At 49.2% G+C, this 57,671-nt stretch carries 53 protein-coding genes and 1 riboswitch (2 of these 54 running past the window's edge); of the genes, 23 read left to right on the forward strand and 30 right to left on the reverse strand.

Features of this window, described 5'->3' with window-relative positions; genetic code table 11:
- Both M0L20_RS08435 and M0L20_RS08440 read right to left on the reverse strand, forming a co-directional pair.
- Positions 1-26 carry the beginning of a MotA/TolQ/ExbB proton channel family protein gene (locus tag M0L20_RS08435; protein ID WP_232560364.1) on the reverse strand. 685 nt of this gene lie to the left of the window's left edge, so the window shows 26 of its 711 coding nt (coding positions 1-26); the start codon lies at positions 24-26; its stop codon lies beyond the left edge, outside the window.
- A gap of 171 nt (positions 27-197) precedes the next feature.
- The gene (locus tag M0L20_RS08440; RefSeq protein WP_248476471.1) at positions 198-1,169 is read right to left on the reverse strand and encodes a zinc-dependent alcohol dehydrogenase family protein; all 972 of its coding nucleotides are present in this window, start codon (positions 1,167-1,169) and stop codon (positions 198-200) included.
- Between the two features lie 163 nt (positions 1,170-1,332).
- Here M0L20_RS08440 and M0L20_RS08445 point away from each other — a divergent pair, with 163 nt between their 5' ends.
- Positions 1,333-2,058 (forward strand): MIP/aquaporin family protein, encoded by a 726-nt coding sequence (locus tag M0L20_RS08445; RefSeq protein ID WP_248476473.1) that lies wholly within the window; start codon positions 1,333-1,335, stop codon positions 2,056-2,058.
- A gap of 50 nt (positions 2,059-2,108) precedes the next feature.
- Positions 2,109-2,732, forward strand: a complete 624-nt coding sequence (locus tag M0L20_RS08450) for a uridine kinase family protein (RefSeq protein WP_232560367.1) — start codon at positions 2,109-2,111, stop codon at positions 2,730-2,732.
- Positions 2,733-2,787: 55 nt separating this feature from the next.
- Here M0L20_RS08450 and M0L20_RS08455 read toward each other — a convergent pair whose 3' ends face one another.
- The gene (locus tag M0L20_RS08455) at positions 2,788-3,843 is read right to left on the reverse strand and encodes a ferredoxin--NADP reductase (protein ID WP_248476474.1); all 1,056 of its coding nucleotides are present in this window, start codon (positions 3,841-3,843) and stop codon (positions 2,788-2,790) included.
- Positions 3,844-4,060: 217 nt separating this feature from the next.
- On the opposite strand from M0L20_RS08455, the gene nadA reads away from it, so the two are divergent.
- The 3 genes from nadA (at position 4,061) to M0L20_RS08470 (ending at position 6,968) form a co-directional block, all read left to right on the forward strand.
- Positions 4,061-5,050, forward strand: coding sequence for a quinolinate synthase NadA (gene nadA / locus M0L20_RS08460; RefSeq protein ID WP_232560369.1), 990 nt, complete (start codon positions 4,061-4,063; stop codon positions 5,048-5,050).
- Between the two features lie 77 nt (positions 5,051-5,127).
- Positions 5,128-6,732, forward strand: coding sequence for an L-aspartate oxidase (nadB, locus tag M0L20_RS08465; protein WP_248476475.1), 1,605 nt, complete (start codon positions 5,128-5,130; stop codon positions 6,730-6,732).
- A 35-nt stretch (positions 6,733-6,767) separates the two neighbouring features.
- A complete protein-coding gene (locus M0L20_RS08470) occupies positions 6,768-6,968 on the forward strand; it encodes a hypothetical protein (protein ID WP_248476476.1) in 201 nt (66 codons plus the stop codon).
- Between the two features lies 1 nt (position 6,969).
- Here the strand turns inward: M0L20_RS08470 and M0L20_RS08475 are convergent, their stop codons facing one another.
- The 6 genes from M0L20_RS08475 to M0L20_RS08500 all read right to left on the reverse strand — a co-directional run bounded on the left by M0L20_RS08475 (position 6,970) and on the right by M0L20_RS08500 (position 12,264).
- On the reverse strand, positions 6,970-7,653 hold the full coding sequence (locus M0L20_RS08475; RefSeq protein WP_232560372.1) for a LytR/AlgR family response regulator transcription factor: 684 nt from the start codon (positions 7,651-7,653) through the stop codon (positions 6,970-6,972).
- Between the two features lie 237 nt (positions 7,654-7,890).
- A complete protein-coding gene (locus tag M0L20_RS08480) occupies positions 7,891-8,847 on the reverse strand; it encodes a sensor histidine kinase (protein WP_248476477.1) in 957 nt (318 codons plus the stop codon).
- Positions 8,848-9,044: 197 nt separating this feature from the next.
- Entirely contained in the window at positions 9,045-9,887 is an 843-nt protein-coding gene (locus M0L20_RS08485) for a CPBP family intramembrane glutamic endopeptidase (protein ID WP_248476478.1), read from the reverse strand.
- Positions 9,888-9,926: 39 nt separating this feature from the next.
- Positions 9,927-11,111, reverse strand: coding sequence for a sensor histidine kinase (locus tag M0L20_RS08490; protein ID WP_248476479.1), 1,185 nt, complete (start codon positions 11,109-11,111; stop codon positions 9,927-9,929).
- A 14-nt stretch (positions 11,112-11,125) separates the two neighbouring features.
- Positions 11,126-11,875: a hypothetical protein gene (locus M0L20_RS08495; RefSeq protein WP_248476480.1), complete on the reverse strand. Its 750-nt coding sequence runs from the start codon at positions 11,873-11,875 to the stop codon at positions 11,126-11,128.
- Positions 11,876-11,919: 44 nt separating this feature from the next.
- Positions 11,920-12,264: a hypothetical protein gene (locus tag M0L20_RS08500; protein ID WP_248476482.1), complete on the reverse strand. Its 345-nt coding sequence runs from the start codon at positions 12,262-12,264 to the stop codon at positions 11,920-11,922.
- A gap of 432 nt (positions 12,265-12,696) precedes the next feature.
- Between M0L20_RS08500 and M0L20_RS08505 the strand changes: the two genes are divergently transcribed.
- The 5 genes from M0L20_RS08505 to M0L20_RS08525 all read left to right on the forward strand — a co-directional run bounded on the left by M0L20_RS08505 (position 12,697) and on the right by M0L20_RS08525 (position 17,473).
- Complete coding sequence (locus M0L20_RS08505; protein WP_009284998.1) at positions 12,697-12,936, forward strand: acyl carrier protein; 240 nt, start codon at positions 12,697-12,699, stop codon at positions 12,934-12,936.
- 59 nt (positions 12,937-12,995) lie between these two features.
- Positions 12,996-14,246 (forward strand): beta-ketoacyl-ACP synthase II, encoded by a 1,251-nt coding sequence (fabF, locus tag M0L20_RS08510; protein ID WP_232560378.1) that lies wholly within the window; start codon positions 12,996-12,998, stop codon positions 14,244-14,246.
- Positions 14,247-14,249: 3 nt separating this feature from the next.
- Complete coding sequence (gene rnc, locus M0L20_RS08515; protein ID WP_248476483.1) at positions 14,250-15,011, forward strand: ribonuclease III; 762 nt, start codon at positions 14,250-14,252, stop codon at positions 15,009-15,011.
- 255 nt (positions 15,012-15,266) lie between these two features.
- Positions 15,267-15,722, forward strand: a complete 456-nt coding sequence (locus M0L20_RS08520) for an Hsp20/alpha crystallin family protein (RefSeq protein WP_248476484.1) — start codon at positions 15,267-15,269, stop codon at positions 15,720-15,722.
- A 218-nt stretch (positions 15,723-15,940) separates the two neighbouring features.
- Positions 15,941-17,473, forward strand: a complete 1,533-nt coding sequence (locus tag M0L20_RS08525) for a Do family serine endopeptidase (protein ID WP_232560381.1) — start codon at positions 15,941-15,943, stop codon at positions 17,471-17,473.
- Positions 17,474-17,563: 90 nt separating this feature from the next.
- Here M0L20_RS08525 and gmd read toward each other — a convergent pair whose 3' ends face one another.
- Together gmd and M0L20_RS08535 are read right to left on the reverse strand one after the other, a co-directional pair.
- Positions 17,564-18,676, reverse strand: a complete 1,113-nt coding sequence (gene gmd / locus M0L20_RS08530; RefSeq protein WP_232560382.1) for a GDP-mannose 4,6-dehydratase — start codon at positions 18,674-18,676, stop codon at positions 17,564-17,566.
- A 79-nt stretch (positions 18,677-18,755) separates the two neighbouring features.
- A complete protein-coding gene (locus tag M0L20_RS08535) occupies positions 18,756-19,352 on the reverse strand; it encodes an SPOR domain-containing protein (protein WP_248476485.1) in 597 nt (198 codons plus the stop codon).
- A 123-nt stretch (positions 19,353-19,475) separates the two neighbouring features.
- On the opposite strand from M0L20_RS08535, the gene murB reads away from it, so the two are divergent.
- Positions 19,476-20,501, forward strand: coding sequence for a UDP-N-acetylmuramate dehydrogenase (gene murB / locus M0L20_RS08540; protein ID WP_248476486.1), 1,026 nt, complete (start codon positions 19,476-19,478; stop codon positions 20,499-20,501).
- Positions 20,502-20,559: 58 nt separating this feature from the next.
- Here the strand turns inward: murB and M0L20_RS08545 are convergent, their stop codons facing one another.
- Positions 20,560-21,474 carry an ROK family protein gene (locus tag M0L20_RS08545; RefSeq protein WP_248476487.1) on the reverse strand — a complete coding sequence of 305 codons (915 nt, stop codon included), beginning with the start codon at positions 21,472-21,474 and terminating at the stop codon, positions 20,560-20,562.
- A gap of 140 nt (positions 21,475-21,614) precedes the next feature.
- A complete protein-coding gene (locus tag M0L20_RS08550) occupies positions 21,615-22,289 on the reverse strand; it encodes an SDR family oxidoreductase (protein ID WP_248476488.1) in 675 nt (224 codons plus the stop codon).
- A gap of 142 nt (positions 22,290-22,431) precedes the next feature.
- On the opposite strand from M0L20_RS08550, the gene M0L20_RS08555 reads away from it, so the two are divergent.
- The gene (locus M0L20_RS08555; RefSeq protein ID WP_232560387.1) at positions 22,432-23,163 is read left to right on the forward strand and encodes an MlaE family ABC transporter permease; all 732 of its coding nucleotides are present in this window, start codon (positions 22,432-22,434) and stop codon (positions 23,161-23,163) included.
- Positions 23,164-23,175: 12 nt separating this feature from the next.
- Entirely contained in the window at positions 23,176-23,922 is a 747-nt protein-coding gene (locus M0L20_RS08560; protein ID WP_232560388.1) for an ABC transporter ATP-binding protein, read from the forward strand.
- Between the two features lie 65 nt (positions 23,923-23,987).
- Here the strand turns inward: M0L20_RS08560 and nadC are convergent, their stop codons facing one another.
- A complete protein-coding gene (gene nadC, locus M0L20_RS08565) occupies positions 23,988-24,821 on the reverse strand; it encodes a carboxylating nicotinate-nucleotide diphosphorylase (RefSeq protein WP_248476489.1) in 834 nt (277 codons plus the stop codon).
- Between the two features lie 315 nt (positions 24,822-25,136).
- On the opposite strand from nadC, the gene M0L20_RS08570 reads away from it, so the two are divergent.
- From M0L20_RS08570 to M0L20_RS08590, 5 genes are all read left to right on the forward strand, one after another.
- Positions 25,137-25,523, forward strand: coding sequence for a hypothetical protein (locus M0L20_RS08570; RefSeq protein WP_232560390.1), 387 nt, complete (start codon positions 25,137-25,139; stop codon positions 25,521-25,523).
- 143 nt (positions 25,524-25,666) lie between these two features.
- On the forward strand, positions 25,667-28,738 hold the full coding sequence (secDF, locus tag M0L20_RS08575) for a protein translocase subunit SecDF (protein ID WP_248476490.1): 3,072 nt from the start codon (positions 25,667-25,669) through the stop codon (positions 28,736-28,738).
- 143 nt (positions 28,739-28,881) lie between these two features.
- Positions 28,882-30,378, forward strand: a complete 1,497-nt coding sequence (locus tag M0L20_RS08580) for an APC family permease (RefSeq protein WP_232560392.1) — start codon at positions 28,882-28,884, stop codon at positions 30,376-30,378.
- A 105-nt stretch (positions 30,379-30,483) separates the two neighbouring features.
- Positions 30,484-31,287 (forward strand): sulfite exporter TauE/SafE family protein, encoded by an 804-nt coding sequence (locus M0L20_RS08585; protein WP_232560393.1) that lies wholly within the window; start codon positions 30,484-30,486, stop codon positions 31,285-31,287.
- A 31-nt stretch (positions 31,288-31,318) separates the two neighbouring features.
- Entirely contained in the window at positions 31,319-32,722 is a 1,404-nt protein-coding gene (locus M0L20_RS08590; RefSeq protein WP_248476491.1) for an MBL fold metallo-hydrolase, read from the forward strand.
- A 36-nt stretch (positions 32,723-32,758) separates the two neighbouring features.
- Here M0L20_RS08590 and M0L20_RS08595 read toward each other — a convergent pair whose 3' ends face one another.
- Both M0L20_RS08595 and M0L20_RS08600 read right to left on the reverse strand, forming a co-directional pair.
- A complete protein-coding gene (locus tag M0L20_RS08595) occupies positions 32,759-33,118 on the reverse strand; it encodes a hypothetical protein (protein WP_232560395.1) in 360 nt (119 codons plus the stop codon).
- 202 nt (positions 33,119-33,320) lie between these two features.
- Complete coding sequence (locus M0L20_RS08600) at positions 33,321-34,301, reverse strand: pyruvate dehydrogenase complex E1 component subunit beta (protein WP_232560396.1); 981 nt, start codon at positions 34,299-34,301, stop codon at positions 33,321-33,323.
- Between the two features lie 428 nt (positions 34,302-34,729).
- On the opposite strand from M0L20_RS08600, the gene M0L20_RS08605 reads away from it, so the two are divergent.
- Positions 34,730-37,159, forward strand: coding sequence for a TonB-dependent receptor (locus M0L20_RS08605; RefSeq protein ID WP_248476492.1), 2,430 nt, complete (start codon positions 34,730-34,732; stop codon positions 37,157-37,159).
- A gap of 56 nt (positions 37,160-37,215) precedes the next feature.
- Here the strand turns inward: M0L20_RS08605 and M0L20_RS08610 are convergent, their stop codons facing one another.
- The 3 genes from M0L20_RS08610 to M0L20_RS08620 form a co-directional block, all read right to left on the reverse strand.
- Complete coding sequence (locus tag M0L20_RS08610; protein ID WP_248476493.1) at positions 37,216-38,244, reverse strand: phosphotransferase; 1,029 nt, start codon at positions 38,242-38,244, stop codon at positions 37,216-37,218.
- Between the two features lie 74 nt (positions 38,245-38,318).
- Positions 38,319-40,589: a type IX secretion system anionic LPS delivery protein PorZ gene (gene porZ / locus M0L20_RS08615; protein WP_248476494.1), complete on the reverse strand. Its 2,271-nt coding sequence runs from the start codon at positions 40,587-40,589 to the stop codon at positions 38,319-38,321.
- A 7-nt stretch (positions 40,590-40,596) separates the two neighbouring features.
- Entirely contained in the window at positions 40,597-41,226 is a 630-nt protein-coding gene (locus M0L20_RS08620) for a thymidine kinase (protein WP_232560400.1), read from the reverse strand.
- Positions 41,227-41,388: 162 nt separating this feature from the next.
- Here M0L20_RS08620 and M0L20_RS08625 point away from each other — a divergent pair, with 162 nt between their 5' ends.
- Both M0L20_RS08625 and M0L20_RS08630 read left to right on the forward strand, forming a co-directional pair.
- Positions 41,389-42,681, forward strand: a complete 1,293-nt coding sequence (locus M0L20_RS08625) for a DUF8457 domain-containing protein (RefSeq protein ID WP_248476495.1) — start codon at positions 41,389-41,391, stop codon at positions 42,679-42,681.
- A 265-nt stretch (positions 42,682-42,946) separates the two neighbouring features.
- A complete protein-coding gene (locus M0L20_RS08630; protein WP_435531825.1) occupies positions 42,947-44,902 on the forward strand; it encodes a ComEA family DNA-binding protein in 1,956 nt (651 codons plus the stop codon).
- A gap of 11 nt (positions 44,903-44,913) precedes the next feature.
- Here the strand turns inward: M0L20_RS08630 and M0L20_RS08635 are convergent, their stop codons facing one another.
- The 3 genes from M0L20_RS08635 to M0L20_RS08645 are packed head-to-tail and all read right to left on the reverse strand — an operon-like array spanning position 44,914 to position 47,426.
- Entirely contained in the window at positions 44,914-46,212 is a 1,299-nt protein-coding gene (locus M0L20_RS08635; protein WP_248476499.1) for a serine hydrolase, read from the reverse strand.
- 55 nt (positions 46,213-46,267) lie between these two features.
- Positions 46,268-46,642 (reverse strand): DUF3037 domain-containing protein, encoded by a 375-nt coding sequence (locus M0L20_RS08640; protein ID WP_248476501.1) that lies wholly within the window; start codon positions 46,640-46,642, stop codon positions 46,268-46,270.
- Positions 46,629-47,426, reverse strand: a complete 798-nt coding sequence (locus tag M0L20_RS08645; RefSeq protein WP_248476502.1) for a HipA family kinase — start codon at positions 47,424-47,426, stop codon at positions 46,629-46,631. The genes M0L20_RS08640 and M0L20_RS08645 overlap by 14 nt, the downstream gene beginning before the upstream one ends.
- 222 nt (positions 47,427-47,648) lie before the next feature.
- On the opposite strand from M0L20_RS08645, the gene M0L20_RS08650 reads away from it, so the two are divergent.
- Together M0L20_RS08650 and M0L20_RS08655 are read left to right on the forward strand one after the other, a co-directional pair.
- Complete coding sequence (locus tag M0L20_RS08650; protein WP_248476504.1) at positions 47,649-48,473, forward strand: siderophore-interacting protein; 825 nt, start codon at positions 47,649-47,651, stop codon at positions 48,471-48,473.
- Positions 48,474-48,575: 102 nt separating this feature from the next.
- Complete coding sequence (locus M0L20_RS08655; protein WP_248476506.1) at positions 48,576-49,691, forward strand: serine hydrolase domain-containing protein; 1,116 nt, start codon at positions 48,576-48,578, stop codon at positions 49,689-49,691.
- A gap of 127 nt (positions 49,692-49,818) precedes the next feature.
- Here the strand turns inward: M0L20_RS08655 and tenA are convergent, their stop codons facing one another.
- The 8 genes from tenA to M0L20_RS08695 all read right to left on the reverse strand — a co-directional run.
- Positions 49,819-50,469, reverse strand: a complete 651-nt coding sequence (tenA, locus tag M0L20_RS08660; protein WP_248476507.1) for a thiaminase II — start codon at positions 50,467-50,469, stop codon at positions 49,819-49,821.
- A 4-nt stretch (positions 50,470-50,473) separates the two neighbouring features.
- A complete protein-coding gene (gene thiD, locus M0L20_RS08665) occupies positions 50,474-51,280 on the reverse strand; it encodes a bifunctional hydroxymethylpyrimidine kinase/phosphomethylpyrimidine kinase (protein ID WP_248476508.1) in 807 nt (268 codons plus the stop codon).
- Positions 51,277-51,903: a thiamine phosphate synthase gene (gene thiE, locus M0L20_RS08670; protein ID WP_248476509.1), complete on the reverse strand. Its 627-nt coding sequence runs from the start codon at positions 51,901-51,903 to the stop codon at positions 51,277-51,279. Before thiE ends, thiD begins: the two co-directional genes overlap by 4 nt.
- Positions 51,900-52,706 carry a hydroxyethylthiazole kinase gene (thiM, locus tag M0L20_RS08675; protein WP_248476510.1) on the reverse strand — a complete coding sequence of 269 codons (807 nt, stop codon included), beginning with the start codon at positions 52,704-52,706 and terminating at the stop codon, positions 51,900-51,902. The genes thiE and thiM overlap by 4 nt, the downstream gene beginning before the upstream one ends.
- Positions 52,707-52,757: 51 nt before the next feature.
- A riboswitch (TPP riboswitch) is annotated at positions 52,758-52,859 on the reverse strand.
- Between the two features lie 95 nt (positions 52,860-52,954).
- The gene (locus M0L20_RS08680) at positions 52,955-55,789 is read right to left on the reverse strand and encodes a M16 family metallopeptidase (protein WP_248476511.1); all 2,835 of its coding nucleotides are present in this window, start codon (positions 55,787-55,789) and stop codon (positions 52,955-52,957) included.
- A gap of 73 nt (positions 55,790-55,862) precedes the next feature.
- Entirely contained in the window at positions 55,863-56,258 is a 396-nt protein-coding gene (locus M0L20_RS08685) for a hypothetical protein (protein WP_248476512.1), read from the reverse strand.
- Entirely contained in the window at positions 56,255-57,424 is a 1,170-nt protein-coding gene (locus tag M0L20_RS08690) for an acyltransferase family protein (protein ID WP_248476513.1), read from the reverse strand. The genes M0L20_RS08685 and M0L20_RS08690 overlap by 4 nt, the downstream gene beginning before the upstream one ends.
- Positions 57,425-57,485: 61 nt before the next feature.
- A protein-coding gene (locus M0L20_RS08695; RefSeq protein ID WP_232560415.1) for a hypothetical protein crosses the window boundary here: on the reverse strand, positions 57,486-57,671 show its end. 588 nt of this gene lie beyond the right edge of the window; only the last 186 of its 774 coding nucleotides appear in the window; its start codon lies beyond the right edge, outside the window — the gene reads right to left on this strand; its stop codon occupies positions 57,486-57,488.

Below are 57,671 nucleotides of genomic sequence, written 5' to 3' on the forward strand. Positions count from 1 at the left end.
ACGGCCGGAACCTGAAGCAAGAGCATACGAACGAGTCGGGTAAGTGAGTGAGTTTGACCAGCTGTTGTTTTGACACAAACGAGCCGCTTTCCTCGGATATTGTTTCAAAGATAGTGAAGCCTGTTTTATACAAACGATAAACTTAGGCAGTGTACGCTAAACCTACAGGCTAAACTACCCATTTTTTGGTAAGCTAGTCAAGGTTTGATAAGAATTTTACCCCGCCGTCCTGGTCGCTCGGCATGTTCGGTCGCTTCGGTAATCTGATCAAGCGGGTAAGACGCTTCAACGGGTAACTGAATTTTTCCCGATGCCAACAACCGCACTACATTCTGAGCAACATCCTGCCGGGTCTGGCTGTCAACACGGCGCATCCAGTCCGTAAGCCAGAATCCTTTAATCGTTAATTCTCTAAAAATCAGTAGCCCGGCGTTAATAGTTGGGTCCTGCATACTCATCAATCCATAGATGATTATGGTCCCTCCTTTAGCCAGACAGGTTAAGGCTTCGGTAGCAGTATGTCCACCCACAGCATCCAACACGCAGGCGACACCAACGCCATCGGTAATTTGCTTAACACGAGCGGCTAAATTTTCGGTTTCTACATTGATAACTTCGGTTAACCCCAATGCTTTCAATTCTTCATTAAGATCATCGCGTCGAACGGTACCAATGGTGTTGATCCCCCGCATCTGGCACAACTGAATAACCAATTTCCCGAAAGCAGATCCAACAGCGGTAACCAGTAGCCAGCCACCTTCCGGCACACCCGAATCCTGCACCATTGCGTAAGCCGTAAACGGATTGACAAACAGTTGCGCCCCTAGGTCGTCTGAAATCTCATCGGGAATGGGCACCAGCGCTTTTTCGTGCGCCAGCGCGTACTCCGACCATGAGCCAACACCGCTAAAGCTCACTCGGGTGCCGGTCGGTATCTGAACGCCCTCGCCGACGGCATCGACAACACCAACGCCTTCGAAACCAGCTCCCGACGGTAGCTGTGGCCGAATACCGTACAGATTCTGGACAAACATGATGTCCGACGGGTTGATCGGTGCGGCAATTACCTTCACGCGCACTTCATTTGGACCCGGCTCGGGCAGTGCTACTTCAGTTGCTTTCAGGATTTGGCCGGGCTTACCAGTCTGCTCAAAAATGATGCTTTTCATAAGCGTTGATGCGTTGTCGTTGTAAATGTGTTGAAAATATGATTTAATTCGCACAAACTATTCCTAAACCTTGAGATCAAGCGTCAGCCGGTAAACACTCATTGGTAACAGCAGTGCTTTTATCCCAACGATTATAGTACCGGCTGATAGCTCGTATTGTTCAATGCAGACTTCTCCCTTTATCGGCGAATTAATCGGCACAGCCGTGCTACTTTTCTTAGGCAACGGTGTTGTTGCTAACGTTGTTCTCAAACAAACCAAGGGTGAATCTGCCGGTTGGATTGTTATCACAGCTGGGTGGGCCTTCGCGGTAACCATGGGCGTTTTTGTAGCGAAAGCGTTTGGAAGCGTTGATGCACACCTGAATCCGGCAGTCACCGTAGCCTTTGCGGTTGCCACCAACGACTACAGTCACGTTGTTCCTTACATAACCGCACAGTTGATCGGTAGTTTTATCGGGGCAACGCTGGTCTGGCTGCATTATTCTCCCCACTGGGCGGCTACCCCTGATCCAGCAGACAAACTCGCTTGTTTTGGTACAGGACCTGCCATTCGGAAACTAGGTGCCAATTTTTTAAGCGAGATGTTAGCTACGCTTGTTCTTATCTTGGGTCTGGCCGGAATATCGTCTAAAAACCTGGGGGAACTCGCCATTGGTGTTGGACCGTATCTTGTTGGTATCCTGGTTTGGAGCATTGGGCTTTCGTTGGGTGGTACCACGGGGTACGCCATCAACCCTGCTCGTGATCTGGGCCCACGACTCGCGCATGCCGTATTACCAATCCCCAGTAAAGGCACTTCCGATTGGGCTTACGCCTGGGTACCCATCGTCGGGCCGCTGGTTGGCGCTATCATCGGTGGCTTGTTCATTCGTTTCTTCACGCTATAGGACAAAAGAAGCAACAAACTGGTTTGTGTTCTCTGTATCTTTGTTCTATTATGGCAACCAAACCGTTTATCGTCGGTATTACCGGCGGCAGTGCTTCAGGAAAAACATCCGTTCTAAAGGATATTCTTAATGCGTTTACCGAAGACCAGATTTGCCTGATTTCACAGGATAACTATTATCGAACGCTCGATTTTATTCCGGTTGATCAGAACGGCGTTTATAATTTCGATCTGCCCGTAACGATCAATCACGAACTGTTTGCAGAACATTTAAGTCTGCTGCACGCGGGGCAAACGATTGAAGCAAAGGAATATACGTTTAACAACCCGAACGTGATTCCCCGGATGCTGATCTACCGCCCTACACCGATTATTATTGTTGAAGGATTGTTTGTTTTTCACTTTCCCGACGTAGCTACTCAGCTCGATCTGAAAGTGTATATTACTGCAAAAAATAGCATCAAGCTCGACCGGCGGCTTAGCCGTGACCAGGCCGAGCGAGGTCTTACGGAGGAATTGATCAATTACCAGTGGAAACATCATGTACGTCCGGCTTACCGCGAGTTTGTAAAACCACATAAGGACCAGGCAGACATTGTTATTCCCAATAACTTACACTACCAGAAAGGTTTAGAGGTTTTATTAGCCTTCTTGAGAACAAAAGTAAATTCATGATATGGCTGGTGCCCCGCCGAATTGGGCAATCGTTGATCAGGCGGGGCACTATCTCTTATACCTCAATCACAACGTCATCGCTTTCGGGATAGCCAGTGCAGGTCAGTACCCAGCCTTCGCGCAGGTCGCGTTCAGTAAGCACGTCGTTGATCGTCATGTGTACGCTCCCCGACTGACAGCGAGCCACGCAGGTAGAGCACCGTCCTCCCCGGCAGCTGTAGGGCAAAGCAATACCTTCATCCAGCGCAGCCTGCAAAATGGATTTGTAAGCAGGAACCTGAATTTCGATTTCCCGTCCCCGAAACCGAAGTAACACCGTCCGATCCTGGGCGATGATGGGTAGTGGGGTCAGCACGACAGGTTCTACAACGAAATTCTCCCGTCGAATCTGGTCAGCGTGAAACCCACTGAATACGAGTGTAAACTGCACCATGCGCATGTAATCGCCCGGTCCACACACGAAGAAATGGCTTGTTTCTCGATTCGATTTACCGATTAATGTTGGCAACAAGCGTTCGAGCATAACATTATTGAGCCGGCCGCGCAGACCGTTCCAATCCTCGGACGGATTGCTCAGTAAATACAACAGCCGAAAACGATCGGGAAATTGACGCTGAAGATCGGCTAGTTCGTCCCGAAAAATAATACTTCGTTCATGGGTACTGCTGTACAGCAACGTCACGCGTCGATGCGGTTCAGTACGTAAAACTTGCTTGACCAGTGCAAACAGTGGTGTAATACCGCTCCCAGCCCCCAATAGCACAACATCCCCCGGCAAGTTCTCATCCAGTGTAAATCGTCCGGCGGGTGGTAAACTCGTTAGTATGTCTCCGACACGCAGGGTATCAAGCAGCATTCGCGAAATTTCGCCGTTCTGAACGCGCTTGATCGTCAATCGCAACGGCTCGTCGGCAGTTGAACTAAGCGAGTAAGATCTTCTTATTTCATGCGAATTCGGTCCGCTCTCGCCGTGTTGCAGAATCAATGTTAGAAATTGTCCGGCACGATGTGGAACAGATCGGCCATCAACAGATTCCAGGTAAATACTTTTAGTGTCAGAAGTTTCTGCCTGGATGCGAACAACGCGAAGCTTAAGAATATCGTCGGTCATGGACACTTATACTTTAGGCCAAAACGAACCAAATAGGGTCTGTTGTTTGAAAGCCCAAACGATTTCCCCAAATTCGCCCGGCGTGGACTCGCCCAGCATGGAATGTCCGACATGGACTCACCCGGCAGGTGCCCGCAAAACTCACTGCTGCCTAAACGGTGATTGTGACATTTTACCGTTTTTTAGTGTTTTATCATAAACTACCTATTACTAGTAAATGGAAGCGCTTTTGGAAGAAGTTCAGCGAGTTGGTTACGTAAACGAACCCGTTGCCGACGATATCGATTTGGTAGCCGAGATTAAGCGGCTGAAAGCAGAAAAAAACGCCGTTATCCTGGCGCATTATTACGTTGATGGCTCCATTCAGGATATTGCCGATTACATTGGCGATAGTCTTGGCCTGAGCCAGCAAGCTGCCGCCACCCCCGCCGATATGATTGTATTCTGCGGTGTGCATTTTATGGGTGAAACAGCGAAAGTGCTGTCCCCCGAAAAAAAGGTGGTTATACCCGACCTCAATGCCGGCTGTTCGCTTGCCGATTCAGCCCCGGCGGATAAGTTCGCGGCTTTCAAAGCGCAGTACCCCGATCATATTGTGTTGTCCTACATCAACTGCTCCGCTGAAATAAAAGCGCTGTCGGACATCATCGTCACTTCGTCAAACGCGTTGCAAATTGTCGAGAGCCTGCCTAAAGATCAGAAAATCATCTTCGCCCCCGACGCGAACCTTGGCCGCTTTGTCGCCCGCAAAACAGGCCGGGATATGGTGCTTTGGGACGGTGCCTGCATTGTGCACATCGATATTTCGCAGGAGAAACTAACCAAACTTCGCCAGCAGTACCCTACCGCTAAGTTTATCGCTCACCCCGAATGCCAGGAACACATTTTGAGCCAGGCCGACTACGTGGGTTCGACAACGGCGCTGCTGAAGTATGTGGTTGATAGTCCGGAGCAGACGTTTATCGTAGGAACCGAGGCCGGTATTCTTCACAAGATGAAGCAGGCGGTTCCCCACAAGAAAATTATTCCGGCACCCGCCAGTCAAAACAATACGTGCGCCTGTTCCGAGTGTCCGTATATGAAGATGAACACGCTGGAAAAAGTGTACAATGCCATGCTGTACGAACAGCCGGAGATTATTGTTCCGGAAGACGTGCGCGTCAAAGCGTACGAGTCAGTGGCTCGAATGCTGGAATTGAGTAAGTAGTAACGATTCAGAAAATAGCTTTATCATCTTTTGAGTGGTAGCCCGGTGCGCACCGGGCTTGTTCAATTGACTTAGTAATGCCCCATCAATTCGATTTTCTTGTCATCGGCTCTGGTATCGCGGGCCTGAGTTACGCCACCAAGCTGGCGATGCACTTCGAGAACCTGGAACGTGAATCGAACGCACCGCCCGTCCGCATCGGTGTTATCACTAAAGTTCAGGCCGACGAAACCAATACGAAGTACGCCCAGGGAGGCATTGCCGCCGTCTGGTCAGAGGCCGACTCATTTGAGAAGCACATCGACGATACGATGGTGGCTGGCGATTTTCTGAGCGACCCTCATGTTGTTGAGATTGTTATCCGGGAAGCGCCCAATCGTATTCGCGAGCTGATCGATTACGGAACCCGGTTTGACAAAGAACACGGCAGCGATGATTACAATCTGGCCAAAGAAGGGGGGCATTCCGATTACCGAATTTTGCACTTCAAGGATATTACCGGGGCAGAAATTGAGCGGGCTTTGCTTGAAAAGGCTCATTCCTTGAAGTCTATTGAGATCTTCACGCACTACTACGCCGTTGAACTAATTACGCGGCACCAGCTTGGCGAGACGGTTCATCGATACGATACGGATAACAAGTGTTTTGGCGCGTATGTGCTGAATACACAGACGGGTCAGGTTGAACAGTTTCTCGCAAAAACAACCTTGCTGGCAACGGGTGGCATTGGCAATATCTACCAGAATACCACCAACCCCAACATCGCTACTGGCGATGGTATTGCGATGGCTTATCGGGCAAAAGCGGTATGCAAGGACATGGAATTCATCCAGTTTCACCCGACAGCGCTTTACGAACCCGGCAAGAAACCCAACTTTTTGATCTCCGAAGCCGTACGAGGATTTGGCGGTATCCTGCGAAACAAGAAGGGCGAAACGTTCATGGAGAATTACGATTCGCGCTTATCGCTGGCCCCGCGCGATATCGTGGCGCGCGCCATCGACTCCGAAATGAAAAAAGCGGGTAATCCGCACGTGTATCTGGACGTGACGCATTGCGATTACGAAAAATTTGTCGAGCATTTTCCGACTATTACGGCATACTGCTACGATCATCTCGGTCTTGATTTACGAAAAGATTTTATCCCCGTCGTTCCGGCGCAACACTACCTATGCGGGGGAATTCGGGTTAATGAGTGGGGCCAGACCAATATTCAGTTCCTGTACGCCGTCGGGGAATGTTCCTGCACAGGTCTTCACGGAGCCAATCGGTTAGCGTCCAACTCCCTACTCGAAGCCGTTGTGTTTGGGCATCGGGCTTACCAGAAAACCGTCGAGTTATTCGATCAGGCCGTTATACCCGAAAACCTCCCACTCTGGAATGACGCCGGTACGACCCACCCCGAAGAACTGGTTCTGGTTACAGAGATGAAAAAAGAACTGGAGTCGATTATGTCCAACTACGTCGGTATCGTACGAACGAATCGACGCTTGAAGCGGGCGATGGACCGGCTTGAGTTGATCTACCTCGAACATGAAGAGCTTTACCGCCAGTCGAAAGTATCTGCACCCATCTGCGAATTGCGCAACATGATCGAAGTCGCTTACCTGGTCATCAAAATGGCAATGGCCCGGCGCGAGAACCGAGGGCTCCATTTCAATCTGGACAATGCAAAACCATGATGACTCAATGTCCTAGGTGCAATTCTATTGACATAATGGGACCGCTCCCGCTTACTACCTCAGAAGGTACCAACACATTCGTTCGGATTACCGAACCCCGTACCAGCGTTTTGCAAATTCGAGCCAGCGAAACCGCAACATTACACGTTGCGATTTGCGGTTCGTGCGGTTACGCGGAACAGTCCGTTGCTGACGCGGCCCGGCTGTGGAAATACTGGCAAAAAGGGTATCGGTAGGCTACTTCACACGTTCTAGTAGTTCATCGCGATACGACCCACTCAACGGCACTTGTACTTTACCGATGGTAAGCTGGTGCCGTTCTATTTTCTCGATACGGTTGAGGGAAACAATGTACGACTTGTGAACGCGCATAAACTGATCGCCCGGAAGCATCTCGGCGGCTTCACCAATGGTCATGCGCGTAACGGCTTTCTTGCCGATTTCCTGAAAGGTTAGATAATTTCCTTCCGACTCCACGTATTGCAGTTCATCGAGGTTGATGCGCACCCAGTCGTAACCGTCTTTTACAAAAACGTAAGGAGATTTTTTGGCATCGTCGGATAAGCGCTCGTAGGCTTTGTTTGCCGCCTGCATGAAGCGCCCAAAGGCAATGGGTTTCAGTAGATAGTCCAGCGCACTTAGCTCAAAACCCTGCAACGCGTATTCAGGGTAAGCCGTAGTAAACACAACCAACGATTTATTACCGACCACCTGCGCGAAGTCAAGCCCCGTAAGATCTGGCATGTTGATATCCAGAAAAATCAAATCAATAGGTTCTGTTTTTAGGAAGGTTAGCGCTTCGATAGCATTGACAAACGTGCGTTTCAGATCCAGGAAAGGAACTTTACTAGCGTGCGATTTAATCACATTGAGTGCAATGGGCTCGTCGTCAATGGCGATACAGCGGAGGGTAGCAGGCATAAATTAATTAGACGAATTTTCTTTCCTAAACTCATTGAGTACACGTCGTATCAAAGCCGGAATTAAGATACTGTATACAGCCAGAAAGGATAACCATGGAGTATGTTATCCATTCGAATGGGCTGCCGCTATAACACCGATATGCAGACCAATCAAAAAGCCAATGAAGACAACGTTCATCAGCACGTTTGGCCCTATACTGTATCGACCAACCTTGAGTTTCATGAGTGCTATCGGTTAAAGTTTAATCTGTAAGTGTACCCTGAATTGGTCGTTCTCTTCCCGTATCTTCAGCGAGTGACGGTTTGGATAAACCAGCGCTAACCGCTGTCGAACGTTTGCCAGACCCAAGCCAGTCCCTTTTTCAAGCCCGGTTCGGGGCACAAGGCTATTTTCAATAACAGCATCAAGGTTTCCATTCTCAATCTGCATTTGAATACGCACAAAGCAAGGGTATTGAACACTGATTCCGTACTTGAACGCATTCTCGATGAGTGGATTCAACAACAAAGGAGCGATCTGAGCGGGCTTTTCGTCCCAATCGATCCGGGTCCTGATTTGAATTGTATCTGTATTGGGTACACGCATTCGATGGAGTTCTACCGTGTCTTCTACAAACCGTACTTCCTGTTCAATCGGAATAAGATCGTGTTGTGAAGCTTCGGTCATATGGCGCATCACAGAAGACAGCTGCTCAATTCCGGCGGCTGTACGATCGGTGTCGCCCGCTAATGCACTCCCATACAAGTTGTTTAGCGTGTTGAACATGAAGTGTGGATTAACCTGCGCCTTGAGCGTCTGCAACTCAGCCTGCGTTTTCTGAAGAATTAACGCTCGTTCCCGACGCTGGTTTTGGCGATAAGCCCGTACGGCGATGAATAGCAACGTATAAACCCATGTTACAAAAACACCTCCTAAAGCCTCTTGCAAAGCCGCTTTGTCTTTCATTGATATACCCAGATGCACGAAGATCAAGATGGTAACAACCGCCAGAATAAATATATAAACGACAAAAGCGTACAGACCAAAGACTACAAACGTCCATACTTTACGTCTACTTGCCAGAACATTATACAGCCAGTAGCTACCGTGAATAAGTAGCACATAAATGAAACCAGTCACTATGGTCAGTAGGGCATACCCAATCCAGTTATTTTGATACTTTACCAGCAGCGGACTAGTTTCCTTAAGCATTTCAAAGGGCAGGTAGGTGAATTCGAGCCACCCTGCTAAGAGGCTTACGACGACCCAAAGCACACAATGAATCAAAAAAAGCCTTACCTCCCGATGAAGTACCCAACGGGTTGCTTTACGGTCTCTTGCGGAGGTCGAGGAAACCAAAGCCGATTCCATAGATCTTGCTCGCTGAAAGAATTGTCGGATCAGAGAAATCAAGCCTGTATCGATTTAGGTAAAATCCGATTCAGGTACGCATAACAAGCCAAACATACACCAACGCAACCGATCAGCAAACCTATATACAGCGTATCGTTACCGACCCAGCTCTGCGTAACATTCTGGCTCATATCCATCGTATCGCTGACCAGGAACGTCAACGAGCTTACCCCGTTATTCACAAAGTGAAGAAACATGCACAGGCCGAGCGAACGGGTACGATAGTACAACCAACCTAGTGCAAAGCCCAGGAACATCGCATTGACTGCCTGCGCCGGAATCAGGTGTATACCCCCGAAGGTGATACCCGACCAGATAATCGCTTTGGCAGGACTGTAATTTTTCAGAAACCCGTCCAGAATAATTCCCCGAAACAAAACTTCTTCCAGAATAGGCGCGGCTATCACAGCGGCAATGATCATATTTTTTGTAAACAGTTCCGCAACGATTTTCTCTAGCTCGGCAGGCATCGGTATTGCACTGACCAGCGGCTCAGCCAGTGTGCTAAGTGCCAGCATACCAAGCGCGGCTACCGGGTAAGCGGCCACCGGAACAGACCGCCAGGATAACGAACGACTTCCGCGTTTCCGGAAGGCATACAGAATAGTAAGTCCGATAGCGATCACGTAAGCCAACGTTTCACCAATGACGTTCAGCACAGGCAGCCCAAATCGATCAGCGGCAAATTTTAAGCCCAGCGCGGGTAGCGTAGCCGGAAGTTGCATCAGGAAAAAGACGCCAATCAGCCACCAAGACTGGTTGAGCGTTGGATAACCAACAGGGCGGGGTTGTTCGCTAATGACAAATGGAGGTTGTTCGGAGGTTGTGGGTAAATTCATGACAGGTTCACGGTTAAGATTGGACTAGAAACTGACTGATTAGTAAAGGTTAATGGTCAATGCGACTCGAAATACACGTTGGTTTTCGTCCACTTGCAGGGAATGACGGTCGGGGTAAGCCAGTGCGAGTCGTTGCCGGACATTAGCTAGTCCAATTCCTGTTCCTCTTTCCAGGCCAGTTCGGGGAAGCACACTATTTTCGGTTGTAAGCTGGAGAATTCCGTCTTTTACTTGTAAGTGAATGTGCACAAAACACGGATGTTGAATGCTAATCCCATATTTGAAAGCATTTTCAATCAAGGGATTCAGCAGCAACGGGACAATCTGTGCGGGCTTCTCGTCCCAGTCAATGCGGGTAGCGATATCAATGTTGGCCTGATTTGGGAGACGGATGCGCTGGAGCTCCACAAAATCGTCGATAAAGCGCAGTTCGCGTTGAATGTTTGTCGTTTGCAAGCGCGACTCTTCCATCACATAGCGCACAATTCCCGATAGTTGCTGAATGCTTTCTGCCGTGCGGGGGCTGTCTTCCAGAATAGCCGTCCCGTAGATGTTATTCAGCGAGTTGAACAGAAAATGTGGATTGACCTGTGCTTTTAATGCATCGAGTTCAGCCTGGGTACGCTGCTGAATGAGTACCAGTTGACGACGGCGTGCGTTGGTCCAGGCTGCAATCAGGCTGTACACAATGGTCAGTAGCATGAATCCGTTCACAAAAGTCCAGTGAAAATTTTGACGAGTACCCGCTTTACCGATTACGGCTGGCAACGAAGCCCCGAGTATTAGCCAGACACTGACCATAAAAAACACGTAGATGACTCTGCCCAGGTTATCCGATTCGAATAGTTTGCGAAAGATATACTCGTACTGAATTCTTATCACGGCAAATAGCAGTACAATGAAAGCCATCCACACACCACTGTTATCCGCGAAAGATCGTACAATTCTACCAGCGAAAGCACCCGTCCGATACGACGAACTGGCCCGACGTCCCCCTTCCTTTGCCAGTTCCAGGTCGCGCTTCTCCGCTTTGGTAACGTACTCGATTAATTGATCCTCCAGGCTGGTTTGATTGAACTGATAAGTCAGATAGCTTATACTGATGATTAAGACAACCCATATCCACCATCGGGCAATCAGCGGCTGCCCTGTCTGTTGGAACCAGTTAGCAAACGCGGACCAATAACCTGATTTTAGTGGGCTTGTTTTCAAGGTGCTTTCCATCTATCCTTTCAAAGTTACAGGGTTCGAAGCACTTCCAACGTCAGTGGAGTAACTATCATCAGGGAATGAACCGCCACTGCGTACCAAAACCCGTACTTCATCCGAATATAGCCGTAGTAGGAGCCGCTTAGTAAGCCAATCAGCAGCATGAGTGGTAAGATGAGCAGTTGCCAGCCGGTCAGTGCATTGAATCCGTCATGAATTTTGCTGCAAGCGTATAGTCCCGTAATGGCATAGTAGATCCAGCGGAAATTAGCTTGCCAGAAGGCGTGGATGCGATTAAACACAGCAGGTCGTTTCAGCCAGTTGCCTAATGCATAAGCCGCTACCCCCCAAGTTAGCACAAACCATAAGGTGGACGTCCGATGATTACTGCCCGGTATATGCTGGTAACAGTACCCCGCTAATCCTGCTATCAAAAAAGAGCCCGTGTTTCTAAGACGATTTGGCGTGAGTCGTAAAATAGCGCGGAAGACAACTTCTTCAAGAATAACGGCAACCGGAACGGCGGCTACTAAAATACCTATGGACGACGTGTAGCGCTGTAGCAGGGGCGTAAAAATATTCTCTCCTGTTACCTGCTCCATTAACAGGACCATGCCTGTCGAGAGTAGCATAAAACTTAGAAGCAGCGGATACTCGCTCAGAAATGTGCGTACTTGGACCAGCAACGGCTTCTTAGACGAGTCTGTCAACGGCTGCTGATAGTCCGGCCAACGAAGGTAGTTTTGAAAATCAGAGAAAGTAGGCGTAAAGGCTTGCATTGTGGTAGAAGGGTATAGATCTGACAGGTAGGTGGATACTGTGACTAATAAACTGATGTGTCCGCATGAACAACCGGCATAACGGTCTGGTGTGGCTCAGCACGAGGAACTACGTGCGGTTTAGGAAGACTGACTGGCGCTTCTACGGTAGTGGGCTGAGGAGTAGCTTGCTCTACGTTTTCGGTAAGCGTCACTTTGCCATGCCGCTCATACGTGAGTTGCTCGTTGTTTTCAAGTGTAATACGATCTAAACTATATGTGGTATCCGGGCGAACGATCATCGATTGCGGCTGTGTGGTGGTCCGCATGGGTTCGATAGACTGATCGGTACAAGCCGTAAAAGCAACAGCAGAAATTAAAAGAGCAAGGGCTTTGTTGATCGTTTTCATAGCAGTGTGTTTCTAAAGATGTTTTGATTTCGTTTGATGGCCGACCAGGTGTCAGCCGTTTCGATGAGTCAAAACAAACACATTGCTTCTGGCCCCTAAAATTGGTGTGACCAACTAGTCAGACTTTGGGAGGAAATAGGCAAAGTTTGGGATTTGCGCCTTGGTCCTTACAAAACAAAGCGAAGAATGAAATGAGTACTCCGCCCCTCGACAGCGCCCTTATCACGGCAAAAACTCGGAAGCTTTCTATTTTCAGGGGTAGTCTATTGACAAACTAGAAACACAATAAAACATACGTTATCCGCTGAATTTCAGCTTATTATCCACAATAAACAGCCCAATGAAACGTTTTACTGCTCGAAAAAATTGTTTGATAATCCAAAGGTAAATCCTTTTCTTTGCGCAGTTTTTCAACCCCAACGGACTACTAAAATGTCAGAAATTGCACAAAAGGTCAAAAATATCATTGTCGAGAAATTGGGCGTAGAAGAGTCGGAAGTTACGCCAGAGGCTAGCTTCACGAACGATCTAGGCGCAGACTCACTTGACACGGTTGAATTGATCATGGAATTTGAGAAAGAATTCAACATTTCTATCCCAGACGATCAGGCTGAAAACATCGGCACGGTTGGTCAGGCTATCACTTACCTGGAAGAAAACGCAGGTAAATAATTCCTGAGGTTTAGCAACTAATGCTTTCCTCTTTTTAATTACCCCCGCAGTAGAACTGTATGACGTTAAAACGAGTAGTCGTAACGGGTTTAGGCGCACTTACGCCGATTGGTAACGATGTACCCTCCTATTGGAACAACTTATCAGCCGGCGTAAGCGGTGCCGGCCCGATCACGAAATTTGATGCTTCTAAGTTTCGTACGCGATTCGCGTGTGAGCTGAAAGGGCTCGATGTCACACAGTTTATTCCTCGGCAGGAGGCCCGCAAAATGGATGCGTTCACCCATTATGCGCTTATCGCCACTGACGAGGCCATTCGGGATGCCGAAATAGACCTGGAGAAAATCGACCGGAACAAAGTCGGTGTTATCTGGGGCTCCGGCATTGGCGGTCTTAAGTCGTTCGAAGACGAGATGCTCGACTACGCCAAAGGCGACGGCACCCCCCGAATCAATCCTTTCTTTATCGTTCGCATGATCGCCGACAGCGCGTCGGGTCAGATTTCCATGCGGTACGGATTCCGTGGTACCAACTACGTCACTGTTTCGGCCTGCGCATCCACCAACAATGGCATCATCGATGCCTTCAACTACATTCGTCTGGGTCGGTTGAATATGTGCGTTGTGGGCGGTTCCGAAGCAGCTGTCACCCGAGCCGGTATCGGAGGATTCAACGCCAACCGTGCGCTTTCAGAGCGTAATGACTCGCCCGAGACGGCATCAAGACCTTACGACAAAGACCGGGACGGTTTTGTGTTAGGAGAAGGAGCTGGATCGCTTATTCTGGAAGAGTACGATCACGCTGTAGCGCGCGGAGCCAAGATCTACGCTGAACTCATTGGTGGTGGTATGTCGTCAGACGCTTATCACATCACAGCGCCACACCCCGAAGGTCTCGGCGCTTATCTGGCGATGAAAGATGCGCTTGACGATGCGGGGATCGCTCCGACAGATATCGATTACATCAATACGCACGGCACATCAACGCCAGTCGGTGATCCACAGGAACTTAAAGCCATCTATCAATTGTTCGGTGATCATTCGTTCAAGCTGAATATCAGCTCGACGAAGTCTATGACCGGCCACTTGCTGGGTGCAGCGGGTGCTGTGGAAGCAATTGCCAGTATCAAGGCTCTGGAGCATCAACTTGTACCACCTACGATTAACCTGTTCAACGTAGACGAAGAGATCGACTCTCGGTTCAATTTGACGCCACTGAAGCCGCAAGCTCGTTCACTGACAACGGTTATGAGCAATGCGTTCGGTTTTGGAGGTCATAATGCCATTGTCATTTTCCGTAAACTAAGCTGAGTCGTGCAACTCGCGCTACCCCGTAGTTTGTTCAATCCGCTCGACTGGTTCCGGTCGCAAAACACCGATCCGCGCAAAAACCTGCGCCGGTCAATTGCTCACATCATTGGTGAACGGCCGTCCAACATCGGCCTTTACCAATTGGCGTTGCGTCATACCTCAGCCTCGAAAGCCACGGCCATTGAAGGATTTCGGGAGTCAAACGAGCGGCTGGAGTATCTGGGCGATGCCGTATTGGGCATGGTCATTGCCGAATTTTTATTCAAAAAATACCCGTACAAGGACGAAGGCTTCTTGACTGAGATTCGCTCCCGAATTGTTAACCGCGAAACCCTGAACGGAATTGCCCGCAAAATTGGCCTCGATCACCTGATTGAGTACGATGGTAGCCGTACCCGTAGCTTACCTGCCCGTACGTCGATGTATGGTGATGCTCTTGAGGCTCTGGTTGGTGCGGTTTACTTAGACAAAGGCTTTCGTTTCTCCCGCCGGTTTATTCTCAAAGAACTACTCTCGCATTACGATATTGACTCGGTAGTTCAAAACAACGTGAACTTCAAAAGCCGGCTCATCGAGTGGGCGCAACGTACAGGCAAAGAAGTGCGTTTTGAAATTTTGTCAGAGAAGGGCAATAGCCATTTCCGCGAGTTTATCGCGCAGGTCATCATTGACGATGAGCAATTTGCTACGGGTGGTGGTTACAGTAAAAAGAAAGCTGAACAAGCTGCCGCAGAAAAAGCACTTGAGCTTCTGGACGCTAAATAAGCAGCCCCTCTTCGAAAATCCACAAAATTTGTAGAGTAATAACCGCACTCGTCTTTGTGCGTTAATCTCTTTGTGCAATCATTTTTGCCACTCCTGGCGAATAATCAAGCCATTTTGTCCATTCGTCGTGCTTATCTATGTCAAATTTATGACATATTGACCTACCTTCTTTCCGAATTCAAGCTGGCACAGAGTTTGAAAAATAAGTAGCATAATCAGTTAACTTATTCTCTAACTCCTAATCAATCATCAGTCATGAATCCGTTAATGCGCACGAACAACAATCTTCCATCGTTGATCGAGAATTTTTTCGGCCGCGACATGAATGATCTTTTCAATTCGAATTCATCCTGGGTAAGTAATGTTCCAGCGGTGAACGTGGTTGAGCATAAGGATGGCTTTCGGATTGAAGTAGCCGCTCCTGGTTTGAAGAAAGAGGATTTTAAACTCAATCTGAACCACAACAATCTTACAATCTCTTCCTATCAGGCAACGCAACAGGAACAACCTAACGACGAAGGGCGGGACAAAGAAAAATATACCCGTCGCGAGTTTAGCTATTCGTCTTTTCAAAGGACATTCACTTTGCCTACTTCGGTAGATGCTGATAACATACAAGCTTCGTACACCGATGGGGTTCTTAAAATTGAGATTCCGAAACGTGAAGAAGCTAAATTAAAACCGCCACGCCAGATTGAGATCGGTGGCTAACATGGTGACGGAAACAGTACCGCATAAAAGTCCGTGAGGAGCGCTCCTGCGGGCTTTTATGCATACTAAGGCCCTCCTAACAAAGCCTTGTTAAAATTTGTTAAGGGTAAGATTCCCTGGATTTTTCAGCACCAAGTTTCCGTTATATAGACAAGTAGAAGTAAATTAGTATACGTCTTACACAACAAGAACAGCAATTTAGATTTTCCCAATTAACCATGAAAAGCAACTGGAAACTATTGGCGTTAATGGCACTTCTATCAAGTGTAGTGACGCTGGCTGCCTACAACCTTCTAGGGTTTAATCAGCGGGATGTTATCTTTAACGAGTCGTCATCCACCCCAACGATCACGGGACGCTTGGCCGCCTTAACGGGCAATGGTCCAACGGCAACTCCCGGCGATTTCTCCACCGCAGCCGAAGCCGTAACTCCCACCGTTGTTCACATCCGCACGACGATGACCCGTACGGTTCGCCAGCAACAAGTCCCTGACATCTTTCGGGATTTCTTCGGTGATGATTTTGGTGGTCAAAGCCGCCCTCGTCGTCAACAAGGACAGGCGTCAGGTTCTGGCGTGATCATTAGCAAAGATGGCTACATTGTAACGAACAACCACGTTGTACAAGACGCCGATGAGGTTGAAGTTATTCTGACCGACAAACGAAGCTTTAAAGCTAAAGTAATTGGTACTGACCCACTAACGGATCTGGCGGTTGTTAAAATCGAAGCCAATAACCTGCCCGCAGTTACTCTTGGCGACTCTGACGCGCTGAAACTGGGCGAATGGGTACTAGCCGTTGGCTACCCGCTTGATCTTGAATCGACCGTTACCGCTGGTATCGTGAGTGCTAAAGGCCGTCGGATCGGTATCCTTGACCAAAATGCTCGTCAACAGCAGCAGCAGAACGATTCGAAAGCAGATACGCCTGTTGAATCGTTTATTCAGACGGATGCCGCTATCAACCCTGGTAATTCGGGTGGTGCACTCGTCAACCTCCGTGGTGAACTGGTTGGTATCAACTCGGCCATCGCGTCGGCAACGGGTTACTACAGCGGTTATGGCTTTGCCGTTCCGGTATCGCTCGTGAAAAAAGTATCAGCTGACCTCTTGAAATACGGCAACGTACAACGCGGTTATCTGGGTATCATGCCTATCGAGTTGAACAGCACGATTGCAAAAGAGAAAAACGCTAAAGTAGGCCGTGGTATCTACGTTGAGAGTGTTGTTGACAACGGTGCCGCTAAAACAGCAGGTTTAGAGAAGGGTGATGTAATCGTTAAAATGGAAGGTCAGCCCCTTGATTCGGACGCACAGATGCGTGAGATCATCGGTCGTCGTCGTCCAGGAGACATTCTGAATGTTACAGTTAACCGCAACGGTACTGAGCGCGACTTCAAAGTTGAACTTCGTAACCGCAACGGTGGCCGCGACGTCATCAAGAAAACCGACGTTACTGCTACAAACACTGCACTCAGTTCACTCGGCGCTAACTTTGAAGAGTTAAGTGCTCAAGATGCCAAACAACTGGGTATCTCTGGTGGTGTGCGTGTGAAGAAAATTATGGATGGTAAGCTTGCTGAAACCGATATCGAAGAAGGTTTCATCATTGTAAAAGCAAACGGTAAAAACGTCAAAACGACGAAAGACCTGCAAGCCATCCTATCTTCGGTTAAAGAAGGTGAGGGCTTGATGCTGATCGGTATGTATCCGAACAGTTCGCGGATGTACTACTACGCAGTACCTGTATAATTGCCCTAGTGATTGAATACTAAAAAAGCCCATCTGGAAAGATGGGCTTTTTTAGTATTGACGTACTGCTAAAATGGAATTGTTTACTTCCTATTCGTAGTAATTCAGTACTTGGTGACCGCTCTTCGCTAGTAACTGATCGCGACGGAACAAATCAATATCAGCCGTCATCATATCTTTAACCAGCGCTGGAAGGTCGTATTTGGGTTTCCAGCCTAGCTTGGTCATCGCTTTTGTTGGATCGCCGAGCAGCAGATCAACCTCCGTTGGACGGAAATAGCGTGGATCAACACAGACAACTTCTTTACCAACTTCAAGTGGGAAATCTGGGTTTGACGCGCTCACAACGACAGCTTTCTCAGAAGCACCTTCGCCTTTGAATTCAAGTTCAACGCCAATTTCAGCGAAAGACATCCGTACGAAGTCCCGAATACGGGTTGTTACGCCTGTAGCAATAACAAAATCCTCTGGTTTTTCCTGCTGAAGAATCATGTGCATAGCTTCAACGTAATCCTTGGCATGGCCCCAGTCACGTTGCGCGTCAAGGTTACCGAGGTAAACTTTGTCCTGTAATCCAAGACCGATACGCGCTACAGCACGGGTGATTTTGCGTGTAACGAACGTTTCGCCACGAAGCGGTGATTCATGGTTGAACAGAATACCATTGCAGGCATACATGTTGTAAGCCTCGCGATAGTTGACGGTAATCCAGTAACCATATTGCTTTGCTACGGCATAAGGCGAACGCGGATAGAACGGTGTCGTTTCCGATTGAGCATGACCTTGTACCCCACCATATAACTCGGATGTTGATGCCTGATAGATACGGGTCTTTTCCGTAAGACCAAGTAACCGGACAGCTTCCAGGATACGGAGCGTTCCAATACCGTCTACCTGTGCCGTATACTCAGGCTCTTCGAAACTTACCTGTACGTGCGACATAGCGCCCAGGTTATAAATTTCGTCGGGTTGTACTTCCTGAATAATACGGATGATGTTGGTGGAATCAGACAAATCGCCGTAGTGTAGTTTGAAGCGCACATTTCTTTCATGTGGATCTTCGTACATATGGTCAATCCGCTGCGTGTTGAACAGCGAACTCCGACGTTTGATACCATGTACTTCATACCCTTTTTCTAGGAGAAGTTCAGTTAGGTAAGCCCCATCTTGTCCGGTTATACCGGTGATCAATGCCTTTTTCATAATTTGTTACACGGAAATAACACCGCTAAAATTGTACAAAACATACCAAAACTAAGTAATAGCAAGCTAATTATATAAATTATTTTATCGAGAGGCTACGGCGTATCTCTACCTTATCAGGCTGTAACTGGGAAGAAGGTAATAATTGACGGATTGACGCATAATAGCGTTCTGCATCAATTCGGCGCATGAAGTCTCCCACCTTAAGTTTATATGTTGGCTGATTATAGGTCAAATAAGGACTAAGTTCAGGAAAATTTTGATAAATCAGTAACTTAATCTTATCAATTTCTTGTCTTTGATTACCTACGTACACCTGAATGCGGTATCCGGGTGCATAACGGACCGCTCGATTCTTAACGGCAAGTGTGTCGATCACCATATCTAGCTTTCGATTGACATGCAATGCTTCAACTGGAACGGCGGGTTTGCTTACGTCATTTTTGCGTGGCGACGCGGTGGCAGGCGGTGAAACTGGAGCCGGGGTGGCAGGCCGGGTAGCTGTGGGTGACCGTCCAGCAGGAGAAGCATTATATACAGGTCGAGTAGCCGCCAGGTCTTCGTTGTAACTATTGTAGTTTATGGATGAGTTGTTTGACACCGTAGGGCGACTTGTTGCGCAACCTGTTAAGGCTAGGAAAGTCAACACGGCAAAGCCATTGAATCCAAATCGCATAGCTGTAATTAAATTAGATAGCAAAAGTAGCCATTTTACAAGTTGTATTCTGAAACCCCATAAGCCCGTTCGCTAACCCAATCCATATTTTGGTTAATTTTGGGTACTTACTACGAATAACGCATGCTGACTATTGAAAGCCGTGTGTCGCTCAAGCCTTACAATACCTTTGGCATTGATGTCAACGCACGGTACTGGGTTGAAATTAACCAGGAGGCTGATATCCAGACTCTGTTACAATTGACGGAATTTGTCGATACGCCTAAATTGATTCTTGGTGGAGGCAGTAATGTCCTTCTTTGCCATGATTTCAATGGCTTGGTCGTCAAAATGAATATTCAGGGTATTGAGGTCGTCCGCGAAGACGATGATCATGTATACCTGAAAGCCGGAGCCGGAATAAGCTGGCACGAATTAGTAGCGTTTGCTATTCAGCACGGTTACGCAGGTCTTGAGAATCTTTCCCTTATTCCCGGAACCGTTGGAGCCGCTCCTATGCAAAACATCGGGGCTTATGGGGTAGAGTTGGAACAGGTGTTCGAGTCACTGACCGCCATTCATATACCCACGGGCGAAAAACGTACGTTCAACCACGCAGACTGCGCGTTTGGCTATCGGGAGAGCGTCTTTAAGCGAGAACTAAAAGGTCAATATATTATTACAACCGTAACGTTTCAGCTCGATAAGCGGCCCACGTTTCACACACGCTACGGAGCTATTCAGGAAACATTGGCCGAAATGGGCGTACCGGAAGACAACTTAACCATAAAAGCTATCAGCGACGCCGTTATCCGGATTCGGCGTAGTAAGCTTCCTGACCCAGCGCAGATTGGTAATGCAGGTAGTTTTTTCAAGAACCCGGAAATTTCAAAAGGACAGTTTGACGCGCTTAAAGCAGAGTATCCGGCACTACCCGGCTATCCAATTGGCGATAATACGGTGAAAGTGCCTGCGGGTTGGCTTATTGAGCAAGCTGGCTGGAAGGGATACCGGGCGGGGGATGCAGGCGTCCATGCCAAGCAAGCCCTTGTGCTGGTTAATTACGGCTATGCAACCGGCGATGAAATTTTAGTCCTTGCGAGGAAAGTACAGCAATCCGTACTTGAGAAGTTCGGAATTCAGATTTCGCCGGAAGTCAACGTAGTTTAATGGTTATCGAGAAGCGAAGAACGGAATACAATCGTTCTTCGCTTCTCGATAATGCTTGTTATTCGAAGCAGAGCGATGCTGCCCCTAACAAACCGGCATCGTTACCCAACGTAGCGCGTTTGATCGACAGACCGTTCTTATAATAGTCATTAAGCCAGTGGTCGAGCGTTTTCTCAACAGCGGGCAGGATGTAATCAAATGAAGCGGACAAACCACCACCGATCAGGACTTGCTTGATATCCAGAATCTTGATCAGCGCAGCCAGACCTTCTCCTAGTATTTCCCCTACTTCGGTCCAGATTTGAAGTGCTAGTTCGTCACCTTCGGCGGCTGCGGCAACCAAACCCGTCGTTGAGATATCACCGTCGTTGGGCAAATGGGTTTCGCCCGTGTATTCGCTCCGGCGAAGAGCTGCTAGCTCGAGTAATTCTTTTTTGCCGATGTTGCGCTCCAGCACCCGACCGTTCCGCGACGGAATATGTCCAGGCTCCATCGCATTGCCATCACCACCGGTAAAAATTTTCTTGTTGATGATAGCCGCTCCACCTACACCCGTACCTAATGTGATAAAAATGTAGTTCTCCGTTATCTTCTCTTCTGCGAAATAGTATTCACCCAAAGCGGCAGCGTTAGCATCATTTTCCAGAAAAAATGTAACACCGGGAAAGCGTGTCGTCAAATTTTCTACAAGCGGAACGCCGTTGATTTCAGGAATAGCCGTTATTTCAAGGGGTACGGTCCGTTCCCGATTGAGCATACCCGGCAGGCCGATACCAACTTGTTTAACTTCCTTGTTAGAAAACAATTGTAAGGCAACGGCATCACCAAAGCGCTCGACGAAGTGCCCGGACTGCCGCCAGCTAATGGTATCGTGGCTATAGAAATTAGAGATTTTACCCGTATTGGCATCAACGATACCCATTTTGACGTTCGTTCCGCCGACGTCAATACCCAAATATTCAACAGAAGACATTCGTAACAGTTATCGATTAACAGTGAACAGTTATCAGTTTAGACTGGATGAAGTGGGGTGCAAGATACAAAAGAGTCATTAGTCAACCGTCATCCGGGGCCGGCGGATTGTTTTCTTATTGCCAGAACTGATTAACCGCACTAAAGATCGCCTAATTGGGGACGGATAAGAATCTCTTCAACTACGGCACTTTTCGACAACGTATAAGCAGCCCAGGCGCTATCAGCCACGTCACTCGCCTTCATGAAACGTTCTTCGGGTAGATCGGTTCCTTCCCAGCTAGCGGTAAACGTTGCTCCGGGTAACAAAGCGGTTACTTTAACTCCGTGCGGCTTTAGTTCTTCCCGCAAAACCCGGCTCATTCCCAGCAACGCAAACTTCGAGATGCAGTAAGAACCTCCGTTCGTGTAAGCGGTAATACTGGCCGTTGAGCACATCATGAATATGTGCCCCTTCTTCCGAGCGACCATATCGCCGACTAGCCCCCGCGTCAGGTGATACGCGCTGCCAACATTCGTAGTCATTAGTTGCTCAAACGTACCGTCTGCTTCGTCCTGAATTTGTCCCGGCAGAAACACGCCCGTATTATTGACCAGCACGTCAACGGGCCGGTTGAGCGAATGAATATAATCGAGCAGTGTCGTAACGCCCGCACGACTCGACAGATCAGCAGCAAACGGCAATAACCCCGGTCCTTGCAGGCCATCAACAGACCGGGCACAAACGACAGCATCAAAGCCTTCGGCAACAAACCGATCGACAATAGCACGACCTATACCTTTGGTGCCACCGGTTACAACAATCAATGGATTCATAAACGTGTGTTTAAACCGTATACCTTTCAGGAGCGATAAGGTTTAGTATACGGCGCAAGTTACGTTAGAAACCATTCTACCTTTGCCGGGGTTCTCTCGATATGTCGTGTCCAGCCAGGACACAGGTCGCTTACATGCCTTTATGTCACACATAGGTAAATATTTTATCTTTCTGGGTACACTCTTCCGCAACCGGGAGAAATTTCGGGTTTATCTGGGGCTTATCTTAAATGAGTGTACGTCCATTGGTGTTGGATCAGTATTCATCGTTGCTCTTGTTAATACCTTTATCGGCGCGGTCACCTGCGTTCAAACGGCTTATAACCTCACTAACCCTTTCGTTCCGCATAATATTATCGCCCTGATTGTACGGGATAGTACGATTCTGGAGCTAGCTCCTACCCTGACCTGTATTGTATTGGCCGGTAAGGTGGGTTCTAACATAGCCAGTGAACTCGGCACTATGCGCATCACCGAACAAATCGACGCCTTGGAGGTGATGGGAATTAACTCAAGCTCTTACCTGGTCTTACCCAAGGTCGTTGCCTCGGTCCTTATGATACCCCTCCTGGTTATCATGGCGGGCTTTCTGTCTATTCTGGGTGGCTACATCGCCGGGGTACTGGCGGGGGTTATTTCGCCGGAAGATTACGTGTCCGGACTGCGTTTCGATTACAATCCGTTCGGGGTGACATTTGCACTCACCAAAACCGTTGTGTTTGCCTTTCTGGTGTCAACAATCTCGGCTTATCAGGGCTATACCGTATCCGGTGGCGCACTTGAAGTAGGAGCGGCTTCGACAGCGGCCGTAACCAACAGTTGTATTGCTATTGTGGCTGCCGATTTTATTCTAACGCAGCTTCTGCTGACGTAATTTATCCGGACCATGATTGAAATCAAGAATATAGAAAAAACCTTCGGCGACCGTCAGGTGCTGGCGGGTATCAGCGGAACGTTTAAACCGGGGGAGACAAGCCTGATTATTGGGGGGAGTGGTACGGGGAAAAGCGTCTTGCTGAAGTGCATGATTGGCCTGATAAAACCCGACTCAGGCGAGGTTCTGTACGACGGACGCAACTTTCTGACGACAGGTCTGGACGATCAGAAAACCATCCGGCGAGAAATGGGCGTTCTCTTCCAGGGATCGGCGCTGTTCGACTCAAAAACGGTATCTGAAAATATTCGTTTCCCGCTCGATATGCTAACCGATCAGTCAACCAGCGAAAAAGAGGATCGAGTGCAGGAATGTCTACGTCGGGTTGGTCTGGAAACGGCGGGGGACCGGATGCCGTCCGAAATCAGCGGTGGTATGAAAAAACGCGTTGGTATTGCTCGCGCTATTGTATTAAACCCGAAGTACTTGTTTTGTGACGAACCGAACTCCGGTCTTGACCCACTAACATCCATCAAGATCGATCAGCTTATTTCGGAAATTACCGACGAGTATCAGATTACAACCGTTGTCATCACGCACGATATGAACTCCATGATGGAGATCGGCGAGAAAATCATGTTCCTTTACAAAGGCAAAAAATTGTGGGAAGGCAACAGCGATACCTTAACGCAATCGGATATTAAAGAGCTAAACGAGTTCATTTACGCCAACAAATTGCTGCGCGAAATGGAAAAGTAAGGATTTGGTCCAGGTGAGCGCTGGCTGTAGTTTCAATCGAGTTACAGCCAGCGCTTACTCGTTTATCAATAGGCTTTCAGGCTCAAATCAAGGCTTTTGACCTGGTGCGTCAATGCTCCCGATGAAATAAAATCAACGCCCGTTTCGGCGTAAGCGCGCAGGTTGCTTTCATCAATGCCGCCCGACGCTTCGGTGATAAACCGACCGTTGATCAAGCGAACCATATCCCGAATTCCTTCGGGTTTAAAATTATCAAGTAAGATAACGTCTACCTGTCCCACCCGTAATACCTCTTCAACCTCACCTTGGTTCCGCGTTTCAACCTCGATTCGTAGTGAACGTCCGGTTTCGTTCAGGTAAGCCACCGCCTTTGTGATAGCCGCTTCAATTCCTCCGGCATAATCAACATGGTTATCTTTAATGAGGATCATGTCGTACAGACCAAACCGATGATTGACAGCACCACCGATCTTAGTAGCCATCTTCTCACAAATCCGGAAATTTGGCGTAGTCTTGCGGGTATCCAACAGTTTAGCCCGCGTTCCTTCGAGTAGGTCAACCAACTGACGCGTATGCGTAGCAATACCGCTCATGCGTTGCATACAGTTCAGCACTAGCCGCTCGGCTGTCAGAATCTTGCGCGCGTTACCGCTCACCGTTAAAACCACATCGCCCGGCTTTATGCTGGCTCCATCCTGTATTAATACCTCTACCTGAAGCGTGGGATCGACTTCGGCAAAAACTGCCTGTGCCACTTCGACACCCGCTAGAATTCCTGCTTCTTTCACCAACAGTCGAGCCCGGTTCTGGGCATCCGCCGGAATGGTCGATAAAGAAGTATGATCGCCGTCGCCAACGTCTTCGGCAAGGGCTAATTGAATAAACTCGTGCAAATCCATAAAACGAAAGTAGGTAAATTTTAGCGATGCGATCCAATCGAGCTTCGCAAGATGATATTGTTTGGTTAGTGATTGTCAAAAATTGACATTCGTTTCCCAAAACAGAATAGAATTACGCCTTCGATATACTCGTATACAAGCCCGTCTGGAGGAATATGCATTTACTCAACATTATTCTATTTGGCAATTCACAACTTCTCTATTTGGTCTTTGACCGCGTCCGCTTGCTAAAAAATTGTCCCGGTGCCTAAAATGCGAATGACATTTGCTTTCTATTGAAAAACATACGAAATTTGTTATCCGCTAAAGGAATTTATGAAGCAACCGCGCGTCATACAACGTCTTTCAGGTATTCTACTGGCTTCACTGCTGCTGTTTTCGGCAGTATGGGGTCATGGTGGCCTTGTTGAACACCAAGCGTTAGTTACCAAAAAAGCGGTTGCCGAACACAGCAAAGCGGGCAAATCGACGGATTCCAAATCATCGGATGCCCAACTGAGTACGGCCCACTTTGAAGCGGTCGTTGCACCGGCAGTTACGTTAGACGGAGGGAGCCAAACGGCCTTTTTACTTCCGGCTCCAACGCTCGTTATCTTATTGCTGTTGAGCGTTCCTTTGCTCCGGCATTTCACGCTTCCGCATTTTTATTTTTCTTACTTCAAGTACGTTTTCGGGCATCATATTGCCACTAACGCGCCCTAACGCAGGCGTGGGCAATAGGTATTAGCCTATCCTTCAATTAGTTCTCTGTTCAATTGTGTCTTTGACCCGTAGGTCAGGACATCCATTTCTTTTCGTATCAAGTACCACTTATCCTAATCACGGACTACAAACCGTGGAAACCAATGCAAAACCGAACCGGAATACTTATTCTGACGGGTGTAATTGCTGCTATCTGCATTTACTTCCTGTCATTCACGTTCGTCTCGCGGAGTATCAAAGCCGACGCGGAGGCTTACGCAACCAATAAACAGGGGCAGTTCGACCGGGCCAAAGAGCAGCGCTATCTGGATTCGCTCTGGAAAGAGCCCGTTTTCTTAGGCAGCACGCTTCAGGAAGTTACCGAGCGTGAGCTTGGCCTTGGCCTTGACCTGCAAGGTGGTATGCACGTTGTCCTGGAGGTATCGCCAGCGGATATTCTTCGTAGCCTATCCGGTAACAACCGCGATCCTAAGTTTAATGAGGCTCTGAAGCAAGCTGGTGAAGATCAGAAGACAAGCAACACGAGCTTTGTTGACCTGTTTGCCAACAACTTCAAGAAGCTTGCTCCAGACACCAAACTGGCTACGATCTTCGCAACCAGCGCAAACCGCAGCAAAATCAACTTCCAGTCGTCCGATACCGAAGTTCGGAAATTGTTGAACGACGAAGTAAACGGTGCTTTTGGCCGTGCGTTCCAGATCATCCAGGCGCGGGTCGATAAGTTTGGCGTTGCTAACCCAAACATTCAGCGTTTACCAGGTTCGGGTCGTATTCAAATCGAACTACCCGGCGTAGACAATCCCGAGCGGATCCGCCGTCTGTTGACGGGCTCGGCCAAACTCGAATTCACGGAAGTATACCGCCTGAACGAACTGGCTCCGGCTATCGAAGGCATGGGTTCTTATCTGTTGCGTGAAGAAACCGCTCGTAAAGCGACGGCAAAAGCTTCTACACCGGCTACGGGTACCACCGCGCAGGGCAACAGCCTCGAATCACAGTTGGCGCAAGGTTCGAAGAAAGATTCTACGTCTAAAAGCGATACCGCTGCTGCATCGGCGCAGGGTACAGCTTTAACGCAGCTATTCCTGCCCGTTGGACAAGACCAATTAGGGGTTTATCTGAAAGATACGGCTCGGGCAAATGCGGTTCTGAACGCACCCGAAGTTCGTAGCCTGTTCCCTGCCGACGCTGTTTTTGCCTGGGACCGGAAAACGTTTAAAGCAACGGACGGAAAAGAGATTCTGCCCCTTTACTTCCTCAAGAAACCAGGTGGCCGTGCACCACTGGAAGGTGATGTAATTACCGACGCTACCAACGACTACGATGATCGTGGCCGTCCTGAGGTGACGATGAACATGAACGCGGAAGGTGCGCGCAAATGGAAAAGCTTAACCGCTGCTAACGTGGGTCGTCCGGTCGCTATCTTACTTGACAACCTGGTTTATACCGCACCAAACGTACAGAACGAAATTCCGAATGGCCGGTCGAGCATCTCTGGAAACTTCACCGTTGAAGAGACGAAAGACATGTCAAACGTACTGAAAGCCGGTAAACTGCCAGCGCCAACGACAATTGTCGAAGAAAGCGTTGTCGGTGCTACGCTAGGTTCAGAAGCGGTAAGCGCTGGTGTGCTTTCATCGGTTGTTGGTATCCTGCTGGTATTTGGATTCGTCGTATTCTACTACAACCGGGCCGGTGTTATTGCCGATATCGCCTTGCTCGTTAACCTGTTCTTCCTGTTAGGCGTCATGGCTTCGCTGGGGGCGGTATTGACCATGCCGGGTATTGCCGGTATCGTACTGTCGATTGGTATGGCGGTGGACGCGAACGTACTTATTTTCGAGCGGATTAAAGAAGAACTAGAGCTGGGTAAAACCTTTAAACAAGCTGTTAGCGACGGTTTCAAGAACGCACTCCCATCGATTATTGACTCGAACGTAACAACCTTCCTGACGGGTATTGTCTTGTTTATCTTCGGTACGGGTCTGATTCTTGGCTTTGCCACAACGCTGATCATCGGTATTCTAACCTCATTGTTCGCGGCTATCTTTATTACGCGTCTGCTGTTGGAGTACTACATTCGTAATGGCAAAACGTTGACCTTTAGCTCGACGTGGGCGAAAAAACTGTTTGCCGATTCGGATTTTGATTTCGTTTCTCGTCGGAAGCTGTACTATACCATTTCGTCGGTTATCATCGGTGCGGGTATCATTTCGGTTCTTTTCAGAGGATTTGGTTTAGGCGTCGATTTCAAAGGTGGTCGGTCCTATGTGGTTCGTTTCGAAAAAGCCATTACCACCGACGATGTTCGGAATTCACTGGAAGGTGTTTTAGGCGCATCACCAGAGGTTAAAACCTACGGCGGTACGGGTATTGGCGCGAACCAGGTAAAAGTAACGACTTCCTATCTGGTTGATGATAACTCGGCAGGTGCTGACAAACGCGCCGAAGCGACCATTTACAAAGGTTTGAGCAGCCTAAAAGGGAATCCGGCGCACATCGAAAGTTCGCAGAAAGTTGGACCAACCATCGCCTACGACATTCTGACATCGGCCTTATGGTCGATTCTTTTGGCGGTAGCGGTCGTCTTTGTGTACATTCTGATTCGATTCAAGAAGCTGGCGTTCGGTTACGGTGCGGTGGTGGCTATGTTCCACGACGTACTGATTATCCTCGCTATTTTCTCGATTTTCAACGGCTTACTGCCTTTCTCGCTTGACGTAGACCAGGCATTTGTGGGCGCCTTGCTGACGATCATGGGTTACTCGATGAACGATACCGTCGTTGTCTTCGACCGGATTCGCGAATACCTGAACGAAAACCGGGGTAAGAAAGAAAGTATTCCAACGATCATCAACAATGCGTTGAATAGCACCCTGAGCCGTACGGCGGTGACTGGTTTCTCAACCATTCTTGTCCTGTTGGTACTCTTTATTTTCGGTGGTGAAACCATCCGGGGCTTCTCTTTCGCGATGCTGATCGGTGTCATTGTTGGTACGTACTCGTCGCTGTTCGTGGCAACGCCGATTGTGGTTGACGCCTTGAGCAACGATCAGGAAAAAGACAACGGAACGCCGACAACTATCGAAAAGAAAACTGGCTTCGACGCGATTCCGGCTGACTTCACCAGCGCAGAAGCAACTACGCCTGAAGAGTTCACTGCGAAAAAAGAGAAGAAAGCAAAAACCCCGCTTATTCGTCCATCGCAGTCATAATAAATTGAGTCACCAAAAAGCCGAACAGTTTTGACGCTGTTCGGCTTTTTCTGGTTCATATTTGATTATTCATTATCTTTCCTCGCGCTTTAGCCTAAGAATCTTTTTCTGAAAGCCGTAATCACCAAACTCTATTTTCCTGTATGGAAACCAAACTAAAACCAGTTAATACCAGCATAATGCGCAAAAAGCCGTTATCGGCCTATGCCGCAGATATGCAAAAGAGTGAGCTTAAGCGCGTCCTAACCCGTTGGGGGCTGACATCGCTGGGTATCGGAGCGGTTATTGGAGGTGGCGTTTTTGTATTGACAGGAATCGCTGCCAACCAGTGGGCTGGTCCCGCTCTGGTGCTGTCTTTTATGATGGCCGGCGTAGCCTGTACATTCGCGGCTCTTTGCTACGCCGAGTTTGCTTCTATCTTGCCGGTAGAAGGTTCGGCATACGCTTATTCATATGGCACAGTAGGCGAAATTTTTGCTTGGTTTATCGGGTGGAACCTTGTCTTGGAATACATGATGGGAGCTACGACAGTAGCCGTTAGCTGGTCGGGTTATTTTGAAAAATTACTTCATCTGTTCCACATAGAACCCCCTTTGTGGTTGATGAACGACCCCGTCACAGCTCACGAAAAGGCGGATGCGCTACGAGCCGCCGGTCAGGCCATACCTGATTTTACGTTTGCCATGAACCTGCCCGCTTTTCTCATTGTGTGGGTCGTTACCTATATCTTGGTAAAAGGCATTAAAGAAGCAGCCAGTACAAACAACCTGATCGTCATTGTAAAAGTAGCGGTGGTTATCTTCGTGATCGTTGTTGGCGCTTTTTACATTGATACGACGAACTGGACTCCGTTTATTCCCGAAGCGGTTATGAAAGAAGGACAGCAGCACTACGGCTTCAATGGTATTGTGACTGCCGCCAGTATCGTCTTCTTCGCCTACATCGGTTTCGACGCGGTATCTACGCAGGCCGGTGAAGCTATCAATCCTCGTAAAGACGTTCCGTTCGCTATCATCGCTTCGCTGATCATCTGTACGATTCTGTATATCCTTGTAACGCTGGTCCTGACGGGTATGGTCCGTTATGATAACCTCGACCTGAAAGCTCCCGTTGCTCAGGCATTCGCGGATATTGGCTTGACATGGGCTGTTTACATAATCACGATAGCCGCTATCGGTGGTCTGACTTCCGTAATGCTGGTGATGATGCTTGGCCAGACCCGGATTTTCCTGGGCATGGCTAAAGATGGCCTTTTGCCTAAAGGATTATTTGCCGCTATCCATCCGACCTTCAAAACACCCTGGAAAAGTACGATTCTGGTAGGTGGTATTGTTTCTATCGTTGCCGCCCTAACTCCTATCGATAAAGTATCTGAATTGTGTAGTTCAGGAACGCTCTTAGCGTTTGCTATGATTTGCGGAGCCGTATGGCTGCTACGTGTTCGCGAGCCGAATCTGGAGCGGCCTTACAAAACACCAGCTCTGCCGGTTGTGGCTACGCTGGGTATTCTGGCAAACTTATACCTGATGTGGAACCTGCGCGTTGACACCAAAATTGCCTTTTTGGTATGGGGCGCTTTGGGTCTGATTGTTTACTTCCTGTACAGCCGCAAACACAGTAACTTAAACAATCCAGAGTAACAAGTCTGCGTATTTAATAACTGATAAGCAGTGCAAACCGCTCCTGACTCCGTGTCGGGAGCGGTTTTTTTATGGATCAATCAAGGATTGAGTAATTTTACGCCCATGAGTGGACAGGAGTTGGCAGGATATGCATCAGCTTTGCTAGTGGGACTGGTTATTGGTCTGGCGGGGGGCGGGGGTTCTATATTAACCGTTCCTATTTTTGTTTACGTATTTGGTATTCCAACAGTACTGGCTACGACTTATTCACTGTTCGTCGTTGGCGCAACGTCATTGGTCGGTTCTATCCATCACATCTGGCAAAAGCGCGTAGACATGCGCGTAACCGCAGCTTTCGCCTTGCCGTCCTTTGTTTCGATCTATCTAAGCCGCCGTTTCCTGGTTCCGGCCTTGCCAGATCCCTTGCTTCAGATCAACGATTTCGTATTACCAAAAAGTAAGGCTATCCTATACTTTTTTGCCGTCGTTATGCTTCTCGCGGCTCGCGCGATGATTCGAAGCACTCGGCCCGAGCAAGGTGAAGCCGCCGACGGAAAACCTCGTTATCTTTCTCTTTCACTCGATGGACTAGCCGTTGGCCTATTGACAGGTACCATTGGTGCGGGCGGTGGCTTTCTGATTGTACCGATGCTTGTTTTGCTGGCCGGTCTACCCATTCACCGAGCTGTAGCCACGTCCATTCTGATCATTGCGATCAATTCATTCGTTGGCTTTGCCGGTGATATACACCATACCGATCTGGACTGGAATTTTCTGCTACCGTTTACGGGTTTATCCATTATTGGCATTTTCGCAGGCATGTACTTTTCGCGCTTTGTTGCCCCCGACCGCCTGAAAAAAGGATTTGGGTGGTTTGTGCTGATCGTTGCCTGTTACATGATTTTGAAAGAGTTATCTACTGTATAATTAGTCGGTAAGCGACGTACTAGTTAAGGCTATGGTTATTAAACAACTTTATACGGGCTGTCTGGCGCAGGGAGCTTATTATATCGAGAGTAATGGAGAAGCAGCGATTATTGACCCGCTTCGCGAAACGTCTCCTTACATCCGTAAAGCGGAAAAAGACGGAGCAGTTATTAAATACGTCTTCGAAACGCACTTCCACGCAGATTTCGTGTCGGGACATTTAGATCTGGCCCAAAAAACAGGCGCAACCATTGTGTACGGGCCAAATGCCAAGACCAGTTATGAGGCTTACCACGCGCAGGACGGCGAATTGTTCAAGTTAGGTAACGTTCAGATCAAAGTACTCCACACACCGGGGCATACAACCGAATCGACGACGTATCTGCTCATCGACGAAGCAGGAAAAGACCACGCTATTTTTACGGGCGATACGCTATTTATTGGTGATGTCGGTCGGCCAGACCTGGCCATTAAAGCTAACCTGACGGAACACGATCTGGCAAGTATGCTTTACGACAGCCTGCACAATAAGATCATGCCACTGGCCGACGACGTTATTGTGTATCCGGCGCACGGAGCCGGTTCGGCTTGTGGTAAAAACATGAGTAAAGAAACGACCGATACGCTGGGCAATCAAAAACGATTCAATTACGCCCTACGCGCCAAATCGAAGGCGGAATTTATTGAGCAGGTTCTTACTGGTCTGACGGCGGCTCCGGCTTATTTCGCGGAGAATGCCCGATTGAACAAAGAAGGCTACGAAAGTCTTGACCGAGTTCTTCAACGAGGTAGCCACGCGCTTTCGGCGGATGCTTTCGAGGTTGCCGTTAATGAAACCGGAGCGCTGGTTCTCGATGTTCGCAACGCCGTTGATTTTGCCAATGGGTTTATTCCAAACTCGATCAATATTGGCTTGAATGGTCAGTTTGCCCCCTGGGTCGGCGCGTTGATACCAGACCTTAAGCAGCCCATTGCCCTACTAACACCAGCGGGATTAGAACAGGAAACAATCGTCCGGCTAGCGCGTGTCGGCTACGATAATTGTATCGGCTACCTCGATGGCGGTTTTGATACCTGGAAGAAGGCCGGTAAAGAAATTGATTCTATTGAGTCGATTTCGGCAGAGGAGTTTGCGGACCGGTGGCATGCCAATCCAGCAATTACAGTGGTTGACGTTCGTAAACCAGGCGAATTTGAAACTGAGCATATTGAAGGGGCTCGAAACCTACCGCTTGATTACTTCAGCGATTATATGACCGAAATCAAGCGCGAGCAGCCTGTTTACGTTCATTGCGCGGGTGGCTATCGGTCTATGGTTGCCAATTCTATCTTGAAATCGCGCGGATTTGACAACGTTGTCAATGTAGAGGGTGGCTTGACGGCCATCAAAAAAACAAGTGTGCCGGTTAATGCTGAAGCAGACGCGGCTCATTAATTTCTGATAGTTTCATTAAGTGGTACTCTCTTAACATTACTGATTAGGATTGTCATCGATGCCCAGACGTGGCAGAGCAGGGTTCAATACGCGAGCTACTATTTTTATCCGGAAAACCTTCGTTCCTGCCACGTCGAAATCACAGCTGTAAAACTCTCGCTGTTTGATGCCCCGATAAACAGCAGTATAGTTTACCTTGGGCGGCCAGTTTGTTATGGCCAGTTCAGCCGTTATTGCATCAACGGCTTTGCGAAGGTTTGAAAAAAAGATCACACTGGTTTCCCGTTGTCGAATTGCGTTCAGTGAGCCGATATGCTGAATCGTAACTTCATATATAATTCGGCCTGTTGGCCTGATTTTAGACTCTTTTTCAGCTTTTTCTTCCAAACTCTTCATTATCTCAACTATTATGATAAATTATTTAACTATTTTCCAACACCTAAACTTTTCACTGAGTGCATGTGTTTTACCTACAACTAAGCGATAATGAGCCTATCTGACGAATCAGATAGGCTTTTTTTGTGAGTTATTCTAAAAAGGAAAGAGCATTGCTGGTGATAGCAATGCTCTTTCCTTTTTAGACAGTTTAGCCGTCAAATTACTTCTTGTACATTACCGACTCAACAGCTTGCAGCGTACGTTTTACGTTTGGCAGAATGGCTTCGATCAGGGTTGGCGCGTAAGGAAGTGGTAAATCCATGCTGTTAACCCGAATGACCGGCGCATCTAGGTAATCGAACGCGTTCCGTTGAATGTTATAAGTCAGTTCTGACGAGATCGCCGACAGCGGCCATGCTTCTTCAACAATGACACAACGGTTCGTTTTCTTCACCGAGTTGATAATGGTTGCGTAGTCGATTGGCCGAACCGAACGTAGGTCAATCACTTCCGCAGAAACGCCGTTCTTGGCCAGTTCTTCCGCAGCAGCCAGGGCCACTTTCATGATCTTACCGAACGATACAATCGTAACGTCGTTACCTTCACGAACGATATTGGCTTGGCCAATCGGAATCAGATACTCTTCTTCCGGCACTTGCCCTTTATCGCCGTACATCAACTCCGACTCCATGAAAATGACGGGATCATTATCACGAATGGACGATTTGAGCAACCCTTTTGCGTCGTAAGGGTTCGATGGAACGACAACTTTCAGACCGGGCGTGTTGGCAAACCAGTTCTCGAAGTTCTGTGAGTGCTGGCTCGATAGCATTCCGGCATTGCCCGTAGGTCCCCGAAACACAATCGGGCAGGAATATTGCCCGCCCGACATCGACATTACTTTAGCCGCTGAGTTAATGACCTGATCAATCGCTACCAGCGAAAAGTTGAAGGTCATGAATTCAATAATGGGGCGGAGACCGTTCATGGCCGAGCCGACGCCAATACCAGCGAAGCCTAATTCGGCGATGGGCGTATCGATAACCCGTTCTGGACCAAATTCGTCCAGCATTCCCTGACTGACTTTATAAGCACCGTTGTATTCGGCTACTTCTTCGCCCATCAGATACACTTTCGAATCCCGGCGCATTTCTTCCGACATGGCCTCCCGCAGGGCTTCGCGGAACTGTATTTCTCTCATCCTGAATCGGTTGATTTCGTTTTATGTTACTCCCGATAACCTAACGGCTTTGGGGAACATTCGCTTAAAAAACTGATCAAAATTAGACAAAATGCCCTGATTCGTCAAATGATCGTTGACAGCTTCGCGCAATATCCGATAAAGAGTTTCATTCAGCTTCTGCTAAATAACGGAAATGATGCAACCAGCGTCCTGCTTTCTGCATCATTGGACTGAATCTACCCATCCGATTCAGAGCTCTTTATGCTTACCACCGGCTTGATTTACATGGTTTCTACTACCGCTTATTGCGCAATGACAACGCTTTTCAGGGCTGATCAACCATTCATAAAACTGTTAAATTTTCCTAACAACACACTGTCTTCCTTTACCTCCACTTAGCTTTACCTCATTAGGCACTGATACCTAAACTATTACCTTCTCCCTTCATGAAAAACCTATTCTTATCCTTACTTTTTTTCGTGCCTCTACTTACGATTGGTCAATCCAATCCGGGGCGCGTTACGGGTTCGTTAGCGGACTCAACGACCACGAAATCGATTCCTTTTGCGACAGTAGCGCTACAGACCAGCGACAGTAAAATTGTCTCCGGCGTCACAACCGACGACCAGGGAGCTTTTGTTCTTGACAAAGTGGCTACCGGCGTTTACAAGGTAGTGATTTCCTTTGTCGGGTACCGCACCAAGACGATTGAAAAGATTGCTATCACCTCGGAAAAGCCTGTCATCAATCTGGGAAAAATCGTGGTGTCACCCGATAGCCGCAATCTTAGTGAAGTTAACGTAGTCGGTCAGAAAGCCCTGGTAGAAGATAAGGGCGACCGACTGGTTTACAACGCCGAACGAGACGCGTCAAATACGGGCGGAACGGCAGTGGATGTACTGCGAAAAGCACCGATGCTTACGGTTGATCTGGATGGCAATCTAAAAATGCGAGGTAGCGGCAATATAAAAGTGCTGGTGAATGGCAAACCGTCGTCGATTATGGCCCGGAACCTGGCCGATGCACTCAAGCAAATGCCCGCTAACATTATAAAATCCGTTGAGGTTATTACCAGCCCCGGCGCTAAATACGATGCCGAAGGGTCAGCGGGTGTCATCAATATCATCACCAAGAAAGGCGTACAGGGCACCAATGGCACGGTTAACGTCACGGGTGGGAATCTGAATCGTTCGTTGGGTGGTAATTTGAACGTCAAAGGCAAAAAACTTGGTCTGGCAATCTCGCTGAACGGTTATCAGTATCGAAATATCGCTGAAAACAACAGTGTCCGGACGGCATTGACGGATGGCCAGCCAACCAGTGTTCTCAATCAAAGCACTTACCGGGACAACACGGGCACGGGCGGTTACGGCGAAATGAGCTTTGATTACGACCCTGACTCCACCAACCGCATCAACTTCTCGGCCAACGCCTGGGGCGGCAACTTTCCAATGAATAGTACGCTCGACAGCCGTCTGACGGATCCGCAAGGTGCCGTAATCCAGCAATACCATCGTGATATTAAGTTTCGTAATCCGTACGGTAACTCGGAGTTTAACCTCGGCTGGACGAAGTCATTCAAAAAATCCGGGCAGGAACTTTCTGTTCTAACGCAGTACGCCCGGATGCCCGACAACTACTATTACACCATTACGCAAAACGATATGCAGTCGGAGGTGCCGACTTACCTGGAACGCAGCACGAACCTCAGCCGCAACAACGAGTATACGTTCCAGACCGATTACGCGCATCCCTTTACGGCCCGTACCAAACGGGATACGCTTACGATCAAGGCCGAAGTTGGGGCAAAAACAATCCTGCGCGGCATCGGTAGCGAGTTTGTTATTGAACAAGCGTTGACAGGCATGGAAAGTAGTTATGCCATTGACCCTAACCGTTCGAATGAGTTTACCTACGATCAGCAGGTAATGGCGGGCTACGCATCCCTAAAGATCGATTCGAAGCGAAAATGGAACCTGACGGCCGGAACCCGGCTCGAACATACCAGTATCCAGGGCGACTTTGTAACGACGAAGAGCCGGTTTACCAATCAGTATCAGAACCTGATTCCGAGCTTTACACTCGCCAAAACACTGAAGGACAAGCACACGTTTAAGGTAAGCTACACCCAACGAATTTCGCGGCCGCTGATCTGGTACTTAAATCCGTACCGTAATTACAGTGATCCAAAGAATGTTCAGACAGGTAACCCATACCTGAATCCTGAGCTCACCCACGCCACTGAATTGTCGTACAATACCTTTGGCAAAGAAGGTATGTCGTTCAACGCTGCTCTTTTCTGGCGGCAGACGAACAACTCCATTGAGTGGCTCTCGACGGTTGATGCGCAGGGCGCAGCGTTATCATCTCCCCAGAATATCGGTCGGAATGCCAGCTACGGTGCTAACGTAAACCTCACGCTACAACCTAATAAAAACTTTAATCTGAGCATCGGCAGCGACCTTACCTACGTCGATCTGACAAGTGTAGCGCTCAACCAGCGCACCAATGGCTGGGTATGGAGCACAACGCCGAACGCGTCTTATAAACTACCGAAAGACTTGACCATCCAAGCGAACGGCTACGTTGGTTCGGGCTGGATCTCGCTTCAAAGCCGCAACTCAGGCTGGTACTATTACGGGATATCGGCCAAGAAAGAGTTGATGGACAAAAAAGTTACGCTGACCCTAAACCTGAATAACCCCTTCAACAGAAGCGTCAAAATAACGGGTGACCAGTTTGCGCCTTCGTTTACGGCGCAGAACACCTCTCTTTTCGTTAACCGCTCATTCCGCCTGACGCTTAACTACAAATTCGGCCAGATGAGTTCGGGAGGGAAACAGAGTCGGAAAATTAGCAATGACGATAAAAAGTAGCGGGTTGCTATTCATAGAACTCATTGGCATGGCCGACGTTTCAACGTCGGCCTATCTTATTGAAGCATCAAACGAGCCTCCTCGAGCAACACTTGCTTTTGCGACAGCGACAGGTTCAACGGCAATTGAGCTGGTCCAATAAGCCGACGGACAAGTTCGATACCCGTGAATTGTTTCCGCAACATCTCATCAAAACCTGTCGGTTTTTCGTAGTTCGACAAAATAACGTCCAGTACGGCGAAGGGTTGTTTCGCCATCATCAAATGGGCCACAAGGACGCCCAAATCAAATTCGGGAGGACCGTAGAAGCAAAATTCCGGATCGATTATTTTAACAGCGGTCGTTTCCCCTGCAACGACCTGCAACCACCTTCCGGGATGATAGTCGCCGTGTAAAAGCGTTGTCGGTTTACTAGTCTTGCTGCTAGAACGTTCGTCGTCTGACAGATAAAGCGCTCCTAGTTGTCTAACGGCCTTTCTCAAGGCAGCGTCCTGTCTGTATGTTGTTGCGACCTGCTGCAAACCGGGTTGAACAGCGTCAAGATTGGCCCCGTTATCTTCCAGAAAAGGTGTGACAAAGATCGACTCATGGTTGAGCGCACGCATTTGGCTATTTGCAAAAATCGGCTCGCGCGTGTGACTCAGAAACTGATGGTGTAGTTCTGACAGAAAGAAAGCCAATGCTTCGGCTTCCACATCAGGCAAAAATTGACTCGACTGGTACAAAAAAGTGTAGTTGCGCGCATCCCCTAAATCCTGGAGGACAATCGTATTATTTTCTTCATCTACGCCCAGAAGCTGAGGCATATGATTCGCCAGCATAGGAACAAGCTGCGTCCGCTCGTAAAACCGTCCTTCGACAATAGCCCGTTGTGCTGGTGCAGAAATCGTTGAAAACGGCTCTGCGTAGGTCTGCGATTGTTTGACAATCAGGGTTCGATTGGCAGTAGTCACCCGCAACGTATAGTTCATTCTCCCCCTGCCCAATTGTTCGACCGATGCTATTCTTTCCTCGGTATCAAGCCAGCCTCGTCGGCGAAGGTAGTCTTGCAGCACACTTACCTCCTGAACGTCCAGATGCAGCATATATATCGGAATAAGGGTGTAGACAAATAAGTAGCCGTACAGCGACAACTTTTTCTAAAGCTAGCTGTTTTTGGCTATCGCACAACCGCTAGCTTTCCAGCTACGCCTTCCAGTCCATCGCCGGAGACAACAACGATTAAATAAACGCCTGTTTGTGCTGATCGTCCTCGATAGTCGCGCAAATTCCAGGTTGCGGTTCCTCCCTGCGAACGAGTTTCGTACACGAGTTGACCACCAGCATCCAGAATTTTTACGGTAGCGTTTTCGGTCAATCCATTGATGCCAACCGTACCCGTAAAGTCAGGACGAACTGGATTAGGAAAGATCGTCACCCTACCCAGAGCGGAAGCAGGTTCAGTCGCGGACCCTTGGTAGGAAACCAGTCCCTTGGGTTGATCAGCAGTACCCGTCTCGATAAAGACACGCCCACCGATTGGCTCAACGGCAAGTGCCTGAATGGAATTGTCTGGTAAGGGGCTATTATCCGCTGTAAACGTATCAAGTAGCTGCGAACCGTCGGGCGACGCATGATACAAGCCGTTTCGCGTTCCAATCCATTTTCGATTTCCGCCGTCTACGGCAATCGCTGTAACCGCTTCATTAGCCAGCAAGCGACGCCGGTTGATCAACGGTGGTTGCGCGTTGACAACCGCATCAAACGCTCCGTACGGATTGTCGAAAACGGTAGGACCCAGATCGGTACCAACCCATATGGCCCCGCTCCGATCCTTCACGATCGTTCGTACAGCGGTTGTTAGCAATCCTCCCTGCCCACTCAATGTTGTCAGATACCGACTGCGGTTTGTCTGCGGGTCGAAAACCAGGATACCACCTATACCCAGTCGGAGCCACAAGAAACCGTTATCGTCGGGTACAATCTGAAGAATACCCGGCTGATTAACGGTAGCAAATGACTGAAACTGGCCGTTTGACCGGCGAACGTGTAAGGTTGTCAGCTGACTATCAGTAGTCGTTATCCATAAATTTCCATCCGTGTCGGTAGCCAGCGCCGTGATAGACAAGCCGATTGTAGCAGGCAACTCAACCGCCGAAACCGTTTGGTCAGCCTGTTGAACCCACAAACCTCCGCCGTAACTACCCAGATACAACTTCTGCTCGTTGGGCAGATAGGCAGCGGAGTTAAAGCCCCGTCCCTGGTTTGTCGTTGCGTTGTTCAGCCAGCGTCCATTCGGAAGCGAGAACACACTCACCGACGATTGATTTGCACTTACTGGTCTGCTCTCCTGCGGTCCATTTGGTAAAGCTACCAGCGTCTGCGAATAGGTATAAAGACTGGCGAACTGATCCTGTGAGGGTCCTTCAGGAATAATTTGCAGAATGGTTCCGGTGTTGCCGGATAGTAGGCCATTCTGCGCATCCGCAATCCAAACCGTATTATCATCCTGTACCACCTCTCGCGGATCAGCCAGCAGCGAACTGGTGATGGCCGTCGTGTTAGGCACCGTTACGCTGTTGTTTGTTGCCAGAATCAATCCGTTGCTCCCCGCAAATTGTCGAATGATCGGATTGGCAAGTGGCTGGATCAACGTCCACCGGCTCGATTGCCGCTCGTAAACACCCCGGCCATTAACGGTTATGAACAAGCGTCCCCCGCTCGTGTTGACGGACGCAAGCAGCGAGTCAGGCACGGGAATAGCGCGCCAGTTCGCTGGGTCTGCAATGTTAACGTTAGCCGCAAAACGTACTGCTTGAAACCGCCGACCGGGTCCACTTACCGCTGATGAAGCTGTCAGTGCGTAAAGACTGTCCGTTGTAGCGGTAGTCTGATAGATCGGTAAGGCAGAACCATCTGCCCGTTGGCTGAAATACGTGTCCCGGATTTCGTGTCTTACCACATCCAGAACAACCAAGCCAAAGTCTGTGCTTAGATAAGCATTATTGCCAACACGGTTAATGTGGTTGATCGTCCGGGAAGCCGGAAGATTAGGGGCCGTAAAAATTGTATTTACGTTCAGAACTCCGGCGGGCTCACCCGTTGTCGACAGCGCCATAAAGTCTAGATTACCATTCTGGTAGGCAATCAACAGGCTGTTCTGGTCAGCGAGATACAGCAGCCGACTGATGCCCACATCACTTAAGCCATCCTGCTTGGTAAGTATAGTCGTTTCGTTAGTGGCCTTGTCAACGTAAAAAAAGCCATTTTTCGTAGCCGCGTAAACGGTGGTAGCGGTAACGGCAACTGACTGCCCGGACCGATAGCTAACGTGCGATTGCCAACTGCCAATCTGTGCCCACCCCGCATACTGAATAACAAATGCGAATGCCAGGATTAGTGACCATTCGCGTAACGCCTTTTGGCCATACACGGCATAAGCACGATTCATGCGTTACTTATTCATTTGTATCAGCGTCTTCATACGCCCATTCCTTTCGTCCAGCTTCGTCGCCCAGGTTGAAACAACGGCGGCAACGGGCTTCGTAACTATCGGTTTCGCCCAGCAAAACCCGCTCCTGCGAGGGCACCAGCCGGTACGAATACTGCGCAATGTCGCCACACACCACACAAATGGCGTGGACTTTGGTAACGTATTCCGCTGTAGCCATCAACTGGGGCATACACCCGAACGGCTGCCCTGAATAATCCATATCCAGGCCCGCTAGTATAATTCGTTGCCCCTGGTTGGCCAGCGTTCGGCAGACCTCGACAATTTCTTTGTCAAAAAATTGAGCTTCGTCGATACCAACCACATCACAGTCACCCGCTAAGGCTAAAATCTGGCCCGCCGTTTGCACTGGGGTTGAGTGGATGGTCAGGGCAGAATGGGAGACAATATTTTCCTCGTGGTAACGCGTATCGATAGCCGGTTTGAATATCTGAACCTTAAGCTTAGCAATACGAGCGCGTGTAAGCCGCCGAATCAGTTCTTCGGTTTTACCGGAAAACATTGATCCACAGATAACCTCAATCCAGCCAGTGCGGAGATGGGGAGGTTCGCGTCGTCGGGTCGGTTCGATAAACATGATGTACCAGTGGTTGTAAAAGCAATTAACCGTTTCGGGTCGAACAAGTCAACCGTTTGCTCGTTGGCTTACTTTAGACCATGAACCATTTTTTAAATTCTTTACGGGCCAAAGCGGTTTGTGTCCGAAAACTTTATATTTACAAAACAAAGGCTTTTCCTGATGTCGAACAAGTTTAACGCCAACGCACTTACTGAATATAGCAAGTCCTACGCCCGTCGGACAGCCAATGATTTTTACCAGAATCACTCGACCATCAATGGACAGCAAATTCTGTCGCTGACGCCCGTTAGCCAAATTAATCTTCTCGTCATCAGCAGCTTATCAGACAAATGGCAGGCCGACGCGGAAAAGTTTCGTAGTCCGTATTTCGATTTTACCAATGCCGACGTGCAGGAAGCGTTGCAGGCCTTCATGAACACGGTGTCTCAGCATATTTGCGTTCGTCGCGAACACCTTGAACCTTTACTTGCCGATGCGATCCGTCGGACAATTACGCTGATCTTTGACCCACGTGCGTACTTCGACGATCTGCTACGTGGGCAACCTGAATTCACGCTTACCGCTACAGCGCTCAAGCAGATCATTCGCTACACAAAGATCAATCAGTTTATTGCAACGCATATTTCGCAGCGAATGAGCGGCAAGCCATTTATTTACGTCAATCAGGCCCTGACTTACCTGGACGAAGCACTGACTCAGCGCGGTCATGAGCTAGAGCATTACGACAAATTTGTTGCGCTGTTCTCCGAGAAAGTGCCGATGAATATTCAGGCCCTGTTGCGCAGCCACGTACCTGACAGTATTCCGTCAGCACCGGGACGGTCGTTTTTCGACACCGCAACCGAATCGGGGTCGGGGGTTCCGCCTGCTCCACTGGTCCCTATCGAAAACGCAGCGTCCATCGTTCGCGCCGACGAAAACACGGTTCCTCCGGCTGTTGCACCGGTACCCGATCCAACTCCCAAACCGATGTCAATTGATGACACAACCTCGGGTGGACCTATGTTTCTCGATGGTGATTCAGGTCCGGAACCCGTTGCGCCAATCAGCCAGCCTTCGCAGTTGCAAACGGGCGCAATTTCACAGCCAACGACGACCCATACCGATCAACCCATAGCTTCCGCTTCTTCGGAGACGACGCCTACCTTGAACGACACGTTGCGGGAAACAGCGCAACCTGAAGCGACGACTGTCGCCGAAACGTTTCATCGCGCTCCCATCGAAAGTATTGCGCGCAGTATTTCGCTTAACCAGAAGTTCCGCTTTATCAATCAGCTTTTCAACGGCAACACAGGCGCTTACAATCAGGCTATTGCCGAGATTGATACGCTGGATAGTTACGGACAAGCACTTGACTTGATTTCTTACCGGTATGCTTCTCAATACCTCTGGGATATGAGCAGTGATGAAGTAAGCGAACTGGTCGAGATTCTGAAACGACGGTTTTCGTAATGATGCGTTAACAGCGTAAAAGAGTACGCACCGATAAATAGATCGATTTTACACAACAGTTACTTACGAATAACCGAACCGTCAAAGCCCGATAATCGACTCTACTGATTAACCGGTGATTAAGACGAACTTACATATTGTTTACCTGCTTCTGGCAAGCTGGGGAATTACTTGTGTCTCAGTCTATGCTCAATCGAATCCCTATAATCGAAACCCGGATCGGTCAACCGACGCAGTTGGCCGGTACATCCAGGATTTATTTCCGGTGCAGACGGAAGGCATCGATTACCAATCCGTGTACGACGCCTTAACGCAGCTTTACGCGAATCCACTTGACCTTAACACGGCTACGCGGGAAGAACTCGAAGCGACGTATTTGCTTACGGAACGCCAGCTAACGAGCCTGGCAAACTACCGACTTGACGTTGGTGATTTATTGTCTGTCTACGAACTACAGGCCGTTCCTGATTTTGACTTGCCGACCATCCGTCGACTAATTCCTTTTGTGACCGTTGCCGGTACGTCCGGACTGTTTGGCAATTTGCCGACACCAACGGACAACTACCTGATTGTCCGTTACGAACAAGTAATGGAACAGCAGAAAGGCTACCAGGAAGCTATAGCCGACAAGAATGGCAAACTACCTACTCGTTATCTTGGCAATTCGCAGCAGTGGTACGCTCGCTACCGGTACAGCAGGCCACGAGCATTTAGTGTGGGATTGACACTAGAGAAAGACCCCGGAGAAGCCATGCGCTGGCAACCCTCGGCCCGTCAGTATGGCACTGATTACGTCTCTTTTCACGCACAGCTACAAAATCGTGGTCGCTGGCGCAACATCATACTGGGCGATTATCAACTCCAGGTTGGGCAGGGGCTGGTCCTGTCAGCCGGGTTTGTTCTGGGAAAAAGCGCAGAAACCGTTCAAACGGTTCGGCGGCCAACGTTGGGAGCCCGGCCTTACACGTCGCTTACCGAGTACGGTTATTTCCGGGGTGCTACGGCTACTTATGCCATTCGGCCCACCCTTGACCTGACACTCATGGCCGCCCGTAACCGACGCGATGCCAACACCACAACGGATAACCAGGAAGTTATTGCGACCTCCTTGCAAACTTCGGGTCTGCACCGTACTCCATCTGAACTGGACGATCAGGGCAGTCTGCTTGAAACAAACATTGGCGCTCACCTATTGTACCATGACCGGCGGCAAAGCCAGTTAGGATTAACGTTTCTACGTACCGATTTCGACAATTTTTTCCGCCGACGTAATCTGCCTTATAATCAGTACGAATTTACGGGCAAGCATAATCTTGTTCTCGGATTACACGGCGGTTATATCTGGCGCAACTGGAATTTCTTCGGTGAAGTAGCCCGCAGCAGTGGTTCAGCAACTAATTCAGGCGGTACGGGTGTCGTAATCGGTACGTTGACGAGCTTCACTAAAAAAATTGACCTTGCTATTCTGATTCGCCATTACGACCAGAATTTTCATAGTTTCTATAGCAATGGATTCAGTGAAGGCAGTAGGACGATCAACGAATCAGGTGCTTACGTAGGTGCAAAATACACGGTGTATCGCAAGTTGACCGTAAGTGCTTTTGTGGATTATTTCCGGTTTCCCTGGTTAAAGTTTTTAGTGGAAAAGCCGTCCAGTGGCTTCGATTATTTGCTACAAACACGCTATACGCCGAACCGGCAGACCGCTTTTTACGCGATCTACCACGAAGAGCATAAACAGAAGAACCTACCCGACAGCAATCCCAAGGTAATTGTCGGAACCACACGGCGAAGTTTGGCTTTTAACGCGGAGTATAAACTCACTCCTGGCCTGTCATTGCGGTCGCGGGTGCAGTGGGGAAGCTTTGCTTATTCGGCACAATCGTCCTCGAATGGGTTTGCGCTGGTTCAGGATGCTACGTTGGAGTTGCGAAAGCTAAGTTTAAGTGGCCGAATCGCGCTCTTTGGAACCGACGATTACGACAGTCGGCAGTACGTTTACGAGCGTGATGTCCTGTACGCTTTCTCGTTTCCCGCTTATTACAATCGCGGCTTTCGGCACTATCTACTGGCGCAGTATAATCTGAACCGACATGTGACGATTTGGCTGCGCTGGTCACGGACGGATTTAATTAATCAGCAAACGGTCGGCTCCGACCTTGACCAGATCAATGCCCCGCATAAATCCGAAGTCAAGATTCAGACACGGTGGCGGTTCTGACAATCACTCGCTTAGTTATCTACATCCTTAATCACCGGACGGTCATCAGTCCGGCGTTTTTCGTACGGAACACGAAAAGCACTCAGATCAGGCGTGTGTTGGCGCTTACGTTTCAATTCATGTTGGTAGATTGTCTGACCGAGCTGATAAAGGAACGGATGACCGATACGATCGTATTCGTATTTATCGTCGTTCAGGATGCCATCGCTATTTACGTAAAGCGTAGCCGTCAGCATGTACTCAACGTTGTGCCGAAAGTCGGCCACGTACGATACATCCGTCATAAAGCCATACGCCCAGCCCACTTTGTTGAACACCCGAACGCCTTCTGGCATTTGGCGGTGCAGACTGTCCATAAAAAAGAACTTTACATAACTGTCGTAGTACTGCTTACTATCGTATTTTGGGTAATTGGTTTCGCCCGGATACTGAGAAAGGTATTGGTATAGAAACTGATAATCGTCGGGTGTTAGGTTAAATCGCTTTTGCGCCGGAACCGAAGCCGGAAACAGCACCGATTGCAACAGCTGTTGAAGGGCAGGAAGCGGTAGCTTGTTTCGTTCCGTAAAATCAAACGGCTGGTGTACCAAACTATCTCCGGCGTAGTAACCCTTTCCTAACGTCGTCACCCGGCTGAAATCGAACGGATCGGTATTGTAAGCGGCAGGTTGCGCGTAGATCGTTGTCCCGTCATTTTGAATAAATCGAACCGGGTTGGTGTGCCGGTTCTCGTCGGGCGTCATGCGCACAAATCGGTGTGTGATGCGCGTATCCAGATACCCTTTCGCGTGCAGTGATCGATTGATTTCGCGCTGGCCAACAAACTCGTACATCCGGCTGTAGGCATCGTTATCGCTAACCAGAAATGCTTTTTTGATAAAATGCGCAATGGAAGGATAATCCGTTTCGGAAGTTTCGTCGTGCCATTCCTTTGTCTGCTTGCTGTAGGCGCTGTCAATTTGCATAGCCGTAAACTTAGTCACCTTCGGATTTTTGAGGTTATTCAGTTTTTCCAGCGAAAGAAGCGCCAAGGGCAATTTTACCGTAGACGCCGGATTGAAGTAACTCGTGCTGTCAACGTTGAAATAATAATTCGTAAACGACGGCTTGTTCCGCTTGTCGCGGTCGATCCGGGTATAAATTAGTTGCAATCGGTAGGAGTCTGAATGTCTGATGACTTCCTGAAAGACCGGGTTCTGGTTGGTAGCAAACAATTTGGTTAGAAAAGCATCAGTCCGGGGCTGCCCGTAACTGACGGTCGCTAAAGCGCATAGTATACCGATAAGCTTTTTCGGAACGGATAAGGACATAGGCATGAAATGACACAAAAACGAAAGTATCTGATTTCGCATCTGCCCGGTTCGCTTAGAGAACTTGCTGCGTAAACAGCCGAGCCAGCGTTTCGCCAGCATCCGTACACAAGCCCGGATGGACAGGCGAGGTCTGCACCACCGTACTGCGCATAGCCGTTAGCCAGCGAAAGCGAGACGCTATCGCCAATTGGCCAATGGCTCCCCCCTCTTTGCGTCCGGCACAGATTCGCTCAAAAGCGCGTAGACGATCGTAAAGTTCCTCAATATCCAGCTCAGCGGAAAAAGCCCGAAGTCGATTTTCGTTTAATTCGAATACCGTTTTCAGAAAGCCTTGTGCTGGACAATACACAATAACGCCAACATTCAGAAACTCTTCTCGCTCAACGCGTGGCATAACCCGAATAACGGCGTACTCAAACAAGTGCATTTCTAGCCTCCTTTGCTGCTTTGACAAATAATTCTGATGTGGCAACCCGGTTCGCTAAAAATTGGGCGTATACCTGCCGCTGTTCATCTGCCGATTCGGGCATGGATTCATTGGTGAGCCATTCGTTAGGAATCAACGCAACGATTGACTCAATACGCTCAGTGGTAAGAATCTGCCGGAATTGTGCATCAACCGCATCGAGTTCGGTCGCCTGTGGTAACAACACATGATCTTTGACCTGCGCGAATGGTCGGCGGCTTTGCTCTTCCCAGTTTTGCCAGGAATGGTGAAAATAAAGTGATGCGCCATGATCGATCAGCCACAGTTCTTTGTGCCAGATAAGCATGTTCGTGTTACGCACAGTCCGATCAACGTTTGTAATCAAACAGTCGAGCCAAACAATTTGCGAAGCCAGTAGCGGATCGACGGTCGTTACCAGCGGATCGAATGTGATGGAGCCCGACAGGTAATGAAGCGCCAGATTAAGCCCCTCACTGGCTCGAAGCAAATCCTGAATTTCTTCGTCGGGCTCGGTTCGGCCAAAGGCTTCATCCAGATTGGCAAAGACAAGTTCAGGTATCCGTAACCCAAGCAATTGCGCGATTTCACCACCGATCAGTTCGGCAATAAGCGCCTTCGTGCCTTGCCCGGCCCCGCGAAATTTCAGTACGTACAGGAAATCATCATCGGCCTCAACCAGGGCTGGCAATGACCCGCCTTCGCGCAACGGTTTGCCGTACCGTATTACATTAACTGTCCGAAGCTCAGGTTTGGTAGCACTCACAATGATTCGTTCAAATTGAGTCGAAACCCACTCAAGGGCCGAAACTGGGAAATTTCGGGAAATTTAAGCCTTTTTGACAAACCAGACTGCATAGCCTGTCCGGTTGTTGGATAGGCTCAACAACTATTTTCAATCTTTCTTCTCCAATGGCTTTTAATTGACAAATACTCAGTTTAGATTTATTCTAAACAATCTACGATACCCAGAAGGATCATACTACTCATGAACACAAGAGCGCCACGGCCTATTATCCTCGAATCAGCCCAAGTTGTCCACGTCCGCGACATCACTCCGCATATGCGACGGGTTGTGGTAGCCAGCGACGGCCTGATTGGCCTGTCTGGCCTGATGCCCGGCATCCACCTTAAAATCTTACTCCCCCAACCGGGTCAGGAAAAGCCTCTACTGCCAACGTTCGATGCGAATGGGCAGCCTTTACCAGTACCCGACGAAAGCCGCCCGACAGTTCGGACATATACCGTACGGTCTTTCGAGCCGCAGACAGGTGAGTTAGCGATTGACTTCGCTCTTCACGGCGATGAAGGTCCTGCTTCGGCCTGGGCCACGCACGTTCAGATCGGTAATTATCTGGGTGTAGCCTTGCGACCCAACATTGCTTATCGGGAAGCCGACTGGTATTTACTGGCTGGGGACCAAACCGCCTTACCAGCTATCGGAGCTATTCTGGAGCAATTGCCCGCTACCGCTAAAGGAGTAGCCTTTGTCGAAATTCCCGATGAAACCGAGGAACAACCACTAGAGTATGATGCGGATATTCAATTGCACTGGTTGCACCGAAACGGTATTGAAGCGGGTAAAAGCTCCCTGTTGCAGGAAGCTATTTTCGAAACTGTCATCCCCGATGCGCAAAAACAAACCCGCTTTGTCTGGGTAGCTACGGAAGTTATGGCGACCAAGGAAATTCGGGATTATCTGCGCATGAAACACCGGTTGGCGAACCACGAGCTACATGCAGCGGCTTACTGGAAACTGGGCATGACCGAAGATGCCTACCATGAACTGCGCCACCGGGAGGCCCAACAATAGGACAAAAACGGCAAATCGAGGCAGGTAGCTAAGATTGTTTCCGCGTTTCACCGCGAATGCTACGGGAATGGCTATTTTTAGCCATCCCATTGTTTGCCACTGATGAAATTTCTCGTTCACTGCTTCTTTACTTCTTTATCCTGCCTGACCGTATTTTTCGTTTCCTGTAGTCGACCACGAACCGGCTCATCAGTTCAACTGGAAGCGCAACTCAACTCACTTTTTGCCAGTGCTCCTGATTTTAGCGGTGTCGTGCTTATTGCTGACAAAGGAAAAGCCGTTTATCAGAAAGCGTTCGGCTACAAGAGTTTTGACACAAAGGAGCCAATCACCCTTTCGTCAATTTTTGAGCTAGCCTCTGTCTCGAAGCAGTTCACGGCTATGACGATTATGATGCTCAACGAACAAGGCAAGCTGCACTATGACGACCTGATCGAAAAATATATTCCGGGATTGCCGTACCCGGGCATCACAATCCGTCATCTGCTGAACCACACATCGGGGTTACCCGATTATCAGGCGGTGATGGACGAGCATTGGGATAAGAGCAAAGTGGCGAACAATGGCGATAACATCGCTTACCTGATTCAATACCACCCACCCCGGCTGTTTGAACCGGGCGAAAAATATACCTACAGCAACACCGGTTATATGCTGCTGGCAAGCATTGCTGAAAAAGCGTCAGGGCAGGATTTCGTTGAATTTTGCCGGGAGCGGATTTTTAAGCCGGTCAATATGACGCAAACGGATATTCGCACTGGTGAGGACAAACGCAAACTAGCGAACATGGCGTGGGGACATATGTACGTTCCAGAAAAAAAGCGATACGTCCGGGCCGACTCATTCCCGCAGTTCGATTACTCGATTTGGCTAGGAAACCGCAAAGGGCCGGGTCGTGTCAGCTCTACGGCTGGCGACCTTTTGAAATGGGACCGGGCCTTGTACGCTAATCGTCTGGTTAGTCAGCAGACACTAACCGATGCCTTCACCCCGGCTAAATTGAACGATGGGACCTTGTCACCGTATGGCTTTGGCTGGAATCTCAGACAGAGCGATAAACTGGGTAAGATTGTATGGCACGATGGCGACAATCCCGGCTATAAAACGCAGATTGTCCGGTACATCAACGCCGATAAAACAGTGATCATCCTTTGTAACAACGCCCACGAAAAGTTGCCAAGTATGCTAAAAACGATAGAGTCTTTGATCGAAGAGTAGCTTAGTTGTGGTGTCGGGTTGGGCCTGAATTCGAGTGGTGTCGGTTTCTCAAAACCGACAAGAGGTATTGCTGCCAAGTGTCGGTTTTAAGAAACCGACACCACTCACCCGACACCACAACGATCACTCAAACGAGCCATCGATTTTGGGTATACGCATCGTTCCAGAAATACCACTCCAACCGACTCGACACCCGAAAAGCCTCCTGCATGTTCGCCCGCTCGGTTGGGCTTGCTAGCTCGGCAAACTGATCGGTTAGCCGGAGCATCTGTGTCACCGACTGATCAAACGCATCACCAGCGTAGGTGTCTATCCAGGCGCGGTACGGATTTTCCCGAATGGCCTGCTGGTAAATGTACTTGCCTACCTGCCGATAAATCCAGAAGCAAGGCAGTACAGCGGCTGCTCCTACGGCAATGGATTGCAAGGATGTCGTTGCCAGCAAATAATTGGTGTAAGCAAAACAAGCCGGCATCTTGGTTGTCTCCGGCTCAATGGCGTACAGCGAAAAATACGTTTCGTGCAACGCGCGCTCCACCAGGATTGCATTCTGGGCGAACTGCGTGAACTGAAGCATATCGTCTGGGTTTGCGGAGCGAGCGGCCAGTTGGCTCAACGCCCGACTGAAATCAGCCAGATAAAGCGCATCCTGCTGAATGTAATACTGAAATGTGGGCGATGGTAGACTACCTGCCATTAACTCTTCCACAAAACCGTGGCTCAGAATGACTTCGTACACAGGAGCAATCTCCTGCCAAAGTTGGTCCGTAAACGTCATAGCTTTATTGCCAAATGCTGTAAAAATGATGAACTGGCCCATGTCCGTGCCCCAGTCGATAGCCGGCCCCAGCCTGAAGCGCCTGCGTAAGATAAGCCTTAGCTGCACCTACAGCTTCAACCATCGACAGCCCCTTAGCCAGACCGGCAGCAATAGCCGACGAAAGCGTACAACCCGTTCCGTGTGAATTGTTGGTGGGTATGCGCTCCGTTTGGAACTGGTGTTGTTCGCTCCCGGAAATATACAGCAGATCCGTGCTCTCAACCGTATCCAAGTGACCGCCTTTTACCAGAATAGCACCGGGACAAAGTTTCGCCAGATCGACAGCCGCCGGGTACATATCAGACTCGGTTTCAACCGGTCGGCCTAACAGCACACTTGTTTCGGGTAAGTTGGGTGTAATAATCGAAGCAATGGGTAGCAAATAGCTTCGTAAGGCGTCAATGGCTTCGTCCTGCAAGAGTTTATCCCCACTTTTTGCCACCATCACAGGATCAAGCACAATATTGGTTACCTCAAATTCGGTTAGGGTTTCGGCTACCTGCCTGATCACTTCCGGCGTATGCAACATGCCTATTTTGACTGCATCAGTACCAATGTCGCTCAGGACAGCCTTCAACTGCTCAGCGATGAAGGCAGCTGGTACGGCTAAAATATCCGTCACGGCCTGGGTATTTTGAGCTGTCAGCGCCGTCAGCACCGACATGCCGTAGCAGCCAAGCGCCGAAAACGTTTTCAGATCAGCCTGGATACCGGCTCCCCCTCCACTATCGGAACCGGCAATGGTCAATGTACGTGTGTAAGTTTTCATACGCTTTCGTCAATGAGTTGGATAAGCGCGCAGGTAGCTTCGTAAGGAGACGGATGGCCACAGATAGCCGAGACAACCGCGGCACCTGTTACGCCCGTTTGCATTACCTGCTGAATAGTGGATGCGTTGATACCACCGATGGCAAATGTCGGCAGGTTTGTCTGGGCACAGATTGCCCCCAGACCGTCCAGGCCAAGTAAACTGGACGTGTCCTGTTTTGTACCCGTTGGAAACACAGTTGCGACGCCCAGGTAATCGACATCGGCATCCGTTATCGTCTGTAACTCGGCTAAATTATTGACGGATAAACCTATCACCTTTCCCCGTCCAATCAGCGAACGAACCATTATGGACGGCATATCGTCCTGACCGACGTGGACACCGTCAGCATCAACGGCCAAAGCCACATCAACCCGATCATTGATGATCAGTTTAGCGCCGTAGTGCTGTGTAATGCGTTTAACCTCCGCTGCCACAACCACAAACTCTCGCGTTGACAGTTCCTTTTCCCGCAATTGCACCCACTTCACACCCGCCCGACACGCTTCTTCCACTACGAAGGGTACCGTGTGGCCTGCCGCCCGCGCAATCAGGCTGTCGGTGACCAGATACAGCGGGCTCACAGTATGGTTAATTTAAGCCGTTCGACAATATCCGATTCTGTTAACCCATACAGCGCATCCAAGAAGTTAAGCTGTAAACTACCTGGTGCCAGATTTTTCAGCGCAGCTAATTCGCCTGCTATTCCCATGACAGCCATCGCCTGGGTAGCGGCCTGAAAATAATCCGTGTCGACAGCCGCAAATGCACCAGCCAGCGCCGTAGCGGTACAGCCCATACCCGTTACTTTGGTCATGAGTGGGTGACCATTATCAATTGTTGCGGTCTGTTCGCCGTGGATAATATAATCTGTTTCTCCACTGATGACCACAACGGAACCCCACACCGAACTCAACCGCCGACCAGCGTCTACGGCGGCATCGGACCCGTACAAGCTGTCAACTCCCTTTGTCTGCGCGTTCAAGCCAGCCAGTGCCATAATTTCGGAAGCATTACCACGAATGATGTCGGGCGCAGCCAACGCTAACAATTCGGCGCTGACGGTATTGCGGTAAGTCGTAGCGCCAACACCGACGGGATCGAAAATGATAGGTTTGCCCAACTCCTTTGCCCGGCGCATGGCGAGTTTCATACCCGCAACGAAGGTGGCATCCAGCGTACCGATGTTAACGACCAGCGCACTCGCGATAGCCACGAAATCGTCTACTTCTTCCGGTGCGTGAACCATCGCGGGCGAAGCACCCAGCGCTAACAGGGCATTCGCCGTGTTGTTCATGACCACGAAGTTGGTAATGCTGTGGACAAGTGGAGCCTGATCGCGAATTCGCGTTATGTCGGCCCAGATCGATTGTGATGACAAATACATGTTGCTGTTGAAAGAGTTAGTAAACAGCAACTTTAGAGGAGAGGTAGCGACGTATGCGCCTTAACTTTTCCCTACGGCAGTACAAGCTGCATCAGGTAGTGAGGGTATTCTCTCAGTCTGGTCCACGCAGGCCAGACACCCCTAAAGTTGTCGGGCAAAGGTAGGCGATAACATTGGTAAAAGAAAAACGGCAGCCGGTACAGATCGATCCGTACCGGCTGCCGCTCTCAGCAGGTCTACCTTTGCCGTTACTTTTTCTCCGGCATCAGCACCAGACGAATGTAGTTTGACCCAAAATAGGTGTTGGCAGACTCTTTCGTGCTTTCAACGGTTACCTTGTTCAAGTGCTCTTTTTCGTGCAACACTTCATCGGGAGCATCCCCATTGTAGTACTGATTCTGTAAATAACCGAGCCAGAACTGATTGTCTTTCAACTGCACTTCGGTTTCGCGCTGGGTTTCGGCCTTGAACTTGGCAATGTCGGTGGGTAACGCCCCTTTCTGTTTCAGGTCGTTGATCAACTCCTGCGTTTTGGCAACCAGTTTTTCGACATTGTCGGGGGCGCAACCAAAACCAATCCGGAAGGTATAGCGCGGAACGGGGTATTTGCTGTAGGCCGCATTGGCGCTTACACCGTAGACGCCACTCTCTTCTTCGCGAAGCTTCTCGATCAGTTTGATTTCAAGCACTTCGGCGAGTGCATCGAGTTGCGTTGTCGTTTCGGGCGACCAGGTAAGATCACCACTGTAAACCAGTTGAACGCTTGCTTTTGGATCAAGCCCTTTATACACCGTTTTGCTGATCTGGCCAGAAGGAATCCGAATGCCAAGGTCTTTAAACTTCTCAGCCTTACCGGTTGATGGTAAACCGCCGAGGTATTTTTCAACTAACGGCTTAAGCTGGTCCTCCTTGAAATTACCGACGAAATAAAACGTGAAATCACCGGCATTCGCAAAGCGCTCCTGATAGACTTTCAATGCTCTGTCCAGATCAATTTTGTCCAAATCCTCTGGCTTGAGGGGCTGACGACGGGGATTGTTACCACCCAATGTCACCTGCACCGTATCCTGAAACACCCGCGCGGGTGTTGGGGTATTGATCTGATTTTGTAAGGCACTCCGCTGATTAGACAGGAAACCTTTTACTACGTCCGGATCTTTACGAGGCTGTGTGAAGTAACTATACAACAGTTGCAGCGCCGTTTCCAGATCTTTCGGAGCTGCGCTTCCGTTGACGCCCTCGCTCAACTCACCTACGTAGGGATACACGCTAACCTGCTTACCGGACAGAAATTTACCCAACTGAACCTGGTTGTAAGCCCCCGTTCCGCCCATGGCTGCCAACGTGGACGAGAAACGCGCCGACGTAAAATCGTTCATGTCGTAGAGCGAGGTTCCACCAAAGCTACTGGCAGAGAAAAGAATCTGATCGTTTTTAAAATTCGTCGGCTTCAAGACCACCCGAACGCCATTTTTAAGCGTCCATTCGGTCACATCAATATCCTTGATCTGCTTTTCGCTCACAACGGGCGAACCGGTTGGCTGCGTAGTCAGCAAGGGACTATCGATGGTTTTATCATCATAAGCGGTCAGTCCTTTTCCGGCGTTGTCAACGTAGCTGAGGATTTGCTCAACCGTTGGTAGTTTAGCCTTATCTTTTTCGGGAGCCATGACAATAACCGCCCGATTGTCATTGTGGATAAACTGATCGACCAACGCATTGACTTCCTGCAACTTGATACCATCCTGCTCTTTTTTGAGGAAGTTGTAGTAAAACTCAATGCTGGTGTACGGTTCTTTGTCTGTGAAATTCTGAACGTACTCATTGACGTAATTGACCGAACGAGTTTTGTCACGCTCGCTGTATGCCTGCTCAACGTTCGTCATGAATTCCTGCTTGGCCCGTGCTAACTCAGTAGCCGTAAAACCAAACTGCTTGACCCGCGCATTCTCGTCAAGCACTGCCCGAATAGCGCGCTCCACATTCCCTTCTTTGGCCACCGCAATAGACGTAAACGCGTCCAAGTTCCCCAGAAAATCACTGTAATTGCTGTAACCACCCAGGAACGGAGGATCAGCCTGTTGCGTCAATTCCTGAATCCGGTTACCCAACATCGTGTTGAACAGACCGCGTTTGATGCTTTCCCGCAGATCGTTCAGCGTTTTTTCCTTGATCTCGGGACGCTTATAAATGACCTGAATCACCGTGTTAGGCTGTTCGGGGTCCGTCACGATAGCAACTTTCGTGTCTTTGTGCGCCGGTATATCGTATTCGGTACGCGGCTTGGGATTCTTGACAACCGGAATACGTCCGAATTTTTCGCGGATGATTCCCTCGACTTCCTTTACATCAAAATCCCCAACGGCAATGACAGCCATCAGATCGGGCCGGTACCAATCCTGGTAAAACTGGCGAAGGGTTTCGGTTTTGAAGGTCGTCAATACCTGTTCGGTCCCGATGGGCAGACGCTTCGAGTACTGCGAGTTATTGAGCAGAATTGGAAAGTACTCGTCGCGCATGCGCTGTCCGGCCCCGCGTCCAAGCCGCCGTTCTTCCAGAATAACCCCACGCTCTTTATCTACCTCTGTCGGATCAATGGTTGCGTTGTGCGCCCAATCTTCCAGAATCTGAAACGCTTTCCGGAATACGTTGGCCGAATCGGTCGGAACGGGCAACTGATACACGGTTTCGTCAAAGCCCGTATACGCGTTCAGATCAGCGCCGAAACGTACTCCCGACGATTGCAGAAAGTTAACCAGCTCATTCTTCGGAAAATTCTTTGTGCCGTTAAACTCCATGTGCTCCATGAAGTGCGCCAGGCCCTGTTGATTGTCATTCTCCAGTACCGACCCCGCCCGGATGACCAGACGCAGTTCGGCCCGGTTTTTCGGCTCGGCGTTTTTACGAATGTAGTAGGTCAAGCCGTTGGGCAACTTACCGACTTTTACGGCCGGGTCGGTCGGGATGGGGCTATTTAGTGAAATTGCCGTTTTAGGAGCCGGCGATTTTGGTTTAGGCGCGGACTGCGCTAAAGCTATTGTAACACCGAGCAACATACCCAGTGTAAGCGGAAAACGTACCATTCGGTCGTTTGATATAAGGTTATAGTTCTGTAACTAAAGTATATGGTAATAACGACAAAGGTAGACGAAACGTTTATCGCTTCCACACTAACAAAACGGCAACGATAACGGAGGCTATCACCGAGAACCAGCAAATGGCAATTACCCATTTCATCGGGATTTCCCACATGGGTGGATGGGTCAGTGCTACGCCATCCTCTACATCAACAGTACCGTAGGAATTGCGTTCGTAGAAATCGTCCCAGTCCGTATAATCTGCAAAGCAGGCTAAGGCATTCAGTAAATCAGGAGAGGGCACTTCGGATGTTTGCCAAAACACTTGTAGTTCCAAAGCGTCGATGCGCTGGTGCGTGTACGTGTGGATACGATCACTCAACTGCACGAAATCACGGGGTCGCCAGTGCGATGACGGCTCCCAATTGAGAATGCGTTCGATCTGATACTTGAGGTCGGTAGTGTGCTGAGTCACACCTTAATAATAACATTTTTTCGGTACATCCACCACAAAATTCCAAACCAGATAAGCACGAAAGTCAACGCTCCGGCCAGCGATGCATTGGTTGGGTCCGAAAAAAGTGGTGCAATGAATGACCGATATAAGTACTCTTTCAGGCCAGTCTTTGTACCATCCGGCTGATCAACATGAATGAGGTTCATGATGCGGGGAATCAGACCCGACAGAAAGAAGACGGTAATAGCATTAATGCCGAACGCTACGAAAGGAAGCACACCGCGCCGGTAATTCTTCACGTCGATCACCCAATAACAAATCGCCAGTCCGAGCATGGCAAGACCACCCGCCAGCAAGACAAACGAACTGGACCAAAGCGCTTTGTTAATCGGGAAAAAGCTGTTCCAGATGAGCCCGGCTAACGTTGTCAGACAGCCAACCGTGAAAAGCCAGGCTATTTTCTCAGCTGGAGATCGGTCGGCCCGTAGCCACGTTCCCGTTAGTACGCCAAGCAATCCGGTACCAATAGCGGGAAGTGTACTGAGCAACCCCTCAGGGTCCCAGACTTTAGCGGGTTTATAAACGTGCGCGGGTGTAATCAATGTCCGGTCGAACCAGGCTGCCAGATTCGTTTCCGGTTCGAGGTTAGGGTAGCCCACACCGGGAACGGGTACCAACGTCATTAGTAGCCAATAGCCGATCAGCAGCACCGCTAATAGCGTAACTTGCTGACGAGAGGTTGTTTTCAGGAAGATCAGGGAACAGGCTAGATAGACCAGCGCAATCCGTTGTAATACCCCCGGTATACGAACGGTCGTAATATCGAATTTAGGAAAGAAATTCAGGAACAAGCCTAGCAGGAAAAGCGTCGCGCTCCGCTTCACGATCTTGCCGACAATACCTTTCTTACCTTCGTTCTCAAATTTTCCGGCTCCTCCCAACGCAAAAGTTATCGACACGCCGACGATAAACAGGAAAAAGGGAAAAATTAAATCCGTGGGCGTCCAGCCATTCCAGGCGGCATGTTCGAGGGGCGCGTAGATATGGCCCCAGTCGCCGGGGTTGTTAACCAGGATCATGGCCGCTACCGTGAGGCCCCGGAAAAAATCCAGCGATAGCAGACGTCCGGAAGCAACTGACGTTGATTTAACGTTAGCCGTACTCGTCGAGACAAACGATTGCATAAGAATCAGGAATAGATTACGAAACGCAGGTTTTTCGAAGGTACGACTAGATTACGAAACCTTAACCAAACACGTTCTTCAACTTCTTTTCCAGATCAGTTTCTAACTTCAGCAATCCCTCTGCGTTGGGTAAATACGTCAGAGCGCGGTGGTGCCGAAGATCAAACGGAATATCATTGACCGATTGCGTGATGGGAACAACGACCTTCCCGAGCGTGTGAGCGACGCCTGTTTCGTAGAATACGTT

Source organism: Spirosoma liriopis, assembly GCF_023196085.1.
GTDB classification, from domain to species: domain Bacteria; phylum Bacteroidota; class Bacteroidia; order Cytophagales; family Spirosomataceae; genus Spirosoma; species Spirosoma oryzicola.

Bases quoted from the DNA above. Each gene is read 5' to 3' on its own strand.
- nadA (WP_232560369.1), top strand. From the start codon at position 4,061: ATGGAAGCGCTTTTGGAAGAAGTTCAGCGAGTTGGTTACGTAAACGAA.
- M0L20_RS08475 (WP_232560372.1), bottom strand. From the start codon at position 7,653: ATGCCTGCTACCCTCCGCTGTATCGCCATTGACGACGAGCCCATTGCA.
- M0L20_RS08505 (WP_009284998.1), top strand. From the start codon at position 12,697: ATGTCAGAAATTGCACAAAAGGTCAAAAATATCATTGTCGAGAAATTG.
- M0L20_RS08525 (WP_232560381.1), top strand. From the start codon at position 15,941: ATGAAAAGCAACTGGAAACTATTGGCGTTAATGGCACTTCTATCAAGT.
- M0L20_RS08690 (WP_248476513.1), bottom strand. From the start codon at position 57,424: ATGCAATCGTTTGTCTCGACGAGTACGGCTAACGTTAAATCAACGTCA.
- M0L20_RS08640 (WP_248476501.1), bottom strand. From the start codon at position 46,642: ATGCACTTGTTTGAGTACGCCGTTATTCGGGTTATGCCACGCGTTGAG.
- thiD (WP_248476508.1), bottom strand. From the start codon at position 51,280: ATGAAAACTTACACACGTACATTGACCATTGCCGGTTCCGATAGTGGA.
- thiM (WP_248476510.1), bottom strand. From the start codon at position 52,706: ATGTATTTGTCATCACAATCGATCTGGGCCGACATAACGCGAATTCGC.
- M0L20_RS08455 (WP_248476474.1), bottom strand. From the start codon at position 3,843: ATGACCGACGATATTCTTAAGCTTCGCGTTGTTCGCATCCAGGCAGAA.
- nadC (WP_248476489.1), bottom strand. From the start codon at position 24,821: ATGGATTTGCACGAGTTTATTCAATTAGCCCTTGCCGAAGACGTTGGC.
- M0L20_RS08620 (WP_232560400.1), bottom strand. From the start codon at position 41,226: ATGTTTATCGAACCGACCCGACGACGCGAACCTCCCCATCTCCGCACT.
- fabF (WP_232560378.1), top strand. From the start codon at position 12,996: ATGACGTTAAAACGAGTAGTCGTAACGGGTTTAGGCGCACTTACGCCG.
- M0L20_RS08535 (WP_248476485.1), bottom strand. From the start codon at position 19,352: ATGCGATTTGGATTCAATGGCTTTGCCGTGTTGACTTTCCTAGCCTTA.
- M0L20_RS08545 (WP_248476487.1), bottom strand. From the start codon at position 21,474: ATGTCTTCTGTTGAATATTTGGGTATTGACGTCGGCGGAACGAACGTC.
- M0L20_RS08595 (WP_232560395.1), bottom strand. From the start codon at position 33,118: ATGAAGAGTTTGGAAGAAAAAGCTGAAAAAGAGTCTAAAATCAGGCCA.
- M0L20_RS08570 (WP_232560390.1), top strand. From the start codon at position 25,137: ATGAAGCAACCGCGCGTCATACAACGTCTTTCAGGTATTCTACTGGCT.
- M0L20_RS08480 (WP_248476477.1), bottom strand. From the start codon at position 8,847: ATGCTTAAGGAAACTAGTCCGCTGCTGGTAAAGTATCAAAATAACTGG.
- M0L20_RS08445 (WP_248476473.1), top strand. From the start codon at position 1,333: ATGCAGACTTCTCCCTTTATCGGCGAATTAATCGGCACAGCCGTGCTA.
- M0L20_RS08560 (WP_232560388.1), top strand. From the start codon at position 23,176: ATGATTGAAATCAAGAATATAGAAAAAACCTTCGGCGACCGTCAGGTG.
- M0L20_RS08490 (WP_248476479.1), bottom strand. From the start codon at position 11,111: ATGGAAAGCACCTTGAAAACAAGCCCACTAAAATCAGGTTATTGGTCC.
- M0L20_RS08680 (WP_248476511.1), bottom strand. From the start codon at position 55,789: ATGGTACGTTTTCCGCTTACACTGGGTATGTTGCTCGGTGTTACAATA.
- porZ (WP_248476494.1), bottom strand. From the start codon at position 40,589: ATGAATCGTGCTTATGCCGTGTATGGCCAAAAGGCGTTACGCGAATGG.
- M0L20_RS08440 (WP_248476471.1), bottom strand. From the start codon at position 1,169: ATGAAAAGCATCATTTTTGAGCAGACTGGTAAGCCCGGCCAAATCCTG.
- M0L20_RS08605 (WP_248476492.1), top strand. From the start codon at position 34,730: ATGAAAAACCTATTCTTATCCTTACTTTTTTTCGTGCCTCTACTTACG.
- M0L20_RS08500 (WP_248476482.1), bottom strand. From the start codon at position 12,264: ATGAAAACGATCAACAAAGCCCTTGCTCTTTTAATTTCTGCTGTTGCT.
- M0L20_RS08470 (WP_248476476.1), top strand. From the start codon at position 6,768: ATGGGACCGCTCCCGCTTACTACCTCAGAAGGTACCAACACATTCGTT.
- M0L20_RS08590 (WP_248476491.1), top strand. From the start codon at position 31,319: ATGGTTATTAAACAACTTTATACGGGCTGTCTGGCGCAGGGAGCTTAT.
- M0L20_RS08625 (WP_248476495.1), top strand. From the start codon at position 41,389: ATGTCGAACAAGTTTAACGCCAACGCACTTACTGAATATAGCAAGTCC.
- M0L20_RS08550 (WP_248476488.1), bottom strand. From the start codon at position 22,289: ATGAATCCATTGATTGTTGTAACCGGTGGCACCAAAGGTATAGGTCGT.
- M0L20_RS08580 (WP_232560392.1), top strand. From the start codon at position 28,882: ATGGAAACCAAACTAAAACCAGTTAATACCAGCATAATGCGCAAAAAG.
- M0L20_RS08635 (WP_248476499.1), bottom strand. From the start codon at position 46,212: ATGTCCTTATCCGTTCCGAAAAAGCTTATCGGTATACTATGCGCTTTA.
- M0L20_RS08650 (WP_248476504.1), top strand. From the start codon at position 47,649: ATGAACACAAGAGCGCCACGGCCTATTATCCTCGAATCAGCCCAAGTT.
- M0L20_RS08520 (WP_248476484.1), top strand. From the start codon at position 15,267: ATGAATCCGTTAATGCGCACGAACAACAATCTTCCATCGTTGATCGAG.
- M0L20_RS08495 (WP_248476480.1), bottom strand. From the start codon at position 11,875: ATGCAAGCCTTTACGCCTACTTTCTCTGATTTTCAAAACTACCTTCGT.
- secDF (WP_248476490.1), top strand. From the start codon at position 25,667: ATGCAAAACCGAACCGGAATACTTATTCTGACGGGTGTAATTGCTGCT.
- tenA (WP_248476507.1), bottom strand. From the start codon at position 50,469: ATGACGTTTACGGACCAACTTTGGCAGGAGATTGCTCCTGTGTACGAA.
- M0L20_RS08600 (WP_232560396.1), bottom strand. From the start codon at position 34,301: ATGAGAGAAATACAGTTCCGCGAAGCCCTGCGGGAGGCCATGTCGGAA.
- M0L20_RS08655 (WP_248476506.1), top strand. From the start codon at position 48,576: ATGAAATTTCTCGTTCACTGCTTCTTTACTTCTTTATCCTGCCTGACC.
- murB (WP_248476486.1), top strand. From the start codon at position 19,476: ATGCTGACTATTGAAAGCCGTGTGTCGCTCAAGCCTTACAATACCTTT.
- M0L20_RS08485 (WP_248476478.1), bottom strand. From the start codon at position 9,887: ATGAATTTACCCACAACCTCCGAACAACCTCCATTTGTCATTAGCGAA.
- M0L20_RS08555 (WP_232560387.1), top strand. From the start codon at position 22,432: ATGTCACACATAGGTAAATATTTTATCTTTCTGGGTACACTCTTCCGC.
- gmd (WP_232560382.1), bottom strand. From the start codon at position 18,676: ATGAAAAAGGCATTGATCACCGGTATAACCGGACAAGATGGGGCTTAC.
- M0L20_RS08450 (WP_232560367.1), top strand. From the start codon at position 2,109: ATGGCAACCAAACCGTTTATCGTCGGTATTACCGGCGGCAGTGCTTCA.
- M0L20_RS08610 (WP_248476493.1), bottom strand. From the start codon at position 38,244: ATGCTGCATCTGGACGTTCAGGAGGTAAGTGTGCTGCAAGACTACCTT.
- nadB (WP_248476475.1), top strand. From the start codon at position 5,128: ATGCCCCATCAATTCGATTTTCTTGTCATCGGCTCTGGTATCGCGGGC.
- M0L20_RS08585 (WP_232560393.1), top strand. From the start codon at position 30,484: ATGAGTGGACAGGAGTTGGCAGGATATGCATCAGCTTTGCTAGTGGGA.